Raw genomic sequence first — 57,671 nt, 5'->3', positions numbered from 1 at the left:
ACCCTCGAGGAGATCGCGCGGACCATCTCCGAGGGCTGGCAGGGCCGCGACGCCGACCTGGCGACCATCGGCCAATTCTCCTCGCTGACCGCCCGCACGATCGGCACCTACCGATCCGAGTTCTCCGGCCTGTTCGACCACGCACAGGAACTGTTGACGCGCCTCGACGGTGCCCGGATCGGCGCCGTGATGCGTGCCACCGCACCGAAGTTGGCGCACATGAACATTCCGTTCTCCACCTTGTGGAGCCTGCTGCCCGGACTCGCGCAGGCCACTGAGGGCGCCACCGGCTGGTACGACGTGATCATCCCATTCACTCAGAAGATCGGCGAGTACCTCGCCACGACCATGCCCGACGTCGCCGCGATCATGCGGGTGCTCCAGCCCACGCTGACCGCAGTCGCACCAGCCGGTCGGGTGAATCTGGCGACCCTGGTCGAGCAGGGTTTGCAGATCGTCGACGAGAACGGCGTCCTGCGACTGACCGTGGCGGACCCGCCTTGACGGCACCACCCAGTCCATCGGCCACCACCGAGCCGCATCGGCCGCGACAAGCCCGAGAATCGCCACCGCCCACCGACACGAACCGAGATGACATGAGTGAGACCGACATTGCCGAAACGGACACTGCCGAAACGGACACTGCCGAGCAGCAGAATGGTACGGCGCAGACCATCACAGCACCGGCCAACACGGCACCGGCCGACCCAGCACCCGATGGCAATACTCTGGCCGATTCCGAATCATCGGACGGGGCAACAGAATCAGATGAGAAGGTGACAGAAGCCGACCAGCCTCGGAGCCGTCGTGCGTTGCTGACGGCCCGGCTGCGGTCGCGGCCGTTGGTGGCGGCGATGATCGTCGCGGTGATCCTGGTGTTGGCGGTGATGACAGGCGTCTTCGGGTGGCAGGTGCATCAGCGTGGCGACGAGCTCGGTGCCTTGCGCGCGCAGTCGGCCGACGAGGCGCACGCACGACAACTCGCCTCCGACTATGCGGTGGCCGCCGCGCGGATCGACTACCGCAATTTCGACCCGTGGTTTGCGGCGTTGCGTTCACACGTCAACCAGCCGCTGGCACAGCAGTTCCAGACCAGCGAACCCGCGTTGCGTGATCTTCTGGGCCAACTGCAGTGGGTGTCGACCGGCACTCTCGTCGGCAGCGACATAGCCACCCATAACGATGGCACGTACCACGTTCAGGTCTTCCTCGACGTGACCACCAGTAACGTCCAATCACCGGACGGGGTGAAGACGACTGCGCTATACCCGATAACGGTGGACGGCAAGAACTGGCAGATCATCGACATCAGCGGTGGCATCTCGCCCCTGCCGGGCAAGTGACGGGCATCGAGGTGGGTGCCCGGGGAAAGGACGTGATGACAACTCCGCATTCGGCAGATACGGGACTTCTCCCCGATATCACCCGGCGGGACATCCTGTCGGGGCTGGCGTCTCTGCGCCCGGACCTAGGGGGAGTGCTGCGCTCGTTGCCGGGGCTGATTCCGCGTCCGCACAGTCGGCAGATGTCCATCGGAAAGCGGTTCGTCCAGTCCGTCGAGGCCTATCCCGACCGCGATTTCCTGCGGTTCGAGGGGCAGTCGATCACCTACCGTGCCGCCAACGCACACGCCAATCGGATCGCGGACTTCCTGAGTCGGCAGGGGATCTCACGCGGCGACGTCGTGGCCATCGAATCACGCAACCATCCCGACGTCGTGATCACCATGCTGGCAATCGTGAAACTCGGGGCTATCGCGGGAATGCTCAACTTCCACCAGCGTGGGGCGGTCCTCGAACACAGCCTGGGGCTCATCGGCGCGAAGGTCTTGATCTACCAACCCGATCTTGCCGAGGTACTCCAGTCCGTACCGGAGTCGGCGCTGCCCGAGGTGCTCCTCGACTTCGCCGAGTTGCACCGTGGTGCGGCGCGATGCTCCCCGCGCAATCCCGCAGTCACCGACTCGATCCCGATGTCGGACACCGCGTTCTACATCTTCACCTCCGGAACGACGGGATTTCCCAAGGCCAGCAAGATGAGTCACTACCGTTGGCTTGCGGCGATGTCGGGCATCGGCGGGATCGGCATCCGGTTGCGCGGCGACGATGTCATGTACACAGCGCTGCCCTTCTACCACAACAACGCACTGACGATCTCGGTGTCGTCTGTACTGGCCTCGGGTGCGTGCCTGGCGATCGGCCGACAGTTCTCCGCGTCGGGATTCATCGACGAGATCATCGAGAACGATGCGACGGCGTTCAGTTACATCGGCGAACTCTGCCGATACCTGCTCGCGCAACCGGAGCGGCCCACCGATCGCGCCCACCGATTGCGGGTGGCGGTGGGCAACGGCCTGCGCCCCGACATCTGGGATGCGTTCACCGAACGGTTCGGCATCGACCGCATCGTCGAACTGTATGCCGCGAGTGAGGCCAACATCGGCTTCATCAACGTCCTCGGCATCCCCAAGACGGCCGGTTGGTCGCCCCTGAAATATGCCATCGTCGAGTACGACGAGAACACCGGGCAACCGCTGCGAGGACCCGACGGCAAGGTCGTCAAGGTACCCCGGCATGGGACGGGCCTGCTCCTCGCCGAGATCAACCGGCGCGTCCCGTTCGACGGCTACACCGACCCGTCGGCATCGGAGAAGAAGGTCGTCACCGGCGCCTTCAAGGCCGACGACAGGTGGTTCAACAGTGGCGATGTGGTACGCGACCAGGGATTTTCGCACATCGGATTCGTCGACCGGATCGGCGACACGTTTCGGTGGAAGGGTGAGAATGTGGCGACCACCGAGGTCGAGGCCGTCCTCGACGCCCACCCGGCCGTCGAGGAGGCGGTGGTGTTCGGGGTGCAGGTGCCCGGGGTTGACGGCAAGGCGGGTATGGCCGCGATCAGCCTCACGCGCGGCGCCACGTTCGATCCGGTCGCCTTCGCCGAGCATGTCCGCTCCGGACTGCCCGGATACGCGGTGCCACTGTTCGTCCGGCTCACCGATCATCTCGAGCACACTTCGACCTTCAAGAACATGCGGACACAGTTGCGCACCGAGTCGTTCGGCGACACCGGTGACGATCCCGTGTACGTCCTCGACGGCGACGAATACGTCGCGTTCTACCACGAATTCGTCACCGCACTCGCCGGACCCCGCGCTGCCGTTTGACCGTCCGTCTGACTGTCGTGACTGGCGCGGACCGCGAGGATCGCAGTGGCCGTGAGCACGTCCAGACGCTCGACTGCCGGACCGATTGGCGCGCTGGGGTGCCCGATGGCCGGTGGCCACATCGCGCACGGATCATAGCCGCGCTCGGCGGCGCCCAACGCGACGGTGGACTCCTCCCCGTCCACGGGCAGGCGGACTGAGCGGGCTCGATCGGATCGGGCCGGGTGAGTTCAGTTCTGGGGCAAGCGTTCTGATCGGCGCGCCAATTCTTCGCGGACGAAGGCGAGCGCGGAGCCCTGCCACAGGCCCAGATGGTCGAGCATCGGATGGTGGCCCCCGGGCACCGACACAAAGGTGGCGTCGAGGCCACGGTCGCGCAACTCGGCGATGCCCTTGGCGGTCTTGCGGGCCAGGGTGATGGTGTCGGCGTCACCGTGGACGGCGACCACCCGGGCGTCGTCGTTGATCATCCGCCAGTCGGCGAACTGCCACCACGGGGCCAGCGCGAGCACTCCGGTGACTGCGGGGTCGGCGGCCAGTTGCGCCGCGACGCGTCCACCCATCGAGTGCCCGATGAGCACCACCGGGGTGTCGGGATGTGCACGACGGGCACGGGCCAATGCGGCCTGCGCATACGGCATTGGCGAGGCCTGCTCACCGTTCCAGCCGTAGACGCGGTAGCGCACCTGGCGGACGTCGACGGCCCGACCGAAGCGCGCCCGGATCGACCAGGTGAACGGATACATGCGCAGCGCCGAGGCCTGCCACGGTGAGAACGGACGGTAACTCGAATCGGTCCCACCGGGCAGGACGAGGACGACGAGCCGAGGATCGGCGCTGCGCACGGGCATCGAGAGTGCTCCTTGCTGGCGGACGTGCGGGTGGTTCACAGTAACTGTTCGGTTCGCATCGCCCTGCGGACCGCTCGATCGGTGGCAGAATTCGTCACATGGCACACCCTCGAGCCGGTACCCCGGCACTGCCCGAAGACCTCATCGACGTGGCCGCAGTGGAAAGGGCCTACTACGACCGCACTCCCGACCCCGATGATCCGGTGCAGCAGGTCGTGTTCGGCACGTCCGGTCACCGCGGATCGAGTCTGGACTCCTCGTTCAACGAGGCGCACATCCTTGCGACGACCCAGGCGATCGTCGAGTACCGGACAGGCGCCGGGATCGGTGGACCGTTGTTCATCGGATTCGACACGCATGCGCTGTCGATCCCGGCGTGGCGTACCGCACTCGAGGTCCTCGCCGCCAACGGCGTCACCACGCTCACCGCCGAGGGGGACTCCTTCACCCCGACGCCTGCGGTGAGTCGTGCGATCCTGCAGTTCAATGCCGAGAATCCGGGTGTGGAGTCCGACGGCATCGTCGTCACCCCGTCGCATAATCCGCCGCGTGATGGCGGGTTCAAGTACAACCCGCCATCGGGTGGACCGGCCGACACATCGATCACGTCGTGGGTGGCTGCGCGAGCCAACGAACTGCTACGCGCCAAGCTCGTCGGCGTCAAGCGGATTCCGTTCGAGCAGGCCCGGACCGGCGAGTTCGTCACCGACTATCCGTTCATGATGCGGTATTGCGACGGGCTGGCCGACGTAATCGACATGGCCGCGATCCGGTCTGCGGGCTTCCGCATCGGCGCCGACCCGCTCGGCGGTGCCTCGGTCGGATACTGGGCGGCTATCGGATTCCGCTACAACCTCGAGACGCTCACCGTGGTCAATCCGACTGTCGATCCGACGTTCTCGTTCATGACCCTCGACACCGACGGCAAGATCCGGATGGACTGCAGTTCGCCGAATGCCATGGCCTCGCTGATCGGTGCACGCGATCACTACGACATCGCCACCGGCAACGACGCCGACGCCGACCGGCACGGGATCGTGACCCCGGATGCAGGCCTGATGAACCCGAATCATTATCTGGCCGTGGTGATCGACTACCTGTTCACCCATCGGCCCGGATGGTCGGCACAGGCCGGGGTCGGCAAGACTCTGGTCTCCTCGTCGTTGATCGATCGGGTGGTCGGCGCCATCGGGCGACGTCTCGTCGAGGTGCCGGTCGGGTTCAAGTGGTTCGTCGACGGACTCCTCGACGGCTCGATCGCCTTCGGCGGCGAAGAGAGTGCGGGAGCGTCGTTCCTGACCTTCGACGGCAAGCCGTGGACCACCGACAAGGATGGGATCATCCTGGATCTGCTGGCCTCGGAGATCCTCGCGGTGACCGGCAAGACGCCCTCGCAGCGTTACCGTGAACTCGCCGACGCTTTCGGCGAATCCGCTTACGCGCGTATCGATGCGCCGGCGTCGCGGGAGCAGAAGGCGGTTCTGGCGAAGTTGTCGGCCGACCAGATCTCCGCGACCGAACTGGCCGGGGAGAAGATCACCGCGATCATGACCGAGGCACCCGGCAATGGTGCGGCGATCGGCGGACTGAAGGTCACCACCGAGAACGCATGGTTCGCCGCACGGCCGTCGGGCACCGAGGACGTCTACAAGATCTACGCCGAATCCTTCAAGGGGCCTGAGCATTTGGCCCAAGTCCAGGTGCAGGCACAAGGGGTGGTCGACGCGGCACTGGCGTGAGCGTGCCCCGATGAGAACGTTGGAGCCGTTGAGCGCACCCGTCGAGCCGATCGTCGCGTTGCAGCGGATCGCGTGGTTGCTCGAGCGGCAGCGGGAGAGCACCTATCGGGTGGAGGCGTTCCGCAAGGCGGCCCGGGCCGCGGCCCGACTCGACCCAGATGATCTCGAGAGTCGTTCGCGGGAAGGCACTCTGACGTTGATCACGGGTATCGGCAAGACCACCGCCACGGTCATCGCCGAGGCCCTCGACGGAGATCTGCCGGAGTATCTGGCGCGTCTGCAGTCGACGGAGTCGCCGTATCCGCCCGGCGCCGCCGCCGATCTCGTCGCCGCTGCGCGCGGGGACTGCCACGGCCACACCGACGCCAGCGACGGCGGTGCCCCGCTCACGGAGATGGCAGCGGCGGCAACCGCATTCGGACTCGAGTGGCTCGCGGTCACCGACCACTCGCCGAGGTTGACCGTGGCACACGGTCTCAGTGCAGAACGGCTCGCCGATCAGATCGATCAGATCGAGGCCTACAACCGCGGGGCGAACATGACCGGGAGGCGGCTGCCCGACACGCAGGTTCGATTGCTGGCGGGAATCGAGGTCGACATCCTCGACGACGGTGCACTCGATCAGACCGATGCGCTCCTCGACCGGCTCGACATCGTCACCGCCTCGGTGCATTCGGCCCTGCGGATGGAGCACGACGCCATGACGCGGCGATTGGTGGCAGCCGCGACCGACCCGCGGGTCGACGTGCCGGGACATTGCACCGGACGGCGCGTACTCACCGGCCGCGGACACCGGCCACCGTCGAGTTTCGACGCCCGGGAAGTGTTCGAGGCGTGCGCAACCCATCAGACCGCGGTCGAGATCAATTCCCGCCCCGAACGTGTCGACCCGCCCGACGAACTCGTGACCATGGCGATCGAGGCGGGCTGCCTGTTCGCGATCGACTCCGATGCGCACGCACCGGGGCAACTCGAATTCACGGTGCTCGGAGCGCAGCGTGCCCACGAGCACGGCATCGACCCGGATCGCATCATCACCACCTGGCCGGTGGACCGGTTGCTGGCGTGGGCCGGTCATCGGTGAGCGTGGGTGCGTCAGCGGGCGAGCCGTGCGCGCAGCCACGTGTCGACATCATCGACCGCCCGCCGGCCGATGGGTGTGTCATGCATCGTGAAACCATGCGGTGCAGCCGGATACAGCCGTAGATCGACGTCGTTTCCCGCGGCGATGAGCCGGGCGAGCATGGAGAGGTTGTCGGCCAGCACCACATCGTCCTCCCCGATGACGACGAGCACCGGCGGCAGGCCCCGTAGATCGCCGAAGATCGGTGAGATGTCGGCAACGGTGCGGTCGGTGACATGACCGACGTACGCCTCGATGAAGTACTCGTCGGCAATTGTTGCACCGGAGGGGGTGTGGGCACTGAGGTCGTAGCTTCCGGCCTCGAGGACCACGCCGTCAACCTCGGAAACCACGCCGGCATCGCGCAGGCGGAGAAGTGTCGTCATCGCCAACGTGGCGCCGGCCGACATGCCACCGAGGGTCAGGGCGGTGGTGCCGAATCGTTCGGTGCCCGTCGCGATCAGCCACGATGCCACCGCCGCACAGTCGTCGGGGGCTGCCGGCCACGGCGACTCGGGGGCGAGGCGGTAGTCGACGCCGATCACCACCGCGTCGAGGGCGTCGGCGCGGCGTGCGTTCTGCGCGTCGTGCCGGGCGGCGGAATCCATGTAGAACCCGCCACCGTGCAGGTGGAGGTGAATGCCCGTGGGGTGCCCGGAATCGGGCAGGAGAATGCGGATCGGGATTCGGTGGCCGTCGACCTCGATGATCTCGGAGCGGGCTCGGGTCGGTGCCTGCGGGTCGACGGCTCGCGCGGCCCTGACGGCGGCGAGCTCGGTCGCCGAGCGCGGTCCGACACCGCCGACCCGGGTGGCATAGAACGCGCGGGTGTCGGCGAGATCCGCCGCCGACACCGGTTGCCGCAGATCGGCCAGGCCCAGCTTCACCACGGTTCCGTCATCGTCACGGCACCCACGATAGCGATCGGGGTCGCCGGGTGCCGCGGACCCTGCGGGGGTAGCGTCGGTGGTACACGCGAGAGGGAGCGGGCGTGAAGGCGACACACGGAACCAGTAGTGCATTCCGTCGGTATCGGTCGGTACCGACGCCCGTCGACGATGTTCTCCTGCTCGCAGAGGGGGAGTCGCTGATCGGACTGTACTTCGCCAATCACCTTGTTCCTGAGTCGGAATGGGGATCGGTGGCCGGTGACGACGACCCAGTACTGAGCCCGGCGGTCGCTCAGCTCGACGAGTACTTCGCCGGACTCCGGCAGGACTTCGATCTGCCGCTTCTACCGCGAGGGGGAGCCCTGGCCGAATCGATATGGCGACTCCTGCTCGACATTCCGTACGGCACGACGACGAGCTACGGTGCCATCGCGACGCAGCTCGGCGACCGATCACTGGCGCAGCAGGTAGGCCAGGCGGTGGGCCGGAATCCGATCGCGATCATCATTCCGTGCCATCGGGTGATCGGCGCCGACGGTTCACTCACCGGATTCGGTGGTGGGCTCGAGCGCAAACGTATCCTGCTGAGTCTGGAGGAACCGTCCGCCGAGGACGCCGGACGGTTGTTCTGAAGCCCTGCCCTTTCCGGTGCTCGAGACGCCCTTTCTTGGTGGTCGAGGTTCCCATTTTCTGGTGGTCGAGAGTCCTTTTCTGGTGGTCGAGGTGCTCTTTTCCTGGTGGTCGAGGTGCGACGAGCGCCAGCGAGGAGCCTCGAGACCCGGTGAGCCACAGCTGGTTCCACACCACATCAAAACCCCGTCACCGCGGGTAGGTGACAATCACCTGCCCCGTCCGTCGGTTCCGCCACTCCACCCTCCGATCGGTGTAGAGCGTTGGTACCCACTCGGCGAGATGCTTGCGCTGATGATCGGCCCGACACAGTGGAATGAGGTCGCCGAGCACCGTCCAGCCTCCGGCTTCGGGGTCGGTGTGGTTGAAGGGTCGCCAGTGGTCGAGGTCGCACTGGTGTGACGGCATGCCACAGTAGGGGTATCGGCACCAGGCGTCGTTGGCGAGCACCTCAGCGCGCAATGTGGCGCTGGGTGCATAGGTCAGTGCCCCAGGTGGTGGCACGGTGTGACCGCCGTGTCCGGTCGGATCCGCGGGCGGTGCTTGGGGTCGGTCGGAGATCTGCGGGATGAGTGGTCCAGCAGCACGGGCGGTTTCGGGGTAGTGGATTGTTTTCGCGATCTCGGCGAGGGTGGTGGCGTAGTCGGGGTCGATGGGTCCGTATCCCTGCAATCGGGGGACGAGAATCCCGTCGGGGTCCTTCAGGACCGTCAATACAGGTGCGCCGGGTACCACCAGGGCCCGCCCGAACGCCATCGGAACCTCATCCGGCGTCGGCTCATCCAGGGGGTCAGGGACGTCGGGTTCGGCGACCGGCTCCACCAACTCAACCAACTCGACTTCTGGAGCGTCGGCGTCGGCGGGTTCGGGGAGCAAGTCATCCCACGCTTGTGCATCCTCAGCGTCGGCGGGTGTTTCCGCCGACTCGTTCCGGGCAGCAATGCCTTTCGCGCAATTCTCCTGTCCGCATTCGCAGGTGAGGTGCGCTCCCGGGACGCCGGTGATCTCCCCGAGTGCGATGACCCGCAGTGATCCCACGCGGCGGGGGTCTTTGCGGCAGGTGCGTTCATCGAGGAGCGCGTTGATCTGGGTGGTGAGGAACACCCCGTAATGCGCGGGGACGACCGCGTCGAGAGCGGAGTGTCCGGCAACGTCGGGGGTGATGGTGACGTTTCCCACCAGGTCGGTGATGGTGTCGCGGTCCTCGATGACACTGTCGGGATTCATCGAAATCAGCGCGGCGTCGAGTTGTTGCGACAGTACCGGGTCGGTGGTGGCGCGGGACCCGTAGTCCAGGACGATCTCTTCGAACGACATCTCGGACTCGTCACCGGTATCGACGCTGTCGCTGGCGCTATCTGTGGTGCCGGTATCGCTGCCACGTTGGGCGGCGCGCGCCATGATCGAGGCCCGGTTCGTGGACAGTTCACCGTTCAAATACGCAGCGCGGATCAGGGGGAGTTCTTTGAGGAGGTCAGCCAGCGCTATCCAGCTGCCGGCTTTGCTGCGGGAGATCTTGAATTGTAGGGAGACCTCGGCTCGGGCGAGTTTGTCGGCGTGCTCGATCACTGAGCCCCATACCTCGACCTCGGACTGGCCTGCCAGACGCTCGCGATACACGCGATCGGCCAGCGCGGCGGCTGTCAGGACTGCGCGGGCTTCGTGTTTGCGGGATTGGCGTAGCAGGTCCGGGCCGGTTTCGGTGAGCTCGTCGCGGGACATCGACTCGATGGCGGTGGCGTCGGCATCCGGATCGGTGAATGTGAACGTGGTCGACATCCGGATGCCCCCTTCCGCGATCGGTGATCGAACTTATGGGTACAAGTGTAGGAAGGGGTACCGACAAATCCGGTCCGGCGAACGCCAGACCGGAGAAATCTGTGGACAACTATTTTCGTCCGCTTCCAGTGGGCGTCGATGTGGTTGCGATACTTGTCATCTCGCCGGGTCTCGAGGCTCGGCGCCTGGGGCGCCGAGCTTCTCGACCATCGGGGGAAGGGGCGAGCATCGGATGGCGGAAGCCCTCGTCCATCGATCGAAAACAACCGAGTGATACTCCGGGCGTTTCCATCCGATGGTCGAGGTGCCGAGGAGCGCCAGCGACGAGCCTCGAGACCCCGCTCGCCGACAGGTATCCGCACCACCGGCCGAGCTGGAACCAGCACCGGCACAGTCGGTCTCGAGGCTCGCCGCACGCGGCTCGCACCTCGACCACCGGGGAAGGGGCAATCGTCGGGTGACGGATACGCTCGATCATCGGGGGAAGGGACAAGTGTCGAGTGATGGGAGCGCTCGACCATTGGGAGGAAGGGGCAAGCGTCGGTCAGGAAATGCGCCGTCGTTCTACTCCGGCCCTTTCCATCCGATGGTCGAGGTGTCGAGGAGCGCCAGCGACGAGGCCTCGAGACCGCGCTCGCCGACAGGTATCCGCACCACCAGCCGAGCTGCAACCAGCACCGGCACAGGCGGTCTCGAGGCTCGCCGCATGCGGCTCGCACCTCGACCACCGGGGATAGGGGCGATCGTCGGGTGATGGAAACGCTCGACCATCGGGGAAGGGGCGGGCGTCGAATGATGGAAGTGCTCGACCATCGGGGGAAGGAACTCTCGATCAAGGGGAGTCGGTCGGGCTGGGGGACCACCGCCACATCTTGGGTGGACGACCGCCGGCGGCGGGCGCGACACCTGCTTCGGTGAGCGTGGTGATCCGAGCGAGGTCGCGATTGAGGTTGGCGCGGTGGACCTCTGCGCCGGTGAGCGAGCGGGTGATCGTGACGGCATCGGTGGCGGTGAACTGCGGTCCGGTGAGGCCGCGAGTGAAAGTGAGTTCACGCCAGAGCTTTTCGGCAAGGATGGACCGGGTGGCGGTAACGATCTCGGCGTGATCGAACGCCGGTGGGTGGTCGCGGTCGATCGGTGTCCACACGGCCTGTTCGGTACGGATGTCTGCCGAGTGCCAGAAGGTCGCCCACATGGCCACCGACAGTGACGGTCCGCGTGGATCCCGACTTGGCTCGTCGAAGGTCTGCAATTGACCGATCGCCGACGGCGGCTCGTCGATGCCGAGTTTCGTGAGGGCTCGTGAGGCGGCATCGGTGAGGCGCTCACCGCTGCGCACGACGACGCCGGGTAGGGCTCGCTCGCCCAGATGCGGTTCGGTCGTCCGGTGATGAGTGGCGACGAGCACCGCGCGCGCCTCGGCGTCGTAGGTCAGCGCCACCACGTCGACGCTGACGACACTCAGGATGCCGGGTTCGGGCTGGGCCACGTGATACTCCTGTCGGTCCGTGCAGGCCCGGTCGCGCGGATCACCACGGGCGCCCCCGTCGCCTGCGAGATCAACTGTGCCACCACATCGGCGTCAGCCGGAAGCTGTCGGAGATCCGGCGTGGCGTGCGCGGCGATCTCGGTTAGCCGCGCGAGTGCGGTGACCTCGCCCGCCCGCGTGGGTGACAGCGGAGTCGGATCACCGTCCCAGGTGTCCGCGACGCGAAGGCCTGCGGTGCCGAGGACGTCGAGGTGTGAGACCGCAACACCGTCGAGCACACCCGCCACTGCCGCGGCATAGCGGAGCGCGGGAAGGTCGAGATGTCCTGTCCGCCAGGCACCCTGGTAGCGTCCCTCACGATTGTGGAGGTCGGGTAACACGACACCGTCGCTCTCGGTGGGCATCGGACCGTACCCGTGACGTGTTGCGTAACAGCGCGTCGTACCCAGAACGTAGGGACGGTGGCCGTTGCTTCGCAGCCACTGCGCGAGCGGTCCGGGCACGACCGTGGACCACGTGGTGTGCGGGTGAAAGCCGTGCCATTCGTCGAGGAGCGCTCCCTGCGATCCCTCGAAAATGGTGGTGCCGGCATCGATCGTCGCGTTCAGGTAGGCGGGCATGTCGTCGACGACGCGAATCGAATCGGCGATCTCACAGAGCGTATCGGAGATGTCGGTGACCGAGTCGACGGGCGCCTCGGTTTCGGGTGCGGCCGCCAACAGTGGCCGTGCGTAGGCCGCCAGCGCGTCGAGCGCGCGGATCGTTGCTCGGCGATCACGCAGCAGGCCGAGAGTGGGCACGGCTGCATCCGGAGCGTCGGCATGCATCACGAAGTTGCCGACCCGCTGCCCCCGCCGGGCACCGGACTCGACTGCCAATGCGTAGGCGGTGGTCTCGCCGATACCCTCACCGGTGGAGCCATGACGGGCGTTGCCACGCAGTGCTTCTCGAGCGCGATTCATGGCGATGTGCAGCGGTGTGGTGACCTGGCAGCGGGCGTCGGCGGTGAGCAATCCGAATGGGTTGCGGATACCGGCGTCGGCCAGTTCCGCCGCCTCTTGCGCCAATCGCAGGGGATTGATCATCATCGGGGCGACGAGCAGGGTACGCACATCGAGGAAACTCGCCGACCCAAACTGCCGGAAGGTGTGGTGCCGGCTGCCGTGGCACACGTTGTGGGCGGCCTGTGCGCCACCGGAAAACCGCACCGCCGCAGTGGTGTCGGGGATCGTCGACGCCAAGAAGTCCACGGTCGCTCCCTTGGCCTCATCGCCGTAACCGAGACCGACGACGATGACGGGAGCGCCGGGCGCGCGCCCGGGCAGGATCTCTGCACCGGGCGCGGCCGTGGTCGACGCCGTCGTGGTTCTCACAGGTCCGCCGGCAACGTGCCGGTCCCGGTGATCGGACGGGGAGTCACGTGTGCCAATGCCTTCCCGACCGCGGGTGCCGCGGCAGCACCGGCGTCACGCAGATCGGCCACGCCCTCCTCGACGGTGATGGCGTTCTCCATCACCCCGATGGTTAGCGCGATCAGATCGGCGACCCCGTCGGGATCGTCGAGCTTGAGGAATCGCTCGCCGACGATGGCTCGCCAGTGGTCCTCGATCTGCGGATCGTTGTAGTAGCTGGTCAGATTCGGCAGGATGTAGTGAATGTGGAAGCGCTGAGCCAATTCTCGATAGACCTCCGCGACCTCACGATCTTCACCGATGTCGTCGCCGATGAACCGGCGTACCGACTCCGCGTAGAGCGCATCCTTGTTCATTTCGTCGCCGATGAAGAACACGTGGCCCTTGTGGCCGCGCCGATCCCAGGCATCGGTGACGACCCGGGTGGCCAGGAAGTACGCGGCCAGTGCGTACCCCTCACGTTTGTCGCCTCCGCCGCCGCCCTCGAGGTAGATGTCGCGCAGCTGTTCGTCGATGCGGTTGTCGGACTCGAATTGGCCGATCTGTAGTGGTACGACGTCGAAGTGGTCGTCGCCGATGGCTCCGACCATGATCTGGGGATCGTCGACGTAGCCGCCGCGGGTCAGCAGACCGAGCAGATCACCGAGACGTTTCTGGACGGTGATCGGTACGCGGCCCATCGAGCCCGTGACATCGAAGAGGACGACGATCGGGGTCGACCGGGGGTGGTCGATGCTGTCACGTGACTCGCGTGTGGTGACGCCGTAGGCGTTGAGTGAGGGCGCCGCGACGCGTAGGTGACGTGGCGTCTCACGCATCCGGGCCGAGTGGCCGAAGTCGTCGGCGCCGGCTGCCCGGCGGGCGGCCGCGGCGCTGCGAAATGCGCTGGTGTCCCAATAGCCCTGTCCCATGATGGATTCCTTTCTGGTGGTGGCGATATCGAGAATGGCCCTCACGCCGTCATCGGCTGTGGTCTGGGCAGCGTGAACGGCCGGAATCGGCGCGGACCGTAGAGCGCCGACAACAACAGGTCGTATTCGTGTAGCCAGGTGTCCGGGTCGAGAGTCTCGGCCGCAGAGGCGAATGCTCGCTGTCGAGGACAGCGGTCGCCCAGCATGACGCCGAACAGCCGTGCCACAGCGCTACCGTCGCGTGCGAGCAGGCTGCCGTCCCCGGCGGTGTCGGGGCCGGTCCACCCTGTCAACACGACACCGTGTTCATCGGGATGGATCAGAACGGAGTGGACGCCGAGGTTGCCGTGCGGCCGACCGGCAGCGGCAAGGGTCATGACGATGCGGCGGGCCATCCACGCCCAGTCGCGGCCGTCGAGTCCAGCGGGATACGACGCGTGCACCTCGTCCAGACAGACCATTCCGGCAGGCACCCGGTAGGCGACCCAGGGATGGCCGTCGGTGACAGCAGTGTCGACGACGTTCGGCGCGAACGCCCGCATACCGTGGCCGGTGAGATGAGCGGCGACCGTGGGCAGCGCAACCACATTCGCGACTCCGGCGATGCGCCCGATCTCGACACGAATATCGGGGTCGTCGGTGCGATACGCGCTCATCTGGTCGGTGACCCAAAGGCGTTCTTGCAGAACATGGGTGGCCGCCCCGGTCACGAATACCGTGGCGTCATCGGTGCCCGGCGTCGCCGTCACCGTCTCGCACCAGGCGCAATACAGCGCGTTGAGGGTCAGTGCGGCGTCGCGGGCAACCTCCGGCGACAGTCCGAGGATCGTCGCGCGGTCGGGGTGCACCGCGGCGAGCAGGGTGCGGTGACGGCGGCGTGCCGCGCGCAGGGCGGCCGGATCGGTCGGTGTTCCCGTGAACACGTCGCCGGGTCGGCGAGCGTTCTCGATCAGCCGGACGATCTCGAAGGGGTCGTAGGCGGTCATGTCTTTTACTCTAAGCGAGTAATAGCTCGGAGGCAATGGCATCGGTCGAACAGCCGACCACAGACGTCAGAGGTGGTCCAGTGCCGCCGCGAGTCGTCGGACGCCCTCGTCGAGTTCGGCTGGTGCCAGTGTTGCGAAACTCAGTCGCAGGTACTCGCCGAGATCGTCGGAGACGGCGAACGCGCGTCCCGGCACGAAGGCGACGCCCTGGTCGACGGCGGCAGGCAGGAGGTCGGAGGTATCGACGGCGTGCAGGCGCGCCCAGCAGAACATTCCGCCCTCCGCTGGGCGTCAGTCGATCCGGCCCCCGAGGTGGTGGTCGAGTGCATCGGTCAGCGCGGTTGCCCGAACCCGGTACTGCGCGCGCAGGCGGTCCACGTGGTCGGCGAGCCACCCGGTGTCGCTGAGCAGGTCGGCGGTCATCAGTTGACTGAACGCTGAGCCGCAGAGGTCGGCACTCTGACGCAGGCGCTCGACCATGCCGACGATCGACGGCGCTGCCTGCATCCAGCCCACCCGCAACGCCGGTGCGAGGATCTTCGACGCGCTGCCGAGTCGGATGACCCGATCGCCGGGGATCGGGGCGATAGGGTCGCCGGTGAATCGCAACGCACCGTAGGGATCGTCCTCGATCACGAGAAAGCCGTACTGATCGGCGAGTTCTGCGAGTCGTATGCGGGTGTGCGCGCTCGCGGTGACGCCTGACGGATTGTGAAAGTTGCTGACAGTGTGCACGATCCGGGGCCGCAGCCCGGACCGAAGCCGTGTCTCGAGCTCGGCGACGTTGGCGCCATCGCCGGTGATGGGTAGGGCGACGATCCGGGCGCACACGGCTTGAAAGCTTTGCAGCGCACCCACATACACCGGATCGTCGACGACGACCGTCGATCCGGGATCGACGAGCGCCTGCGTTACCAGCGAGAGTGCCTGCTGCGATCCATGTGTGATGAGGATGTGCTCGGGAGCGGAGTTCTGCAGGTGGGCGATGGCCTCGCGGCACCGCACAACGCCGGTGCTCGCCGTGTACTGGAGCGCCGAAGCGTCGGCGATCGCGCGTTGTGCCGCAACCGCGATCCGTGCGGTGGGGATGAGATCGGTGGCAGGCAACCCGCCCGCGAGGCTGAGCACACCGGGCCGTTCGGTGACCGTGAGGAGATCTCGGATGGCCGACCCGCGGATCGACTCGAGGGCGCGCGATGGGGGGATGGTCAAGGCAGACAAGGGGCATCACTTTCGGGGCGCTGGTGGGAAAAGTGATGCGGGTCGTCACCGGATCGGCATCCGGGGTTCGATGCCTGACCAGACGGTAGCGCGCGGGATTCGGAGTATGAAACAGCAATCTCGATATATGGGATGTGGTGATCCAATTCATCGCTGTCCATCGGGTGGAGTCGGCACGTCGGGCGCCGTCGACTGGGGCCGGCCCCTCACCACCCGACGATGCGGTCGTCGAGGCAGAGGTCGGCGACATCGGGGCACAGTTCAAGTGCGTTCGGCGTTGAGCAGCGCAACGCCCCCAGGGTGAGTACCGAGGCGCGGGTTCAGGGCACACTCACCGCAGCTGCGATGGTTTGGGGGCCTATCGTGAGTGGTCATGCCCACCTTCGCCAGAGAACTCATCGGCCGCTATCCCGCCGCCGTCATCGGCTCGGGCCCACCGCTGGTGGTACTCACCGGACTGACCCCGTCCACGGGGATCACCGGCGATGGCTTTGTCCGGGGCTCGTGTGCGCCGCTACGCGAGGTCACCGGTCGACAGTTGATCGTCATCAACCGTCGTCCCGGCCTCCGGTCGCCGATGACGATGAGTGAGATGGCCGACGACCTCGCCGAGTCGCTACGCGATCACCTCGATGGGCCGGCGGAGGTCTTGGGCGAATCAACCGGCGGCAGCATCGCGCAGCAACTCGCCGCCGACCACCCCGATCTCGTTGGTCGGCTGATCCTCGTCAGCACCGGCTGCCGGCTCAGCGCATCGACGCGAGAGTTCCAGGCAACCGTCGGCGATCTCGTCGAACGGGGCGAGACTCGGCGGGCCATGGCGATGACGGTCGCCGATCTGGTGCCGCGAGGCACACGCACGCTGGCCTACGGCGCGGGATGGCTGTGTGCGCACCGCATGATGGACGACGCGGCCGCTGCGGATCTGGTGACCACGATTCGCGCCGAGGACGGCTTCGACCTCGCGAAGGCGCCGCCGATCGAGGCCCGCACCCTCATCATCGGTGGCCGTCGAGACCGCTTCTACGACGCCGAATTATTCTCCGAGACAGCACGACTCATCCCGCATAGCACGTTGCTGATGGTCCCGCGCCGCGGCCACGTCACCGTGATGAGTTCGCCGCGCGCGCGGATGGCCGTCGCCGGGTTCCTCGGCGCCTGAGCGGGTGGGTGCGTCAACGGCATAGGTGCCGCGACGTTTGTCGATGTGATCACTCGGATCGCACGCTTGGGCGCGCGCGGCGCTGATCGATGGACCACACGCATCATCGCTGTCGATGCACAAGAAATCCCCACGACCCGACAGTCGTATCGCGGCGGTTTACCGATCGACTCGCCCGTCACCCATTCGCATGCGGCGTGGCGTCATCCCGGTTCGAAGGCGGACTCGAGTAGCCGGTCGGGGCGAGCTCTGATCACCGACATCTGTTGCACGTGTTGACGGCCCACCCATAGTTGCCGGGCCCGGTCGGCGCGCGCGGTCGGTTCGCCGTCGGGATCGACCCGGCGTAAATCTGGTGCCTGAGGGATCTCCAGCGCCGCAGGGGTGTGTTCGCGTGCCGAGGTGACCCAACGTCGGCTCCGCCGCGGTGTGGACCTCGGTGGGCAACGTCGCCGGGATCGTGCCGAGCGCGTCGAGGACCGCGTGGACGTGGTCCGGACCCAGAATCGCCGTGACCACCCCCCGCGCGATACCTCAACGTGTCGATGTGGGAACGAATGTTCGAGTAGGGCTCGCCGCAAGTGGAATTCGACAATTCTCGACTGATCTCTGGGGCAGGTGTGGTGCGCGGATACGCGGCCGCCAACCGATGCCGGTCGCTGTGACCGGTACGCCGCCGCCACGGGGAACCACGTGTGGCGCCAACGGAGAGCGTGTTCGTCCCCGAGGGGCAACCGAAGAGTCGGTCCAGGATGTCGGCAAGACCACCCGAGCGGCCGGGCGGGGCGGGGCCCGATCGAGCCGATTGTTCTCGGCCTCCAGCGGGACCATAGGATGGTGTGTTGTGACTCCCGCCGATCTCGCCGTGCTGCTGAGTTCTGTCACCCGCGCCGTCGTGGCAGACCATGACCTCGATTCGTCATTGGTCCCCGACGCCGTGGTCATCGAGCGACCGCGCCATGCCGACCACGGCGATTACGCCACCAATGTCGCATTACAACTGGGCAAGAAGCTCGGGGTGAATCCGCGTGAGCTCGCCGGATGGCTCGCCGAGGGCTTCGCTGCCGCCGACGGGATCGCCAAGGCAGAGGTTGCGGGCCCCGGGTTCGTCAACATCTGGTTGGCTGCGGCCGCGCAGAACACCGTCGTCACCACGGTTCTGGACCGCGGTGCGCAGTACGGTCGCGGCGAGGAATTCGTCGACAAGGTGATCAATCTCGAATTCGTCTCCGCCAACCCGACCGGACCGATCCACCTCGGTGGTACCCGGTGGGCCGCGGTCGGCGATGCACTGGGACGTGTGCTCGCTGCCCGTGGGGCCGCGGTGACGCGTGAGTACTACTTCAACGATCACGGTGCCCAGATCGACAGATTTGCTCGGTCACTGCAAGCCGCGGCGCTCGGTGAACCGACGCCCGAGGACGGGTACGCGGGCGAGTACATCGTCGACATCGCGCGTCAGGTCACCGACCGGGTTCCCGGTGTCCTCGACCAGCCGGAGGCGCAGCGGGTCGAGACCTTCCGCGCAGTGGGCGTCGAGTCGATGTTCGACCACATCAAGACGAGCCTGCACGAGTTCGGCACCGACTTCGACGTCTTCACTCACGAGAACAAGATGTTCGAGACCGGGCTGGTCGACGAGTGCATCGCCGAACTCAAGGCCAACGGCAACCTATACGAGTCCGACGGCGCCTGGTGGCTGCGCACCGAGCAGTACGGTGACGACAAGGATCGCGTCGTCATCAAGAGTGACGGTGAGGCGGCCTACATCGCCGGCGACATCGCCTACTACCGAGACAAGCGTAACCGGGGCTTCGACCTGTGCATCTACATGCTCGGCGCCGACCACCACGGATATATCAAGCGACTCAAGGCCGCCGCGGCCTCTCTCGGTGATGACCCGGACACCGTCGAGGTGCTCATCGGGCAGATGGTGAACCTCGTGCGCGAGGGCAAGCCGGTCCGGATGAGCAAGCGTGCCGGCACGGTGATCACCCTGGACGACCTCGTTGACGCGGTCGGTGTGGACGCTGCGCGGTATGCGCTGATCCGCTCGTCGATCGACGTCAACATCGACATCGACCTGGATGTGCTCGCCAAGCAGTCCAATGACAATCCGGTGTACTACGTGCAGTACGCGCATGCCCGGCTCGCCGCTCTCGGACGCAACGCCGCCGACCTGGGACTCTCGGCGAGCACCGAGCACCTCGACCTGCTCGATACCGTCGAAGAGGGCGACCTGATCAAGACCCTCGGCGACTTCGACGAAGTGGTCGCGACCGCCGCGGCTCTGCGTGAGCCGCACCGTATTTGCCGCTACCTCGAGAGCCTCGCCGGGACCTATCACCGCTTCTACGCGCACTGCCGGGTGTTGCCGCAGGGCGACGAGGAGGCAGGCGACATCCACCGTGCCCGGCTGGCCCTGTGTGCGGCGAGTCGTCAGGTCCTGGCCAACGGATTGACCCTGGTCGGCGTCGGCGCACCGGAGCGGATGTGAACGCCCACCCCGCCGGGCCGCGGCACGCCGACCTCGTCGCCGCCCCGCATCTCGCGCAACAACCCCACGATCCCGCGGTACTCGCCAAGATCCCGGCCCAGGTGTGGCCGCGCAACGCTGTTCGCGACTGCGCCGGTGAACTCCAGATCGCCGGAGTCGGGGTGAGCGAACTCGCCGAGACCTTCGACACGCCGCTGTTCGTCATCGACGAGTCCGATTTCCGGTCACGCTGCGCGGACATGATCGATGCCTTCGGACCCTACGGTCGCGTGCACTACGCGTCAAAAGCCTTTCTGTGCACCGAGATTGCGAAGTGGGTCGATCAGGAGGGCTTGTCGATCGACGTGTGCTCCGGCGGCGAGCTGGCGATCGCGTTGCACGCCGGGTTCCCGCCCGAGCGAATCGCGTTTCACGGCAACAACAAGAGTGTTGCCGAGCTCGCCGCGGCACTCGATGCCGGAGTCGGGCACATCGTCTGCGACTCGATGATCGAGATCGAACGACTCGACGCGCTGGCCGGCGAACGAGGACTCGTCGCCGACGTGCTGATCCGGGTCACCGTCGGCGTCGAGGCCCACACCCACGAATTCATTGCGACTGCCCACGAGGACCAGAAGTTCGGCTTCGCGTTGAGCGGCGGGGTTGCCATGGAGGCGGTCCGCCGTGTCTTTGCGACCGACAACCTGCGACTGGTCGGGCTGCACAGTCACATCGGCTCGCAGATCTTCGACATGGACGGTTTCGAGCTTGCCGCACATCGCGTCCTGGGCCTGCTCCACGATGTGGTCGCCGAGTTCGGTGTGGATAAAACCTCACAGATGTCGATCGTGGATCTCGGTGGGGGACTTGGTATTTCCTACGTTCCAGAAGATCGGCCGTTGCCCGTCATCGCGGTGGCACAAACCCTGGCCGAAATCGTCAAGCGTGAATCGGCGGCGGTCGGGCTGCCGATGCCGACGATCGCGGTCGAGCCCGGCCGCGCGATCGCCGGCCCCGGCACCATCACGCTCTACCGCGTCGGCACCATCAAGGACGTCGAACTCGGTGGGGGAGCGATTCGTCGGTACGTGTCGGTCGATGGCGGCATGAGCGACAACATTCGCACGGTTCTCTATCAGGCCGAGTATGACGTGCGGCTGGTCTCGCGGGTATCCGACGCCCCCGCGGTGGTCAGTCGCGTCGTCGGAAAGCATTGTGAGAGCGGCGATATCGTCATCAAGGACTGTTGGCTGCCGGAGGATCTGGCGCCCGGTGACCTGATCGCGGTGGCTGCGACCGGGGCTTACTGTTATTCGATGTCCTCGCGATACAACATGGTCACCCGCCCGGCCGTCGTCGGTGTTGCCGACGGGACGGCCCGGGTGATCCTGCGGCGAGAGACGATCGACGATTTCCTGAGGCTGGAGGTGACCTAGGTGAGCCAGACACAAGACCCCGCCGGAGGGGGTATACAGACACGGTCCATCGGAGTCGCGGTGCTCGGTATGGGCAACGTGGGCACCGAGGTCGTGCGCATTCTCGAAGAGAGCGCTGACGATCTGCGGGCCCGCGTGGGCGCGCGCCTGCAATTGCGCGGCGTGGCCGTGCGGGACCTCGCGAAACCGCGTCAAGTCGATGCCTCGTTGTTGACCGACGACCCGGCCGCGCTGGTCGCGCGCGACGACGTCGACATCGTCGTCGAGCTGATGGGTGGAATCGACCCGGCGCGCACTCTGATTCGTCATGCGCTCGAGAACGGTAAGTCCGTTGTCACCGCCAACAAGGCGCTGTTGGCCGAGTACACCGGTGAGTTGGCGACCGCCGCTGCGCAGTCCCGCGCCGACCTGTACTTCGAGGCAGCGGTGGCCGGTGCCATTCCGGTGATCCGGCCGCTGACCCAGTCGTTGGCCGGCGACACCGTCGAACGTGTCGCGGGAATCGTCAACGGCACCACCAACTTCATCCTCTCGGCGATGGACGCCGACGGTGATGACTACGACGTGGTGCTCAAGGAAGCGGGTCGACTCGGGTACGCCGAGGCCGACCCCACCGCCGACGTCGAGGGATTTGACGCGGCATCGAAGGCCGCGATCCTCGCGTCCATCGCCTTCCATACCCGGGTCACCGCAGCGGATGTGCACCGCGAGGGCATCACCTCGGTCACCTCCGCCGATCTGCTGGCCGCCCGCAAGTTCGACTGCACCATCAAGCTGCTCTCGATCTGCGAACGTGTGCGCGACACCGATGGCACGCAACGTGTTTCCGCTCGTGTCTATCCCGCGCTGATCCCGTTGAGCCATCCGCTCGCGACGGTCGGTGGTGCGTTCAACGCTGTTGTCGTGGAAGCACAGAATGCCGGGAGATTGATGTTCTACGGACAGGGCGCCGGTGGGGCACCGACTGCCTCAGCGGTCCTCGGTGACCTGGTGATGGCCGCCCGCAACAAGGTGCACGGAGGTCGTGGACCGTTGGAGTCCACCTATGCCAAACTGCCGATCGCGTCGATCGACGACGTACCCACCCGCTACTACGTCTCGATGCGGGTCGCCGACCGGCCCGGAGTGCTCGCGCAGATCGCCAGCGAATTCTCCAAGCGTTCGGTCAGTCTGGCCGCCGTACGGCAGGAAGGCGCGGGTGACGATGCCCGGCTGATCGTCGTGACCCACCGCGCACCCGACCGTGCGCAATCTGAATGCGTTGCGGCACTGGAAGACATGGACGAAGTGCTCAAGGTGTCGAGTGTTCTGCGATTGGAAGGTACCGATGACTGACGCCCCGTCGAACCCGCTCGCCCCCGTGCATTCGGGATGGCCCGGACTGATCGAGGCCTACCGGTCGCGGTTGCCGGTGGCCGACGACTGGAAGGTGATCACCCTGCTCGAGGGCGCGACACCGCTCGTCGCGGCGCCGTACCTCTCGGAGTTGACTGGCTGCGAGGTGTACCTGAAAGTGGAGGGTCTGAATCCGACCGGCTCGTTCAAGGACCGCGGTATGACGATGGCCGTCTCCAACGCGGTCAACAACGGCAAGACCGCGGTGTTGTGTGCGTCGACAGGTAATACCTCGGCGTCGGCGGCTGCCTATGCCACCCGCGCAGGGATCACCTGTGCGGTACTGATTCCGCAGGGCAAGATCGCGATGGGTAAGCTCGCGCAGGCGGTCATGCACGGCGCCAAGATCATTCAGGTGCAGGGCAACTTCGACGACTGTCTGGAGCTCGCCCGTAAGGCGACCGCCGAATTCACCGAGATCGAGTTGGTCAACTCGGTCAACCCGGCCCGCATCGAGGGGCAGAAGACCGCGGCCTTCGAGATCGTCGACGTCCTCGGCCGCGCTCCCGACGTCCATGCGTTACCGGTCGGAAACGCCGGAAACATCACCGCGTACTGGAAGGGCTACTCGGAGTACCACCACGACGGGATCGCCTCGTCGCGTCCGCGCATGCTCGGTGTCCAGGCGGCCGGCGCAGCGCCGCTGGTCAGTGGTGAACCGGTCGCTGACCCGGAGACCATCGCGACAGCGATCCGGATCGGTAACCCGGCCAGCTGGCATCAGGCCGTGGCCGCCAAGGACGACTCCGGCGGGCAGTTCCGCGCCGCCACCGACGAGAAGTTGCTCGAGGCCTACCGTCTCGTCGCGGGCCGCGAGGGGATCTTCGTCGAACCCGCGTCGGCGGCCAGTGTCGCGGGCCTTCTCGCCGCGCGCGAGGAGGGCTGGGTGCGTGCCGGGGAGACCGTCGTGTGCACCGTGACCGGCAACGGACTCAAGGATCCCGACACCGCGTTGTCGGGGATGGGTGAGGTGGAAGCGATCGACGTCGACCCGGTGGCAGTGGCCCATGCCCTCGGCGTCGCCTGAGTCGCTCATGGTCACCCCGGACACGGTGTATCGGCAACTGCCCGAAGGCATTTCAACTCGCGTTCGGGTTCCGGCATCGAGTGCGAACCTGGGGCCGGGATTCGACTGCCTCGGCATCGCGCTCGGCATGCACGACGAGGTGACGGTCACGACCACCGACACCGGTCTCACGGTTGAGGTGATCGGTGAGGCGGCCGAGCAGGTACCGCTCGACGCCAATCATCTCGTCGTGCGCGCCACCCTGAGCGGACTCGCTCATGCCGGCTTCTCGGTGTCCGGGATGCATCTGCGCTGCGTCAACGTGATCCCGCACTCGCGCGGTCTGGGATCGTCAGCGGCTGCCTCGGTCTCCGGCCTGGCCGCCGCGTCGGGACTGCTTGCGGCTTCGGGAGTCGCCGCGCCGCTGACCGCCGACGAACTCGTGCAACTCTCCAGCGAGTTCGAAGGGCACCCGGACAACGCTGCCGCGTCGGTACTCGGCTCGGCCGTGGTGACCTGGACCGAACGCGCCGACGACCGCGACCGTTACCGTGCTCGTGGTCTTCGGGTGCACCCCGACATCAGCGCCACCGTGTTCGTGCCGTCCACCGAGTCGTCGACCGCCTTCACGCGCGGACTGCTGCCCGTGCAGGTGCCGCGCGCCGACGCGGTGCACAACCTGAGCCGTGCGGCCCTGGCGGTGGTTGCGCTGACCAGCGACCCGAGTTGCCTGCTTGCGGCGACCGAGGATCGTCTGCACCAGCCATACCGGGCCGCCGCGATGGGCCCGACCGCAGAGCTCGTCGCCGCCCTGCGCGCGCGGGGACATGCGGCCACGGTCTCCGGCGCGGGACCTAGCGTATTGGTCCTCGGCGGCGCACCGCTCCCATCGGACGCCCGTGACCTCGGGGTCGAGTACGGATTCGTTCCGCAGACCGTCGAGATCGCGGGCGGAGTCGAGATAGGCTGACGCCGAAGGTCGACACGGTTAAACGACCCGTGGGTCGAGGTCGGCCCGGCGGAACACGACGGTGACACGGATTGCCGCAGTGGCACCGATTGCCGCAGTGACACCGATTGCCGCAGTGACACGGAATACCACGGGGACACGGAGTGTTGCCCCATCTGGGACGACGCGTTATCATATGCTCGTCTAGCCGCGAAGGCTCGTTCAGCCATGTTCTCGGGTAATCAGTTTGGTGTCCATTCCGTAGGCGAACCGCCTCTACAGCGGAACGAATGGTTCACCGATACCGACCCGACAATCACGTCCTCGAGCCGGCACCCCACTGGCGCACCCGAGTACAGGAGTGACACTCGCAGCCGGAGACCACGATCTCTCACCCGTCCACCGAGGGCGGGCATGCCCGACGAACCTCGGCATCTGACAACCGAGGGCGACGGCGGAATGAAGCCCCTTGCGGCACAAGGTTTGCAAGGGAATGAAAGGACATCCGTGACCGATACGGACCTGATCACCGCACCCGCTTCCGCAGACACGACCATCGAAGCGGTGGCGCCGAAGTCCCGAGCTCGCAGCGCCCGAACCGGACTGTCCGGAATGGTGCTGAGCGAACTCCGTGCGCTCGCCGGGGAACTGGGCATCAAGGGCACCTCCGGCATGCGTAAGGGCGACCTCATTGCTGCGATCAAGGAGCGCCAGTCCGCCGGATCGCCGAAGACCGGCGGGCAGGTCAAGACCGGTTCCGCCGAACAGATGACGATCACCTCCGACGAGCCCATCAGCCGTCCGATTCGTGGACGCGCGAACAAGAACGGCTCCGTAGAGTCGGGCGCAGGTGAGAACGGCGCAGGTGAGAACACCACCTCCCGGACTACTGCCGTGGAGTCCGGCGCCGTTGCCGGCGCCGAGAAGGCCGACGTCGCACCGAAGAAGCGCTCCGAGCGTGAGTCTGCCGACAGCTCCGGCGAGTCGACGAGCGGTGGCGGCGAGGCCCGCACCGAGCGGCGCGACAATCGCACCGATGCCGAGGGTGACGACGCGGCGGGTAACCAGCGCAACCGCAATCGCAACCGCAACAACCAGAACCGCGAGGGTGTCCAGAACCGCGAGGGTGGCCAGAACCGCGAGGGCAATCGGAACGGCGGTAACAACCAGGGCGGGCAGGGCCAGAACGGCAACCGCGACAACAATCGCGACGACGATGACGACCAGGGCGGCCGGCGCCGCGGACGTCGATTCCGCGAGCGGCGTCGTGGGCGTGACCGCGAGAACACCTCGGGCGAGCCGCAGATCTCCGAGGACGACGTCATCGCACCCGTCGCGGGGATTCTCGATGTGCTCGACAACTACGCGTTCGTCCGTACCTCGGGGTACCTCGCCGGCCCCAACGACGTCTACGTCTCGATGAATCTCGTGCGTAAGAACGGCTTACGCCGCGGTGACGCCATCACCGGCGCGGTCAAGCTACCCCGTGAGGGTGAGCAGCCCAACCAGCGGCAGAAGTTCAATCCGTTGGTGCGACTCGACACGGTCAACGGTGCCGAGGTCGAGGCCGCCAGAAAGCGCCCTGAGTTCGGCAAGCTGACACCGCTCTATCCCAATCAGCGTCTGCGCCTGGAGACGACCACCGATCGCTTGTCGACCCGCGTGATCGATCTGATCATGCCGATCGGCAAGGGACAGCGAGCCCTGATCGTGTCGCCGCCGAAGGCAGGTAAGACCACGATCATCCAGGACATCGCGAACGCGATCACCGTCAACAACCCGGAATGCCATCTCATGGTGGTGCTCGTCGACGAGCGTCCGGAAGAGGTGACCGATATGCAGCGCTCGGTCAAGGGTGAGGTCATCGCGTCGACGTTCGACCGGCCGCCGTCAGATCACACCTCGGTCGCCGAGCTGGCCATCGAGCGCGCCAAGCGTCTGGTCGAGGGCGGTAAGGACGTCGTGGTATTGCTCGACTCCATCACCCGTCTCGGTCGCGCCTACAACAACGCCTCGCCGGCGTCGGGCCGCATCCTGTCCGGTGGTGTCGACTCGACCGCGTTGTACCCGCCGAAGCGCTTCCTCGGCGCCGCGCGCAATATCGAGAACGGCGGGTCGCTGACGATCATTGCCTCCGCGCTGGTCGAGACGGGCTCCACCGGCGATACGGTGATCTTCGAGGAATTCAAGGGCACCGGTAACGCCGAACTCAAACTGGACCGCAAGATCGCCGACCGCCGGGTGTTCCCGGCCGTCGACGTCAATCAGTCGAGCACACGTAAGGACGAGTTGTTGATGTCGCCCGAGGAATTCGGGATCGTCTACAAGCTGCGTCGCGTGCTGAGCGGTCTCGATTCGCAGCAGGCGATCGACCTGTTGATCAGCCAGCTCAAGAGGACCAAGACCAACATCGAGTTCCTGATGCAGGTGCAGACCAATGCGCCAGGAGCGATGAAGGACGACTAGACCGCTCTCGCCACAGGGCATTTCGTCCCGCGAGCCGAGCACTTCGGGCCGCCCTCGACCATCCGGTGATGGTCGAGGGCGGCCCGGTTCGTTGTGTGGTAGTTCAGCTGTGTGGCCGGCGGTCGCGCACCGCGCCGGCTCAGGCAACCAGGTCGGTCAGCAGATGACTTGTGGAAGGTGGTGACGATGTCGACGTTCCTCGCCGTCCTTGCGGCCTCGGCGAGGGACGTCGAACACGACACCCCGCAGGAATGTCGCATCGAAGACCTGCGCGGGTGATGATGACTGCGCCATCGGTAGTCCGAGTGCGGCGGCGGTGAGAATAGCTGTGCCGAGTAGGATCTGGCGTTCTTCGGACCGGTCCGGATCGGCGTTGATGTCCGTGCCGGCCGAATGCGAGCCCGCACGGTGATCCCGTCGGCCTCCCGGACGGAGCCCGGTGACGAATTGGTTGCCTGCGCGAATCACCGCGAAAAGAACCGTGACACATTGCCTTCGACATCGGTCAGCGGATTGATGGCGTTGCCGACGCCCGTCGCGGGGACCTGCTCGACGCCGTCGGCGTGCATGGGGTCGGCGAAGGCACACAGATCATCGGTGGGCTCGACGTGCACAGCGACCGCAGACCGAGACCGTCCAGTCGCGTCGATGATCGGGCTATCACCGAAGATGACGGCCGCGCGACCGTCGTTATTCTCCCCGTAGGGCAAGAAGTACTCGAACATCGCCTGGACGCGGTCCGGCAGCGTCGGATCGCACTCCCATGCCGGCGGCCTCATCGACACGATCGCCGTGACCAGGTCGGTCTGGCCGTTGATCGCCCGAGCGGTCACGGCGCGGTCGGGGCAGCTGGTATCGGACTGGCCGGGGTGGACGCACGATGGGACGTCGAGCTGCCGCGGCAGCGGTGACCTGCGCGATGCGGTTCTTCTTGTCGGTGCTGAGTTCGCGGTTGCATGCGAAGAATCGGAACGGCTGCGCCATCGTGGGATGCGGGTCGGTGATGGTGGAGAGGTGCGATCTGGCTGAGGCGCAGGTCGGCGAGTGTGCGGAAGGATCGCTCTGGGACACGTGCTGATCGGCCTGCATCCGTCTCCTCGTGTGCCCGGATATCCACTTCATGTGCCCGCCCTCGGCGGTGAGGCCCGAGTAAGGACGGTCGGCGATGGTCGCTGCGACGAAGAAGCGAACATCAGAGGCGCTGTAACTCGGCCACGGCTTAGCGACACGATGGTGCTCCACACTGTCGTGATGGTGGGAATGAACGCCTGGGTGGGTCCGTTGAAGGACGCTGAACCCTTCGGCAGGTCGCGTCGTCACCGGTCACCGACGATTTCGGTCCGGTGCGGTGCGCGTGGCATACTGATCGGTCGAGTCCGGTTCCGGTTCACACCGACGATCCGCGTCGGTGACCCGGCGACCACGAGAAAGGGACACCAGAGATGAAGCAGGGAATCCATCCCGATTACCACGCGACCACCGTCGTGTGTGGCTGCGGCAACACCTTCGAGACCCGCAGCACCGCCGCCGACGGTCGTATCAACGTCGAAGTCTGCTCGCAGTGCCACCCGTTCTACACGGGCAAGCAGAAGATCCTCGATACCGGCGGTCGCGTCGCGAAGTTCGAGGCTCGCTACGGCAAGCGCAAGAAGGCCGACGCCGCCAAGTAGACCCGTCGACGACGCCCGCCCGGTTCAGCAAGAACCGGCCGGGCGTCGTTTGTCTTTGCACGGCCCGTGGCGGTGATCGCTGAGCCAAAGGCACTGCGCCGCGCCGCGATGCAGGACGAAGAACGAGGAGCGTAGCGACGCCGTGATGAGGACGAAGAGCGGTGAGTAGAGGCGCAGGTGCACGCGCGGACGGAGTCCGCGCCAAAGGCACTGCGCCGCGCCGCGATGCAGGACGAAGAACGAGGAGCGTAGCGACGCCGTGATGAGGACGAAGAGCGGTGAGTAGAGGCGCAGGTGCACGCGCGGACGGAGTCCGCGCCAAAGGCACTGCGCCGCGCCGCGATGCAGGACGAAGAACGAGGAGCGTAGCGACGCCGTGATGAGGACGAACAGCGGTGAGTAGAGGCGAGAGTGCACGCGCGGACGGAGTCCGCGCCAAAGGAACCGCCATCGACGACATTCTCGCCGAGCATGCGGGCTTGGAGACCCAGCTCGCCGATCCGTCGTTGCATGACGATCCGGCGACGGCGCGTCGCGTGGGCAAGCGGTTTGCCGAGTTGGCTCCGATCATGGCGACCTATGCCCGGTTGCACGCTGCGCGTGATGATCTCGCGGCCGCACGGGAACTCGCCGCCGACGATGCAGGTTTTGCCGAGGAGATCCCGGCGCTCGAGGAGTCGGTGGAAGAACTCGATGCGACACTGACCGATCTGCTTGCCCCGCGTGACCCGCACGATGCCGACGACGTGGTGCTTGAGATCAAATCCGGTGCGGGCGGCGAGGAGTCGGCGTTGTTTGCCGCGGATCTGGCACGCATGTACCTGAAGTACTGCGAGCGGCACGGGTGGAAGACCGAAATGCTGGGTATCACCGAGTCCGATCTCGGCGGCTACAAGGAAGCCACGATCTCGATTCGCTCGCGTGAGGTGTCACGGGACGGGGTGTGGTCGCGATTGAAGTTCGAGGGCGGTGTGCACCGCGTGCAGCGGGTGCCGGTCACCGAGTCGCAGGGGCGCATCCACACGTCGGCGGCGGGGGTGCTCATCTACCCGGAACCCGACGAGGTGGAGCAGGTCGCGATCGACGAGTCGGACTTGCGGATCGACGTGTATCGCTCGTCGGGTAAGGGAGGGCAGGGCGTCAACACCACCGACTCGGCGGTGCGCATCACCCACCTTCCGACCGGAATTGTGGTGACCTGTCAGAACGAGCGTTCCCAGCTGCAGAACAAGGCGCGTGCAATGCAGGTGCTCGCCGCCCGATTGCAGTCCGCGGCCGAGGAAGAGGCGCAGGCCGCGGCCGCCGAGGGGCGGGCGGCGCAGATCCGCACCGTCGATCGGTCCGAACGGATCCGCACCTACAACTTCCCGGAGAACCGGATCACCGACCACCGCATCGGTTACAAAGCGAACAATCTCGATGCCGTGCTGAGCGGCGACATGGACGCGTTGCTCGATGCGCTCGTCGCGGCCGACCGGCGGGCGCGTCTCGAGGCACAGTGACCCGATCGGTCCGGGACGCGATCGCCTCGGCGACCACGGTTCTCGCGTCTGCGGGGGTCGACTCCCCGGCGGCTGACGCGCAGTGGCTGCTCGCCCACATTCTCGGCATGTCGCGGGGTCGGCTGTTGCTGGTCGACGACATCAGCGACGCCGTGGCGAAGGATTACGACGGCCTCGTCGCCGCGCGTGCCCGTCGAATTCCGTTGCAGTATCTCACCGGCTCGGCGTCGTTCGGTCCGGTCGAGCTCGCTGTCGGGCCGGGAGTGTTTATCCCGCGTCCGGAGACCGAGCTGCTTTACGCATGGGCGCTCGAGGTGGCAGAGGGGGAGAGTCCCACGATCGTCGATCTCTGCAGTGGCAGTGGGGCATTGGCGATCGCGTTGGCAGTGTCGCTGCCGGGTGCCCGGGTGTACGCCGTCGAGCGCTCACCGATCGCGGCACAGTGGTTGCGCCGCAACGTCGATGGCGCCGGAGTCGCCGACCGCGTCCACGTTCACCTCGGCGATGCGACCGATCCCGCCGCCGTGTTGGCGTTCGTCGGTGGCCCGGTGGACCTGGTCGTGAGCAATCCTCCGTACGTGCCCACGGGTATGCAGGTGCCGCAGGAGGTGCAGGCCGACCCGGTCGACGCGGTGTTCGGTGGTAGTGACGGCATGTCGGTGATCACCCCGATGGTCGGGGTGATCTCGCAGATCTTGCGGTCCGGTGGCCGGGTGGGGATCGAACACGACGACACGACGTCGGCCTCGGTGGTCGGGGTGATGACGGGATCGGGCGTCTTCGACGAGGTGCAGGACCATCGGGATCTCGCCGGCCGTCAGAGGTTCGTCACGGCCCGTGCGAGGATGGACCGGTGAGCTCACTTTTCGACTGCGCCGACCCCGACCAGCGAGCCACCGGAATCCGGGCCGCGGTCGGTGCCGCCAAGTCCGGCCGGCTGATCGTCATGCCCACCGACACCCTATACGGAATCGGTTGCGACGCATTCGATTCCGAGGCTGTTGCCGAATTGTTGGCGGCCAAGGGTCGAGGCCGCGACATGCCGGTTCCTGTGCTCGTTGGCTCCTGGCACACCATCGACGGGCTCGTCCTCGGCGTCAGCTCCTCGACGCGCGCGCTGGTGGAGGCGTTTTGGCCGGGCGGGTTGTCGTTGGTGGTGCAGCAGGCACCGTCACTGGCGTGGGATCTAGGCGATACCGACGGCACCGTGATGTTGCGGATGCCGCTGCATCCGGTGGCCATCGAGATCCTGCGTGAGGTCGGTCCGATGGCGGTGTCGAGCGCCAATGTCTCGGGCCGGTCGCCGTCGACCACCGCGCAGGAGGCGCGCACGCAACTCGGTGACTCGGTGTCGGTCTATCTCGACGGCGGACCGTCGCCGAAGGCGCAGGCATCGACGATCGTCGATCTGACCGGCCGGGCGCCGCGGATCCTGCGTCATGGTGCGGTGAGCGCAGACGATATCGCCGAGGTCCTCGACGTCGCCCCGGAGAGCCTGGTCCAGCAATGACGGGTCCGATCCGGTGACGGGTGCCGGCGACGATGCGATCGACGCCGAACTCGCCACGCTGATCGACCGCGAAACCCGGCGTCGCGAGTAGATATCGCAGTTGTTGGCGGGGGACACGATCGCGAGTCCGGCAGTTCGCTGAATTCTCGCGACATCGCTGGCCGACACCTATGCCGAGGGGGTATCCGGGTGCCCGCTTCCACCGCGGTGCGGGGTCGTCGACGAGATCACCGAGCCGGCGATCACCGAGCCGGTGATCACCCGTGCTGCCTCGTTGCTCGGCGCCGGGTGCGTCAACGTGCAGCCGTTATCGGGGACGGCGGCGGCGTCTGCGGTCTATGCGACGTTCGCCCAGCCGGGTGGCCCGGCGCTGTCACTACGACTCGATCACGGGGGCCATCAGACGCAGTGCTGGCGCGTGGACTTCTCTGCTCGGTGGTTCACCACCAGCCGATACGCCGTCGGTGCGGCCGACAAACTCGTCGACTACGACGAGGTCGGTGAACTCGCGCTGCTACATCGTCGGCGATTGCTGGTCGCCGGCCCGGCGACCTATTCACGGCTGTTCGATTATCCGACTCTTCGGCAGATGGCCGACGAGGCCGAGTAGATCCTATGTGTCGACGCCGCGCTCCTGGGCGGGTTGGTCGCCGGTGGGCGGCGCCGAGCCCGGTGCCCCGCGACGATGGCGTGACGATGGTCACCCATAAGGTGCCACGTAGCCCGCGCGGTGGTCTGCTGTTGGGCGCCGACCGTCACCGTGCAGCGCTGCAGGAGGAGGTGTTCCCGTTCACTCGGGGGAGCTCTGTCGACGAGTGTCACCGAGGCCAAGGCCGCAACGTTCGCCGAGTCGTCCACGGCGAACCACGCGCACTACGTTTCGAGGGCCGTCGATAATGCGTCGGCCCCGCCGCCGCGCTCACCGAACGCGGTCTACGCATCATCAGCGGGGGCGCCGACACCCATCTCGCGATCGTCGACGACTCGACGACCGGACTGAGCGGGGTACAGGCGCAGCAGCGCCTGCGCAATGCCGAGATCGTCGTCGACACGGTTGTGCGCCCCTGTGCGCAGCGGCCGGTCGCCGAGGTCGGCCATTTGCATCGGCACTCCGATCGCGACCCTCGCCGGCGCCGATGCGGCCACAATGGCACAGATCGCCGACTGGATGGACGCCGCATTGTCTGATTCATCCCAACACGCACGAATCCGCGGCTCGGTCGCCGAGTTGCTCGGCGGGTAGCCTGTTCGCGTGCCGGAACCCCTCTCGACCTTGCGCGCCACCGAGCGAGGCGCTCGATGAGCGTGGCTGATCCCGGCGCGGCGCACATTGTCGCGGCACTGGCCGCGCCCGGGGTGGGAGAGGGGCTCGGTGTGCCCTTCCGCGAGCTGCTGCTCGTCGGATTGAGTGCGGCCGCGGTCACGTATCTACTCACTTCGGCGGTACGTGTCCTCGCGATCAAGATCGGGGCGGTGGCCGTGCCACGGGCACGTGACGTGCACGTCATCCCGACCCCTCGTCTCGGCGGACTCGGGATGTTTGCCGGGATGGTTGCCGCGGTCGCACTGGCCGCGAATCTGCCCGCGCTGAACCGGGGTTTCGCCTACACCAATGACATCGGGGCGGTGATCTCGGCGGGCGCGGTGATCGTCATCGTCGGTGCGATCGACGACCGATGGGGTCTGGATGCGCTGACCAAGTTCGTCGGTCAGCTCACCGCCGCCGGAGTAATGGTGGTCATGGGGGTCAGCTGGATCCAATTCCCGGTGCCCTTCGGTGATATCGGCACTGTGGTTCTCGACCCGTTCCAGTCCGGGTTGCTGACCGTCGTCATCACTGTCGCCACCATCAACGCGGTGAACTTCGTCGACGGTCTCGACGGTCTCGCCGCGGGTCTGGGGTTGATCGCGGCGTCGGCGATCTGCCTGTTCTCGTTGGGACTGCTGCGTGACCAGGGCGGCGACGTCAGCTACTACCCGCCCGCGCTGATCTCGGTGGTGCTCGCCGGTGCGTGTCTGGGCTTCCTACCGCACAACTTCTCGCCGGCGCGAATCTTTATGGGCGACTCCGGGGCCATGCTGATCGGGTTGATGCTCGCGGCCGCTTCGACCAGCGCCTCCGGCCGTATCGCGGTCTATGCCTACGGGCCGGCGGACGTGTTCACGTTGCTGTTGCCGCTGATCCTGGTAGCCGCGATCGTGTTCGTGCCAATGCTCGACATGCTGATGGCGATCGTTCGCCGCACCCGCGCTGGAGTCGGGTTCTATACGCCGGACAAGATGCACCTGCATCACCGGTTGCTCGAACTCGGGCATTCACAGCGACGAGTCGCGGTGATCATCTATCTGTGGGTGGCGATCCTGGCGTTCTCGGCGGCGGCGAGCACCCTGTTCCCGATGTCGGTGGTCGCGCCGGCCTTCGCCGGTGGTCTGGTCCTGGCGATGTTGGTGACCATGGCCCCGCGCTTGTCCCGTCGGATCGCGCAGATGCGCACCGCGCACGCGGGACCGGTGATCGGTGGACGCGGCGGAGAATGAGGCATTCCCCCCTAGGGGGCCAGGTAACCTGATGGTAAAGACCATGTACTATGAGCCGTAGTAGTTCGACGGCGAGCACGGTGCCGTCGGAAACGGATCGGCGGTTCGACGCCGGTTCACCTGCCTGCTTCGTGGTCCCGCACCCCCTGGTGGTGGCGGTCACGGCGCTTGGTAGGGTCTCAACAATGCGGAGCGTTCGCTCGGCGGCTCTGGGCTGCCAGCGAGTACGCCCGATCCGGTGTGCCGTCCTGTGAGTACTGCACGGAGGGTACCGACGAGAGGTGAGGAGAGGCGATGACGACATCTGCCCCTGACTCTGCTCCCGTGTATTATCCGGCCGCTCCCACCGGACTGGTGCGACCGGGGATCGTCGCAGGCGCGTTCGCACTGATCGTGGCGGGCGTATCGATCTATGTGGAGCACTTCCTGTTTGCGATCTTCTTCGCGGTGGGTGTGGTGGCGGTTCTGGTCAACGCGAAGATGGTGACGATGGCCGTCTCTCGTGTCGCCGCCGAAGCCGACCCTCGTAAGAAACTGTTGGCCGTCAATTCCGCGCTGCGGCTCGGTGTGATCACCGTACTGGCATTGGCCGCAGCCATTCTGGTCCGGCCCGAGGGGCTGGGCGTGATGTTCGGACTCGCCCTTGGCCAGGTTGTCCTGGTCCTCAACACGGTGATTCCGGTGATGAAAGGACTTCGTAAGCAGCTATGACCGCACCGTCTGACGCGCTGTACCTGGCTGAGGCCAAGATCGAGGTCGGCCACCACCAAGAGGTGGAATGGCTGGGCATGACCTGGAATCTCGACACGATCATCGCCTCGGCCATCGCCGCGCTGATCGTGATCGCGCTCGCGTTCTTCGTCAAGGCCAAGATGACCTCGCGCCGGCCGAACACCGTGCAGCTGTACTTCGAGGTCATCACCGTGCAGATGCGTAGTCAGATCGAGAGTGCGATCGGCATGAAGATCGCCCCGTTCGTGCTGCCGCTCGCGGTCACCTTGTTCACCTACATCTTGGTCGTCAACTGGTTCTCGGTTCTGCCGGTGCAGTACGGCGTCAACAGCGGCGCCACTCACGAGCTGATCAAACCGGCCTCGAGTGATGCCAACCTCACCTACGCGCTCGCGATCTTCGTCTTCGTCTGGTACCACGCTGCCGGAATGCGTCGGCGCGGTCCGCTGCGCCACCTGGGCAAGCTGGTCAAGGGCCACGCGGCCGGCCTGGCACCGATCAACATCATCGAAGAAATCGCCAAGCCGCTCTCGTTGTCTCTCCGACTCTTCGGCAACCTCTTCGCCGGTGGCGTCATGGTCGCTCTGATCGCACTGTTCCCCGCATACATCCTGTGGGCGCCCAATGCGATCTGGAAAGCCTTCGACATGTTCATCGGTCTCATCCAGGCCTTCATCTTCGCCCTGTTGACGATCCTCTACTTCAGCCAGGCGATGGAAGACGAGCACCACTAGGACCACCGTCCGACGCCCACCGACGATGAGCGACGGACGCTGCAGGACAACCGTACGAACCACACCCCAATAAGAATGGTCGGCCCGGCCGACCGGACCCACAGACCTGGCAACCAAGAGTGCCAGTTCCACCGAAAGGAAAGATCTCAATGGATCCGAATCTGGTTAGCATGGGCGCGTTGATCGGCGGCGGCCTCATCATGGGCGGCGGCGCAATCGGTGCGGGCATCGGCGACGGTATCGCCGGTTCGCAGCTCATCGCCGGTATCGCCCGGCAGCCGGAGGCCCAGGGACGTCTGTTCACCCCGTTCTTCATCACCGTGGGTCTGGTCGAGGCGGCCTACTTCATCAACTTGGCGTTCATGGCCCTGTTCGTATTCGCCAACCCGGCTCAGACCTACGGCGCATCCTGAGCCGAAGCGTCGTCCGTTCAGCTGCTCGTAGTTCGCAATCCCGATAGGGGACATCCAACATGATGAGTCTCGCCGCAGAAGAAGCCGGGGAGAAGACCTCCAACTTCCTCATCCCGAACGCCACTCTGATCGCGTGCCTGCTGATCTTCATCGTCGTCCTGGTCGTTATCCGCATCTTTGTCGTACCTCCTATCCTCGAGGTGCTCGACGAACGTGACGCGCGGGTGGCCAAGACGGTCGAGGACAACAAGGCCGCGGCGGCGAGCTATGCGGATGCCGACCGGGAGTACGCGGCACGTCTGAAACAAGCCCGTGGCGACGCCACGGGCATCCGTGACGAGGCCCGCGCCCGTGGCAACGAGCATGTCTCGGCGGCCAAGCACAAGGCCACCGAGGAGGCCGATGCCGCACTCGCCAAGATCTCCGCGGATCTCAAGGTCGAGGCGGACAAGGCGGTCACCACAGCCAAGCAGGACGTGAGCCGGCTGTCGGAGGTACTGGCCGGCCGCGTTCTGGGAACCGACGTCGCCTCGGCCGGTGCCGGGGCCCAGCAGAGTGGGACGGTGAAGTAACCCGTGGATATTTTCATCGGGCAACTCGTCGGCTTCCTGGTGATCGTGGCGATCTTCGTCAAGTGGGTGCTGCCGCCGCTGCGCAAGGCAGTGCTCGCCCAGAAGGATGCGATCAGTCAGCAGATCGTCGAGAGCGATGAGGCCAAGAGCCGCGCCGAGGACGCGCGGGTCGCTCACGACCGTGCGGTCGAGAAGGCCGAGGCCGAGGCCAAAGAGCTCCATGCCGGCGCACTCGAGGATGCGAAGTCGATCGAAGAGGACCTCAAGGCACTCGCCGACTCGGAGGTCCGGCGCATCAGCGAGCACGGCAAGTCGCAGGCCGATCTGGCCCGTACGAGCCTTGTCCGTCAACTGCGGCTGGAGCTCGGACTCAATGCCGTCGACGGAGCGGGTGAGATCGTACGACGACATCTCTCGACGGCCGACAACCAAGCGGCGGCGATCGACCGGGCGATCAACGAACTCGACGGCATGGCAGCCGGGCACTCCGATTCTTCGGTCCCGGCAAGCTCGGAACTGATTGGTCTGCACTCGCTGCATGCCACCAGCCGGGATGCGGCGCGTGCGGTCGGCGCCGAATTCGAGTCGGCGGCCAAGGATCTCGACTCGCAGGCGCTGACCTCGGCGGGCGCAGAGATGGCCTCGGTCATCAGGTTCTTGCTCGACAACCCGGTCCTGCGCAAGAAGCTGACCGAGGACGAGGACAACGACGCGGGCAAGAAGCAGATGGTGCACACCCTGCTCGATGGCAAGGTCGCACCGATCGTCGTGGACACGGTGGCCTCGGCCGCCGCCCAGCGGTGGTCGGAGAGCCTCGACTTTGTCACCGCGCTACGTCGCCAGAATGCGCTGATGGTGCTGACCGCCGCCGAACGCGACGGGACCATCGAGCAGACCGAGGATGAGCTATTCCGCGTCGGCCGGTTACTCGACGCCAACCCGGAATTCGCTTCGCTGCTGGCCGATTTCCAGCGGCCGGCGGACGGTCGCGTGGAGTTGTTGCGTTCGCTCATCGGCGATCAGGTCGGTCCGCATACCTGCGATCTGCTCTCGCACACCGTCGCGCTGTTGCACGGACAGCCGTCCGAAACGGCGGTGGCGCATCTGGCCGAGTTGGCCGCCGCCCGCCGGGGGGAGATCGTCGCCCACGTGGTTGCCGCGGTCGAGTTGACCGACGAGCAGCGCACCCGCCTGGCGCAGGTGCTGGGCAACATCTACCACCGCACGATCTCGGTCCAGACCGAGGTCGACGAGTCGATCATCGGGGGCCTGCGCATCGGCGTCGGCGACGAGGTGATCGAGGCCGACATCGCCACCAGACTGGCCAAGGCGACCGAGACGCTGCCGCGTTGATCGTGAGCCGATCGGCGGGACCATCCCGACCGATGGGCGCCGACGCACCACCCACCACGAACCACTGCACGGACTGAGCAAGGAAGACGAGAACCCATGGCGGAGTTGACGATCTCAGCAGACGAGATTAAGGGAGCGATCGAGCAGTACGTCTCGTCGTTCGACGCCGAAGCCTCGCGCGACGAGGTCGGCATCATCACCGATACCGCGGACGGCATCGCCCATGTCAGCGGCCTGCCGAGCGCAATGGCCAATGAGCTGCTGCAGTTCCCCGGCGGCGTGCTCGGCGTGGCACTGAACCTCGATGAGGACGAGATCGGTGCGGTCATCCTCGGTGACTACGAGACGTTGGAAGAAGGCGGACAGGTCAGCCGGACCGGAGAGGTCCTCTCGGTTCCCGTCGGCGACAAGTTCCTCGGTCGCGTCGTCGATCCGCTCGGCGCCCCGATTGACGGACTCGGCGACATCGAGGCCGAAGAGCAGCGTGTCCTCGAACTGCAAGCGGCCTCTGTGCTCGAGCGGCAGCCGGTCGAGGAGTCGCTGGCCACCGGTATCAAGGCGATCGACGCGATGACCGCCATTGGCCGCGGACAGCGCCAGCTCGTCATCGGCGACCGCAAGACCGGCAAGACCGCAGTCTGCGTCGACGCCATCCTGAACCAGAAGGCCAACTGGGAATCGGGCGACGAAAGCAAGCAGGTTCGGTGCATCTACGTCGCGATCGGCCAAAAGGGCTCGACGATCGCCGGTGTCAAGACGGCTCTCGAAGAGGCCGGCGCGATGGAGTACACCACGATCGTCGCCGCTCCCGCCTCGGATTCGGCGGGCTTCAAGTGGCTGGCTCCCTACACCGGTTCGGCCATCGGCCAGCACTGGATGTATCAGGGCAAACACGTCTTGATCGTGTTCGACGACCTGACCAAGCAGGCCGAGGCCTACCGCGCGATCTCGTTGTTGCTGCGCCGCCCGCCGGGCCGTGAGGCCTACCCGGGTGACGTCTTCTACCTGCACTCGCGTCTGCTGGAACGTTGCGCCAAGCTCTCCGATGCGCTCGGCGGCGGTTCGATGACCGGTCTGCCGATCATCGAGACCAAGGCCAACGACGTGTCGGCGTTCATCCCGACGAACGTCATCTCGATCACCGACGGCCAGGTCTTCCTCGAGTCGGACCTGTTCAACAAGGGCGTCCGCCCGGCCATCAACGTCGGTACCTCGGTGTCGCGTGTCGGTGGAGCCGCCCAGACCAAGGGCCTGAAGAAGGTGTCGGGGTCGTTGCGCCTGGAGCTCGCCCAGTTCCGTGAGCTCGAGGCCTTCTCGGCGTTCGCTTCCGATCTCGACGATGCGTCGAAGGCTCAGCTCGAGCGCGGCGCCCGTTGGGTCGAGATGCTCAAGCAGGATCAGTACAGCCCGTACTCGGTCGAGGACGAGATCGTCTCGATCTACCTGTGCGGCGAGGGACACTACGACTCGGTGCCCGTTGATGACGTGCGCAACTTCGAGACTCAGCTGCTCTCGCATCTGCATCACAATGCCAAGGGTGTCTACGACTCGATCGCCGGTGGCAAGGTGCTCTCCGACGACCAGGCCGGGGCGTTGGTCGCAGAGACCAACAAGTTCAAGAACAGCTACCTCACCCATGACGGGAAGCGCGTGGTCAACGAGACCGAGGCGACTCCGATGGACTCCGAGGACGTCGCTCAAGAAGAGATCAAGATCCGCAAGTGATCGACTTAGGGCAGCGCTGCCGGGGCCCTCGGGGCGCCAACGGCCACCTAAGCCAGCGAGGCACACTGATGGCCGTGCGAGGCACACTGATGGCCGTGCGAGGCACACTGATGGCCGTGCGAGGCACACTGATGGCAAGGAAGGGGTGAGGGATCGTGGCAAGCATCCGTGAGCTGCGCTCACGCATCCGGTCGGTTCAGTCGACCAAGAAGATCACCAAGGCCCAGGAACTGATCGCTACCTCACGCATCACCAAGGCGCAGGCCCGCGTGGCAGCGGCCAAGCCGTACGCGACGGAGATGACCAAGGTGCTCTCCGAACTCGCGAGCAGCGCTGGGTCCCTGGACCACCCGTTGCTGCAGGAGCGGGAGAACCCCAAGCGCGCTGCCGTCCTGGTGATAACCAGTGATCGCGGCATGTGCGGCGGCTACAACGCCAACGTCCTGCGTGCCACCCGGGAACTCCTCGCGTTGCTGCGCGATGAGGGCAAGGAGCCGGTGATCTTCGTGATGGGGCAGAAGGGCGTCGGGTACTTCACGTTCCGCGGCGCAGATTACGTCCAGTCGTGGACTGGCTTCTCCCAATCACCGGAGTACTCCGATGCGGCGGTCGCCAGCAAGTTCTTGGTGGATCTGTTCGTCGCCGGCAGCGGCGAAGAGGTCGAGAGTCCCGACGGCGAGGGCACCCTGGAGGGCGTCGACGAGCTTCACCTGGTCTACACCCGCTTCGTCTCGATGCTGACGCAGGTTCCCGAGGTTCGACGGATGGCGCCGCTGGTCGTCACCGAGGACGAGGTAGACCGGAGCGACGGCGAGGTCGGCACGATCGACACCGAATCGCGCAACTACACATTTGAGCCGAGCGCGGAGTCCTTGCTGGAGGCACTCCTCCCGCGGTACGTGGCGACCCGCGTTTATGCGGCGCTGCTGGACTCCTCGGCATCGGAGTCGGCAGCGCGGCGGACCGCGATGAAGGCCGCCACCGATAATGCTGAGGAACTGTCGACGTCGCTGTCACGCGAGGCCAACCAGCTCCGTCAGGCCCAGATCACCCAGGAGATCAGCGAGATCGTCGGCGGCTCGAGCGCCCTGGCGAACTAGCCGAGGCGAACCCCGCCGGACACAATCTTTCGACAAGAGGAAGTATCCAACCACCATGACCGCAGCAGTAGAAACCCCAGCCTCGCAGTCGTCGGGGTCGGCCGACGGCCGGATCGTCCGCATCATCGGCCCCGTGGTCGACGTCGAATTCCCGCGGGGATCGATCCCAGATCTGTTCAACGCCCTGCATGCCGAGATCAAGCTCGAGTCGGTCGCCAAGACGCTGACCCTTGAGGTTGCGCAGCACCTCGGCGACAACCTCGTTCGCACCATTTCGATGCAGCCGACCGACGGCCTCATCCGGGGTGCCCAGGTCACCGACACCGGTCACTCGATCCAGGTGCCCGTCGGCGATGTGGTCAAGGGCCACGTGTTCAATGCCCTCGGCGACTGCCTCGACAGCCCGGGACTCGGCCGCGACGGCGAGCAGTGGAGCATCCACCGCAAGCCGCCGGCCTTCGACGAACTCGAGGGTAAGACCGAGATCCTCGAAACCGGTATCAAGGTCATCGACCTGCTGACCCCGTACGTCAAGGGCGGCAAGATCGGCCTGTTCGGTGGCGCCGGCGTGGGTAAGACCGTGCTCATCCAGGAGATGATCACTCGTATTGCCCGTGAATTCTCCGGCACCTCGGTGTTCGCCGGTGTCGGCGAGCGCACCCGCGAGGGCACCGACCTCCACCTCGAGATGGAGGAGATGGGCGTCCTGCAGGACACCGCGTTGGTATTCGGTCAGATGGACGAGCCGCCGGGCACGCGTATGCGCGTGGCACTGTCGGCGTTGACGATGGCGGAGTACTTCCGTGACGTCAAGCACCAGGACGTGCTGTTGTTCATCGACAACATCTTCCGGTTCACGCAGGCAGGTTCGGAGGTGTCCACCCTGCTCGGCCGCATGCCGTCCGCGGTGGGTTACCAGCCCACGCTGGCCGACGAGATGGGCGAGCTGCAGGAGCGGATCACCTCGACGAAGGGTCGTTCGATCACCTCGCTGCAGGCGATCTACGTGCCCGCCGACGACTACACCGACCCGGCGCCGGCCACCACCTTCGCGCACCTGGATGCGACCACCGAGCTGTCCCGCCCGATCTCGCAGCTGGGCATCTACCCCGCTGTGGATCCGCTGACCTCGACCTCGCGCATCCTGGAGGCATCGATCGTCGGTGACGAGCATTTCCGCGTCGCCAACGAGGTCAAGCGCATCCTGCAGAAGTACAAGGAACTACAGGACATCATCGCCATCCTCGGTATGGATGAGCTCTCCGAAGAGGACAAGGTGACCGTGCAGCGCGCGCGTCGCATCCAGAAGTTCCTCGGACAGAACTTCCTGGTTGCCGAGAAGTTCACCGGCCAGAAGGGTTCGGTTGTCCCGCTCGCCGACACCATCGAGGCCTTCGATCGGGTCTGCAAGGGTGAGTTCGATCATTACCCCGAGCAGGCGTTCAACAGCTGCGGTGGACTCGACGACGTGGAGGCTGCTGCCGAGAAGATCGCCGGAAAGTAGCGGATCGACATGGCAGACAAAGCGTTTCACGTCGAGGTTGTTTCAGCCGACGCCAAACTCTACTCCGGTGAGGCGACCTTCGTGATCGCCCGAACCACCGTTGGTGAACTCGGTGTGATGGCCAACCACGAGCCGCTGCTGGGCCAGCTGGTGCCCGGCGGATACGTGGTGATCGTCGAGGAGAGCGGTGAGCGCAAGGCGGCCGCGATCGAAGGTGGATTCCTGTCGATCACCGGTCACTCGGTGACGATCCTGGCCGAGTCGGCCGAGTGGGCCGACGATGTCGATGTCGCCGCCGAACGTTCGACTCTCGAGTCGGCCGAGCCCGGTTCCGACGAGTACCACCACGCGCAGGCTCGTCTGTCCGCGGCCGAACAACTGGCGTCCTAGACCGCCGAAGTAGCCCGCCGAACACATCCGCAAGTGAGGACACGACCGGCCGCCCCAGTACGGGTGGCCGGTCGTGTGCTGTTCCGGGATGGCATCCTGGAAGTGACCCACGCACGCCCACGGTCACGTCATGACCGGACGGGATCGATGCGCTCCAAGCGGCAACGAGGAGGTGCACCACGGTGTCCGAACTCGTGATCACGCTGAGTGTCTTAGTCCTCATCGCTCTGGGCGTGTGTGGTCTGCTCGCCTACCGGGTGGGCCAATTGCGCCGCGGTGGTACTCCGGTGCTGCTGCGGACGTTGCCGGCCGATGTCGACGAGGGCTGGCGGCACGGGACGGTCCACTACAGCGATGAAGCACTGCGCTATTTCCGGCTGAGTTCTCTGCGCCCGGGTCCGTCACACACCCTGCCCCGGCGTTCGATCGAGATCTCTGGACGCCGACGCGCAGTCGGCAGCGAACGCGACATCCTTGACGGTTTGATCATCCTGCACGTACATCAGCCCGTGGGCTCGGGGGCGGGCAACGACTACGAGATCGCCTTCGACGCCGGTGGGGTCACAGCATTCCAGTCCTGGTTGGAGTCCCGGCGTTCGGCCCGTGCCGAACGCCGCAGCGCCTGAGCAATCAGATCACGCGGTGATCACTCGGACGCCGTCTCATCCGGTCGGTGACGGTGACCGCCGGGCACCCATGTGACGTCGCCGTCGCCGAGTGGTGGTCGATTGGCCACGCGCGAGAGGATGAACAGCAGATCCGACAGCCGATTCAGGTAGCGCGCCGGGAGTACCGAGGTGGCGTCAGGGTCGGCGTCGATGGCCGCCCACGCCGATCGCTCGGCCCGCCGGGTGACGGTTCTGGCCTGGTGGAGCAGAGCCGAGAGGGGACTGCCGCCCGGAAGGATGAATGAATCGAGTGACGGCAAGGGCTCGCCGAAGGCATCACACCAGCTTTCGAGTGCGTCGATGTAGCGCTGCTCTATGCGCAGCGGCGGGTATTTGGGGTCCTTGACCACCGGTGTGGACAGGTCGGCGCCGGCGTCGAAGAGGTCGTTCTGAACGGTCCGCAGTACCGCCGCGATGTCGTCGGGAACCGCTCCGCCGAGCGACAACGCCGCACCGATCGCCGCATTGGCCTCGTCGCAGTCGGCGTAGGCGACCACTCGTGGATCGGTCTTGGATACGCGCGAGAAGTCACTGAGCCCGGTGCTCCCGTCGTCTCCGGTGCGCGTGTAGATGCGGGTGAGATGAACGGCCATAGGTCCTGAATCTAGCGCCTCTCCGGAGTGTCGTAGGTAGACCGATAAGCTGTCTGGCGTGACTGATCGCTATCTGGTGACCGGGGGAGCCCGTCTGCAGGGTGAGGTCTCGGTGGGCGGTGCCAAGAACAGTGTCCTGAAATTGATGGCGGCCGCGTTGCTCGCAGAGGGCACGACCACATTGACCAATTCGCCGGAGATCGCCGACGTACCGCTGATGGCCGACGTACTTCGGGGATTGGGTGCGACGGTCTCCATCGACGGCGACACCGTCGTGATCGATGCGCCTGCCGAGCCGAAATACCACGCCGACTTCGACGCGGTGAAACAGTTCCGCGCGTCGGTGTGTGTGCTGGGGCCGTTGATGGCGCGCTGCCGCCGGGCGGTCGTCGCACTCCCCGGTGGCGATGCGATCGGGTCCCGGCCGCTCGACATGCATCAGGCCGGTCTGCGCGCGCTCGGCGCACACAGCGCGATCGAGCACGGTTGTGTGGTCGCCGAGGCGGATGCCCTGGTGGGTGCGCCCGTGGCCCTGGAATTCCCGTCGGTCGGGGCCACCGAGAACATCCTGATGGCCGCGGTGCTCGCCGACGGGCGGACCACGATCGACAACGCCGCCCGCGAGCCGGAGATCGTCGACCTGTGTGTGATGCTTTCCCAGATGGGTGCGCGGATCGAGGGTGCCGGCACCTCCACGCTGACCGTGACCGGTGTTGATCGACTCCATCCCGCCGAGCACCGGGTGATCGGCGACCGGATCGTCGGTGCCACCTGGGGGATCGCCGCGGCAATGACACGTGGTGACGTGACGGTGCGCGGTATCGCGCCCGCGCACCTGCAGCTCGTCCTCAACAAACTCATCGATACCGGCGCCCGGGTGGACACCATGGCGGACGGGTTCCGGGTGCGTCACGAGGGCAGGCCGACCGCGGTCAACGTGTCCACTCTGCCGTTTCCCGGGTTCCCGACGGACCTGCAACCGATGGCGATTGGCCTCGCGGCGGTCGCCGACGGCATGTCGGTGATCACCGAGAACGTGTTCGAGGCGCGTTTCCGCTTCGTCGAGGAGATGGTTCGTCTGGGGGCCGATGCCCGCACCGACGGACATCACGCCGTTGTGCGAGGTATCGAGCGCCTCTCGAGCGCCCCCGTGTGGTGTTCGGATATCCGTGCGGGCGCCGGATTGGTCCTTGCCGGACTCGTCGCCGACGGGGTCACCGAGGTGCACGACATCGAACACATCGACCGCGGCTACCCGAACTTCGAGGAAAACCTCACCCGTCTCGGTGGCGGCATCGAGCGGGTCCGAGGATGAGCGCCCACCCGACCGGTGAGGTCGACATCGCCGCCTGGGCGAGTCGCTTCGACCTGCTGTCCGATCCCCACCGCCTCGAGATCCTGCTGGTACTGCACCGGACGCCGGGCATCTTCGTCGGCGATCTCGCCACCGAGGTGGGGCGAACCGAGACCGCGGTCTCGCAGGCCCTGCGCGTGCTGCGGCATCAGGGATGGGTCACCTCCACCCGCCAGGGCCGCTCGGTCAGCTACCGACTCGAGGACGAGACGGTTCATCAACTGTTGCACTGGATCGGGGCCGGCCACCACGAGTCGTGAGCCGTGCCGATCCGAATCGACATGGCGCCGTCGAATTGTGGTCAGGGCCACGCCTGACCGGTCGGACAGTCTGAGCACCTCAACATCTGAATAAGTAGACAGATGTGATGTCCGCTTTTAGTGTTTCCCGTATCGCGCCGCCCGGGCGTGTACCTCCAGGGATCTCGAAGGGCACTACTCATGTCCACCACCCCAGTCGCCATGCATATGAGCGACGGCATCATCAACGCACCGACCTCGCTGCTGTTCGGCGTCATCGCCGTGGTCGGCCTGGCCTTCTGTGCCTGGCGCGCGCGCCGCGACCTCGACGAGAAGACCGTGCCGATGGCCGGCCTCGTCGCCGCTTTCATCTTCGCCGTCCAGATGATCAATTTCCCCGTCCTCCCCGGTGTGAGCGGGCATCTGCTCGGAGGTGCTCTCGCCGCAATCCTGGTGGGGCCCTATACCGGCGCGTTGTGTATCGCGATCGTGCTGATCGTGCAGTGCCTGCTGTTCGCCGACGGCGGCATCACCGCCCTCGGAGCCAACCTCACCAACATGGCTCTCATCTCGACGTTCGTCGGCTACGGCGTCGCGGTGGCCGCGTCGCGGCTACTGCGTGTCGGTCGCCGGGGACACTCCGATCACCCGCTCGCCGGCCTGGGCGTGGTGGCCTTCGTCGCGGCACTCTGTGGGACCGTGTGCGCGGCAAGCGGATTCGTCGTCGAATATGTGATCGGTGGAGCGGCGGCGACGTCGATGACCGCGGTCGCGAGCTACATGTGGGGCACGCACCTGTTGATCGGCGTCGGAGAGGGGCTGATCACCGCGGCGACCGTGGTGGCGGTAGCCCGGGCCCGACCCGACCTCGTCTATCTGTTGCGCCGCACCGACTCTCCCGCCACGCTGATCGGAGCAACGGCATGACCGCGACCGGAACCACCGACGATCACGGCGACCGCCCGCCCCAGGTGCATCACCGGACTTTCCTCATCGCGTTCGGTGTGGTGGCCTTGCTCATCGCAGGCCTGGTGTCCTATCTAGCCAGTTCGTCACCGGACGGTCTGGACTCGACCACCCTGCGCGGGTGCGAGACGACCGAGGTCGACGGTGCCGAGCAACTCACCGGAGACTGCATCGCGCAGCATGCGACAGACCATGCCATGGCGTCATCGCCGCTGGCCGACTACAGCTTTCGTGGAATCGGCTACACCAACGGGATCGCCGGGGTGATCGGCGTGGCGATCACCCTCGTGATCGCCGCGGGCCTGTTCTGGATCATCGGCGGCGCTCGACGTGCCCGTACCGGTGTCGCCCGGTCGGGGGCCGGATCGGGAGACTGAGTCGATGGGAGCCGGACACGCGCACCCGCTCTACCGCGCCGGCGACTCCGCGGTTCACCGTGCGCCCGCCGAGGTGAAGATCGTCTGTCTGGTCGTCTTCGTGTTCGCAGTGGTGGCCACTCCGCGTGAGATGTTCTGGCCCTACGCGGGTTTCGCGGCGGTTGTGGCCGCGGTGTGGGTCGTCGCCCGGATCTCACCGGCGTGGATCGCTCCGCGCATGCTGATCGAGGTGCCGTTCGTCATCCTCGCGGTGCTCCTGCCCTTCGCCGAAGGGGGTGAGCGCGTCGCCGTCGCCGGGCTCTCGTTGTCGGTGCCCGGGCTGTATGCCGGGTGGGGGATCGTCATCAAGGGCTCGCTCGGCGTGGCGGCGTCGCTGACCTTTGCTGCCACCACGCCGGCGCCGGAGCTGCCGGTGGCGCTGAGCCGCCTCGGTGTGCCCGCGTCGATCACCCCGATCTTCGTGATGATGCTGCGCTACGTCGATCTGCTATCCGCCGAGATCCGACGTATGCAGATCGCGCGCGTCGCCCGCGGGGACTCACCGCGAGCGATCCACCAGATCGGTGCGATCACCAAAGGTGTTGGCGCGCTGTTTCTCCGCTCGTACGAGCGCGGCGAGCGCGTCCATCTGGCGATGATGTCGAGGGGTTTCACCGGGACGATCTCGGAGATGCCCGGGGTGGTGGGCACGGCCCGTGCGAGCGCCGGCCAGTGGTTGGTGATCGTGACACCCGCGCTGGCCGCGACCGCTATCGCCGCGGCCGCCTGGGTGTTGCGATGACCCCCGCCATCGAGATCGCGGGACTGCGCTACGCCTACCCCGACGGGCACCTCGCCATCGACCATCTCGATCTCGCCGTCGAACCGGGCGAGCGGATCGCGCTGCTCGGCCCCAACGGGGCGGGCAAGACGACACTCATGCTGCAGCTCAACGGAGTTCTGCTGCCGAGCGCGGGGGAGGTGAGCATCCACGGGTCCCGCGTGGCCAAGGACACCCTGCGTGAGGTCCGACGCCGCGTGGGACTGGTCTTCCAGGATCCCGACGACCAGTTGTTCATGCCCACCCTTGCCGAGGACGTGGCATTCGGACCGGCCAACTTCGGGGTGCGCGGTGACGAACTCGCCGCCCGCGTCCAGCAGGCACTGGCGGCGGTCTCGATGACCGAGCATGCGGGGCGAAGCCCGCACCACCTGTCCGGCGGACAGCGCCGACGCGGCGCACTCGCCAGCGTATTGGCATGTCGCCCAGACATTCTGGTTCTCGACGAGCCGTCGGCGAACCTCGACCCGCAGGCACGGCGCGAGCTCGCCGACACCCTGCTCACGCTGCACACGACGATGCTCGTGGTCACCCACGACCTGCTGTATGCGGCGCAGTTGTGTGACCGCGCGGTGGTGCTCGACGCGGGGCGGGTGGTCGCCGACGGCGACGTCGACGACATCCTGTCGGATACGGAATTGCTTGCCGCGCATCGCCTCGAGATGCCCTGGGGTTTCGACATCGACGCGGTGCGCCGGGCACGTGCCGCTCAGTCCTCCGCGTGAGCCGACGCGCGCCGGTCAGGGTGACTGACCCTGCGGTCAGCATCACCCTGACCACTCGGGCAGGGGACGCACTGCCCTTCGGTTGGCACTCGGTGCAATAGGGACGGTTTGGCCTCACAACACTTCTGACACACGGTGTGACGCGCGTAACGTCGCCGGTGCTCAAGTCGGCGTTACGCGGTGTGCGTCGGATGAAGGAGGACAGGTCAGATGCAGGTAGACGAACTACTCAAACCGTTTCCCATCAAGGAGTTTCACCCGTTCCCGCGCGCGATGATGGGCCCGGGCGCGCACGAGATGATCGGTCCCGAGGCCCTCAAACTCGGGTTCACGAAGACCCTCGTGATGACCACCGGTCTGCGGGGTAGCGACACCGTCCACAAGATCGTGGAGTCGTGCAAGTACCACGGCCTCGAGGTCGTCGTGTACGACCAGGTCGAGTCCAACCCCAAGGACTACAACGTCATGGACGCCGTGTCGTTGTACAACTCCGAGAAGTGCGACTCGTTCATCTCCATCGGCGGCGGTTCGGCGCACGACGCCTGCAAGGGTGCGCGCATCTCGGTCGCGCACGACGGCCGCAACGTCAACGAGTTCGAGGGCTTCAACAAGAGCGAGAACCCCAAGAACCCGCCGCACATCGCGGTGTCGACGACCGCGGGTACCGGGTCGGAGACCTCGTGGGCCTACGTGATCACCGACACCACAACCGATCCCGACAAGCCGCACAAGTACGTCGCCTTCGACGACGCGGCGGTGACCACCCTGGCGATCGACGACCCGGTGCTCTACTACGACTGCCCGGTCGCCTTCACCGCGCAGTGTGGGTTCGACGTGCTCGCCCACGCCTCGGAACCGTATGTGTCGCGCCTGAACTTCCCGCCGTCGATGGGCAACGCCCTGCACGCGGTCCGGATGACGGCCCGCCACCTGCGTGAGGCCACCTGGAACCCGACCGAACTCGCCGGCCGCGAGGGCATGATGTACGCGCAGTACATCGCCGCGCAGGCATTCAACTCCGGTGGTCTCGGCATCATCCACTCGATCAGCCACGCGGTCTCGGCGTTCTTCGACACCCACCACGGACTCAACAACGCCATTGCGCTGCCGCGCGTGTGGGCCTTCAACATGCCGGTCATGTACGAGCGCTTCGCCGACATGGCCGACGCGATGGGCGTCGACACCCACGGCATGACCAAGGTCCAGGCCGCCGACGCCGCGCTCGAAGCGGCGATCCGGTTGCTGCGCGACGTGGGCATCGTGGAGAAGTTCGCCGACGTCAAGCAGAACACCTACCCGAAGAACCGTCTCGGTGAGGGCCCGACGAAGTACTACGAGAACCGCAAGGAGATCACCACCGACGCGGCCACCATCGACGCGCTGACCAATCACGTGCTCGGTGACGCGTGCACCCCGGGCAACCCCAAGGAGTGCACCTTCGAGACCGTTCGCCCGGTCGTCGAGCACTGCGTCAACGGCGATCTGGACGAACTGCTCCCGTAAGAGCGGTGCGTCGCCGATGAAGACCGATGTGGGGATGTGTCTGCCCCGAATAGCGTGTCCCCACATCACTACACGCCGGTGGTCACCCGAACGCCCCCAATTCGGGTGACCACCGGCGTGGCCACCGGCCGCCGGTCCACATCCACCAGACCTCAGGAGAGTTCGATGCCCACCTCCACCGTCACCACCGACGACACCGTCGCCACGCATGTCGAAGATGCTGCGAGCCAACCCGATCCGGGCGGCTTCCGTGATGTCGACGACGTGGTCGCCCGGTTCGTCGAGGCGGGTTACCTGGCCGATCAACGTCTGGCGACCACTGTCTTCCTGCAGAGCCGGCTCGGCAAACCGGTCCTCCTCGAGGGTCCGGCAGGCGTGGGTAAGACGCAGCTAGCCAAGACCCTGGCAGAGGTGACGGGCCGAGATCTGTTGCGGCTGCAGTGTTATGAGGGCCAGGACGAGACCACCGCGCTCTACGAGTGGGACTACGGCAAGCAGCTGCTCTACACCCAGGTGTTGCGGGAGAAGATCTCTGCCGTCGTCGCCGAGGCCGACTCACTGTCGGAGGCGGTTGACCGCATCGGTGCCGAGGAGAGCGTGTTCTTCTCCGAGCGCTTCCTCGCCCCCCGGCCGCTGCTCGAGGCGGTCCGCAGCGAACGCCCGGTTGTCCTGCTGATCGATGAGGTCGATCGTGCCGATGAAGCGCTCGAGGCGGTGCTGCTCGAACTCCTCGCCGAATACCAGGTGTCGGTGCCCGAGATCGGTACCTTCGTCGCCAAACATCAGCCGATGATCGTGTTGACCTCCAACAACACTCGTGACCTGTCGGCGGCACTCAAGCGCCGGTGTCTGCATCTGTCGCTCGATTACCCGGATGCCACAAGGGAATTGGAGATCATCAAGTCCAAGAACACGGGCCTGGCCGAGACGCTCGCGGCCAAACTCGTGGAGATCGTGCGCGGACTGCGCGAACTCGACCTGCGCAAGGCGCCGAGTATCTCCGAGGCGATCGACTGGGCGCGTACGCTCGCGGTACTCGGGGCCGACGAACTCTCCGCCGATATCCTCGGCCAGACCGCCAACGTCGTCGTCAAGTACGACCGCGACCTCACCCGCGCGCTCGACGCCCTGCCCCGATTGGTGGACCCGAACGCGCAGGTGCCCGATCACCTGCACACCCACGGACATTCCCACGATCACGGACATTCCCATTCGTACGACGGGCATTCCCATTCGTACGACGGGCATTCCCACACCCACGACGACGCCCACGAAGGCGAACACACGCATGACGACCCGCACGGTGGTCGCGCAAAACGTGCCGAGAAGGACAGGCCCGGCCGCCACGGCGACGATTATTACGGTTCGCCCGGGGCCAAGAGCGATGCCGGTACCCGGGCGGTGAGTGCCACGCAGGGCAGTCGCTCCTTCGGCGACACCGGCCGTTCCCGCTCGGGTTCGGGTACCCGCCGCAAGCGTCCGTTCTAGGGAGTGGCGTCATGGAAGGAGCAGTCCACCGGTTCGTCCGGCTGCTGCGCTTGCACGGCGTGCGTATCGGCGTCTCGGAGGCGATGGATGCGATGGCGGCCGTCGGCACCGCCGAGATCCTCGCCGATCGTGAACTCATGCGTGCGGCGCTGCAGGCGTGTCTGATCAAGGATCGGCGCGACGAGCAGACGTTCGACGAGGTCTTCGACAAGTACTTCTCGTTGCGTCCGGTGCTCGACACCGATGACGGACACGGACATTCGCACAGTCACGACGATCTCTGCGACACCGGTGAGCTCGCCGAATACACCCTGTCCGACGAGGTGAGCAACACCCCGCAGCAAGGTCACAGTCACGGCCCGCCGTCGAACATCCGGGACTTCTTCGACCCCGAGGACCTCGCCGAGCAGTACAACCTGCACCAAGAGGCCAACAAACTCGACATGGCGTCGTTGACCGACGAGATCGTGCTGTCGGCGGACTCGGTGCCCAACTCCGAGCAGGCCGCCCGTGTGCAACTGACGGTGTCCCGCCTGCACAACCCGGGCCGGCCGGGTGAGCTCGTCACCGGCAACCCGACCCAGCTCGACGCCGAGTTGTCAGTGGCGCAGGAGATGGCGCTGCTCGACTGGCTCGACGACGCCGGGGGACTGTCCGGTCCGCAGCCCGACCGCGAGGAGATCGCCCGGTTGCGCAGCGCGCTGGCGGGATTGCTCGACGGTTTGCCCGAGAAGCTGCGTGATCACCTCGAGGCGCTCATGGCGACCGACCATGAGATCGAGGATCGTGAGGTGAAGGCGTCGGTGCGCGACGCCATTCACGAGCACGAACGGGCCAGCCTGGAGGAGTCGATCCGAAGGCTCATCCGATCGCTGCACGGCGCGCCACGTGCCCGACGCACACTCGCCGCCCGCGGCACCGTCGACGCGGCCCGCACGATGCGCGCGAACCTGCGATTCGACGGGGTGCCGTTCCGGCCCATCACCGTTGCCAAGGTCGAGGACCGCCCGTCGCTGCTGATCCTCGCCGATGTGTCGTTGTCTGTTCGCAACGCAGCTCGCTTCACTCTGCAACTCGTGCACGGACTGCAGAGCATGGTGGCCCACGTCCGGTCGTTCGCCTTCGTCTCCGACCTCGTCGAGATCACCGATCTGTTCGCCGAACACCCGGCCGAGGAGGCGCTGTCGCTGGTCGTCTCGGGCCTGCCGGCCGGCGGTGTCCTCGACACCGACGCCGACTCCGATTACGGGAACGCTCTGCAGTGTTTCCTCGACGAGTTCGGCGGGGCCATCACCCGGCGCACGACTGTGATCGTGCTCGGCGACGGCCGCAACAACGGCCGCGACCCGAACCTCGAAGCGTTGGAGGAGATCAGCCGCCGGGCCAGGGAGACCATCTGGATCACGCCCGAACCCAGCTACTCGTGGGGTCTCGGGTCGTGCGACCTGCCGGCCTACGCCACGCTGTGCGACCGCGTACACGTCGTCCACGACCTTGCGGCGCTCGAGCAGGTCTCGGTCAGCGCATACGGCGCGTGAACCGCCGGCGGCCGCGTAGGATTTCGGCAACGACTGGTGGGTGCGACGAGGTGGGTGAACGGGATGCACGCCGACATCGGTGAGGCCCGACCCGAGGTGGATTCGGAACGGCCGCAACCCCGAGCGCGGGCGACGCGGATCCCGGTCGTCAAGTTCCACACGCCCGAGGTGATCGTCGGTCCCGGGGCTCTGGATGAGATTCCCACGGCCGCTGCAGGTCTGGGGATGCGGCGGCTGATGATTGTCTCGGATCGCAATCTGGTGGCCACCCCGTGGTATCCACGCCTCGCGCAACGGTTGCGGGCAGTCGACCTCACGGTGGCCTCCTTCACCGATGTCTCACCGAATCCCCGGGCGCCGGAGATCGCCCTGGGCTTCGAACACTACGAGCAGACACGGTCGGACGGGATCGTGGCGCTGGGTGGGGGATCGGTGATCGATGCCGCCAAGGGGGTGGCCATCCTCGCGGCCAACGGGGGCCACATCCTGTCCTACGAGGGCATCGACCGCGCCCGCAGCCCGTTACCGCCGTTGGTCGCGGCTCCGACCACTGCGGGTAGCGGGTCGGATGTGTCGCAGTTCTGCATCGTCAACGATGTGGATCGGATGACGAAGGTGACCATCATCGGGCGCGGATTGGTGCCTAATGTATCGGTGATCGATCCCCGCGTGCTGGCCACGCTGCCGCCCGAGGTGGCCGCGCAGTCGGGGATGGACGCGATCACGCACTGCATCGAGGCCTACGCGTCGCTGGCGCACACCAGGCTCACCGACCGTTCGGCGCTGTCGGCCATCGGGACCGCATGGCGGTCGATCGAGCGATTCGTCGACACTCCCGGTGATCCGGACGCCGGACTCGACATGGCCTACGCCGCGCTCGAGGCCGGGATGGCGTTCACCAATGCCATCCTCGGCGCCACCCACGCGATGAGCCATCCGGTCGGCGGGTTGTGCGACGCCGCGCACGGAGCGATAAATTCGGTTCTGCTCCCGCACGTCATCCGGTTCAACGCCGAGACCGACCCGACTCCCTTCGTCGATTTGGCCCAGGCCGTCGGTCTACCGACGGCGTCGTCGGCGTTCGTGACCGCCGAGCGGTTCGCCGACGCGGTGTGCGAACTCTCGCGACGGATCGGGATGCCGGCTCGCCTTTCGCAGCTGGGAGTTTCCGCCGCACACATCAATGCGCTGACCGCCAACGCGTTGGTCGATGCCTGCATGCGAACGAATCCGCGTCAGCCGACACCGGCCGATGTCGCCCGTCTCTATCGCGAGGCGCTATGAGTGTCTCCTCGAGGTTCGGTGACCGCGATCTGACGCCCGGCGCGGACGAGGTCGTCGAGACAGATTTCGATTCGCTGATCGGGTTGCACTCGGTGAAGGGCTCGCACTACGCGCAGTTCCGTGGGGTCGAGGAGCGTCTCGGTCGTGTGGTCGGTGCACTCGACCGTATTTCGCGGGCCCTCGTGCAGACCGCGGAAGGACCGGAGACTCTCGTGCTCTCGGTGGTGCGTGCGGTGGCCGAACACCTCGAGGCCGATTGGGTGGTGTTCGCCCTGTGCGACGGCGAACTCGATCGCACGGGGCCGCGTCACCTGATGATGGACGGCGACGGCACCATCTATGCCTTCGAGGGCGTGCAGGCCGCGCGCACGCCGAGTCACCTGCCCGACGAGGTGCTCAACCGTCTCAACGATATCCTGCGCAATCAGCTCGGTGAACTCGTCCGACCGGTCGTCGCCGATCACCATCTGCATGTGCCGGTCCACCTCGACGGCCGGGTGGTCGGCGGGCTCTCGGCGTGGACGCCCCCGCGCCACGTCGTCGACTCCGCCGACCTGGTGGTGATGCGCATCCTCGCGCGACAGGCTGTGGTGGCGCTGCTCAATGCGGCACTGCTCGAGGAGAGTCGCCATCAACTCGCGCGCGCCGAGGATGCCTACGCCAAGGCCCGCGAGCAGGCCACCGACCTGGCGGTGCAGAACGTGGAATTGCAACGCACACAACGTGAGTTGTCGGCGGTGATGCGACAACGGCTGGTCACCGAGGAGCGCGAGCGCATCGCCCGGGAACTGCACGACTCGGTGACCCAATCGGTGCTGTCGGCGGGTATGCAGATCGAGGTATGCCGGATGGAGTGCGACTCGGAGACCGCCGAGCGACTCGAGGTCGCGGGAACGCTGACCCGCAACGCCGTTGAACAATTACGCTCGGTGATCTACGCCCTGAACCAGTCCCCGTCTGTGGAGGGGCTGAGCCTGGGCGAGGTTCTCGACGAACTGTGCTCGATGCACATGCCGGCCGATCTGGAGACCGAGGTCCGGGTGGTCGGCCGGTCCCGTGACCTGCCCGATGACGTTCAACACGCCATTTTGCGCATCGCTGGTGAGGCGCTGTTCAACACTGCGGTGCACGCCGAGGCGACGGTGGCGCGGGTGGTACTGACCTACGGCGATCATGACGTGAGTCTGACCGTCGACGACAACGGCGTCGGCGACCCGGGACACATGCGTCGGGTACTGCGCGCGGCGACCTTGGGAGATTTGGCCGGGCGACATCGGGGCCTGGCGAACATGTCGGCTCGGGCGCGTGATCTCGGTGGTGACTTCCGGGTCCGTCGATCCCGGATGGGTGGCGTGCGCGTCGGGGTGGAGATCCCGGCCGGCACGGTCACTGATTCCATGACGCCGCGTCGCTCCACCACCGAATCGGTCCGGCGTCTCGCCGGGACTCGATCGCCACTGCACCAGGAGGTCAGCAGATGAACAAGTCCGATGTCGCGACGACGGCGGTGCGCACCATGCTGGTCGACGACCACGCGCTCCTGCGTGCGGGCATTCGCTCGCTCCTCGAACGGGAGGAGACAATTTCGGTTGTGGGAGAAGCAGATTCGTTCGATCAGGCATTGGCTGAGGTCGAGCGGACACGGCCGGATGTGGTCGTCGTCGACCTGAAACTGACGGCGGGCACCGAATACGAAGGGCTGCGACTGATCACCGAAATCGCCGCACGGCATCCCTCGGTGGCCAGTTTGGTGTTGACGACATTCCTCGACGACGATCTCGTGGTCCGGGCAGTAAAGGCCGGAGCCCGTGGTTACGTGGTCAAGGACGTCGACACCACCGAGTTGGTCCGTGCGATCCAGTCGGTCTCCGGTGGCGGCAGTGCGTTCGACCCGCGCAGCGCCGCGATTGTGTTACGGACGGTGTCCGGTGGCGGTGGATCGGAGACCCTGACCGAACGCGAGAGCGAGGTATTGCGGCTACTCGCCGACGGGATGAGCAATAAGCGCATCGGCACGACCTTGTTCATCTCAGAGTCGACCGTGAAGTTCCACATCCGCAACATCATTCGCAAGCTCGGCGTCACCAAACGGACCGATGCGGTCTACATCGCGAGTAAGCGCGGGCTGATCTGAAGGGGCTCAGTGACGCGGGGTGAGCACCAACCAGCCGCCGTGATCGGTGAGGATCTTGGCCCCGGCGTGATCGACTGCGTCCGCCCAGGCGTGCAGGTTCTCGGGCCCCAACCGAACGAGATGGCCGAAGTGTTCGCTCGGACGATCCTCGTAAGGGATAGCGATCACCACCCGCCGGCGCGCGACCCGAAGCGCCTCGATGATGGCGGCTCGCGCGAGGTCGGCGGGCAGGTGCTCGAGCAGGTGGATCAGTGTGACGGTGTCAACCGAGGAGTCGGCGCGGTCGAGGTCGGTGGCGTCTCCGACGGCCGCGACCACGGTGGTGTCACGGCGACGTGCGGCCTGCGCCAGCAGGTTCACTGCACCGATGGAGATGTCGCATGCGGCGACAGAGAGACCGTCCTCGGCGCAGCGAAGCGCGAAGAAACCGAAGCAGCAACCCACTTCGAGCACGCTCGAACCGCTGATCAGTGAGCGCGCCCGTCGGTGGACCGGGGCGAACCTGGCAGTTCCGTCACGCAACGCGCGCAGTGAGTTGTCGTAGAACCCGGCCCAGGCGTCATCGGTGTGGACGCTGCACGTGCGGATCAGCCCGACTGCGGCTTCCTCGAATTCCCACTGGCCACGCAACGCGCCGGCATCGATCACGTCTTCGAGCGCGAGGAGCATTGCGTCATCCGAGATCTCGGCGGCGGTGAAGGTGTGGACGAGATCGACGCGACCTTGATCCCAGTCGGTGGACCAGGCAACTCGTCCGGCGTGAGGAAGGTCTGCGGGCAGCGCTTCGACATGACGCACCGTGATGCGGCGAGTGGTCGGTAGTCCGGCACTCATCGTCGCGACGCTCATGGCCACAACGCTATGAGCTGGACATTTGCAGCGAAACTGCCCGAATGGGTGCATCTGCTGACCGAACGGAGAGGCGAACACAGCCCCCGCATGGCCCAGATCACAACGCTCGCGAATGGGCCGCACGGACGGATGCATGAGTTCTGACAGCTGTACCGGTGCCGCTGACCAGGGCGGATGCACGGGCGACTCGCACCTCACCTGGCGATTTGATTCGCGGCAGCTGGGTGCGTAACTTAGTCGGAGTCAGCGCGCCGCGGCGCCGCCCCGGAGGGCTCCGTGAGGAGTTTGGTAGGGGAGTGG

53 protein-coding genes and 1 pseudogene (1 of these 54 running past the window's edge) are annotated in these 57,671 nt (G+C 66.2%); 42 read left to right on the top strand and 12 right to left on the bottom strand.

The window, feature by feature from the left end; translation table 11 throughout:
• The 3 genes from EF294_RS16560 to EF294_RS16550 form a co-directional block, all read left to right on the top strand.
• Positions 1-504, top strand: the 3' portion of a protein-coding gene (locus tag EF294_RS16560; RefSeq protein WP_123932052.1) for an MlaD family protein. The gene continues 456 nt to the left of window position 1, outside the view; the window shows 504 of its 960 coding nt (coding positions 457-960); the start codon falls outside the window, past its left edge; the stop codon is at positions 502-504.
• A gap of 272 nt (positions 505-776) precedes the next feature.
• Positions 777-1,343, top strand: coding sequence for a hypothetical protein (locus EF294_RS16555; RefSeq protein ID WP_246007910.1), 567 nt, complete (start codon positions 777-779; stop codon positions 1,341-1,343).
• A 35-nt stretch (positions 1,344-1,378) separates the two neighbouring features.
• Positions 1,379-3,166 carry a long-chain-acyl-CoA synthetase gene (locus tag EF294_RS16550; RefSeq protein WP_123932050.1) on the top strand — a complete coding sequence of 596 codons (1,788 nt, stop codon included), beginning with the start codon at positions 1,379-1,381 and terminating at the stop codon, positions 3,164-3,166.
• A 230-nt stretch (positions 3,167-3,396) separates the two neighbouring features.
• On the opposite strand, the gene EF294_RS16545 is transcribed toward EF294_RS16550, so the two are convergent.
• A complete protein-coding gene (locus EF294_RS16545; protein ID WP_123932048.1) occupies positions 3,397-4,017 on the bottom strand; it encodes an alpha/beta hydrolase in 621 nt (206 codons plus the stop codon).
• A gap of 98 nt (positions 4,018-4,115) precedes the next feature.
• Between EF294_RS16545 and pgm the strand changes: the two genes are divergently transcribed.
• Together pgm and EF294_RS16535 are read left to right on the top strand one after the other, a co-directional pair.
• Positions 4,116-5,756, top strand: coding sequence for a phosphoglucomutase (alpha-D-glucose-1,6-bisphosphate-dependent) (gene pgm, locus EF294_RS16540; RefSeq protein ID WP_123932046.1), 1,641 nt, complete (start codon positions 4,116-4,118; stop codon positions 5,754-5,756).
• Positions 5,757-5,766: 10 nt separating this feature from the next.
• Complete coding sequence (locus tag EF294_RS16535) at positions 5,767-6,840, top strand: PHP domain-containing protein (RefSeq protein WP_185091128.1); 1,074 nt, start codon at positions 5,767-5,769, stop codon at positions 6,838-6,840.
• An 11-nt stretch (positions 6,841-6,851) separates the two neighbouring features.
• Here EF294_RS16535 and EF294_RS16530 read toward each other — a convergent pair whose 3' ends face one another.
• Positions 6,852-7,766, bottom strand: a complete 915-nt coding sequence (locus EF294_RS16530) for an alpha/beta hydrolase (protein WP_123932044.1) — start codon at positions 7,764-7,766, stop codon at positions 6,852-6,854.
• A gap of 104 nt (positions 7,767-7,870) precedes the next feature.
• On the opposite strand from EF294_RS16530, the gene EF294_RS16525 reads away from it, so the two are divergent.
• Positions 7,871-8,401 carry a methylated-DNA--[protein]-cysteine S-methyltransferase gene (locus tag EF294_RS16525; RefSeq protein ID WP_123932042.1) on the top strand — a complete coding sequence of 177 codons (531 nt, stop codon included), beginning with the start codon at positions 7,871-7,873 and terminating at the stop codon, positions 8,399-8,401.
• A 187-nt stretch (positions 8,402-8,588) separates the two neighbouring features.
• Here EF294_RS16525 and EF294_RS16520 read toward each other — a convergent pair whose 3' ends face one another.
• The 6 genes and pseudogenes from EF294_RS16520 to EF294_RS16495 all read right to left on the bottom strand — a co-directional run bounded on the left by EF294_RS16520 (position 8,589) and on the right by EF294_RS16495 (position 16,197).
• On the bottom strand, positions 8,589-10,178 hold the full coding sequence (locus tag EF294_RS16520) for an HNH endonuclease signature motif containing protein (protein ID WP_123932040.1): 1,590 nt from the start codon (positions 10,176-10,178) through the stop codon (positions 8,589-8,591).
• Between the two features lie 832 nt (positions 10,179-11,010).
• Positions 11,011-11,667: an NUDIX hydrolase gene (locus tag EF294_RS16515; protein ID WP_123932039.1), complete on the bottom strand. Its 657-nt coding sequence runs from the start codon at positions 11,665-11,667 to the stop codon at positions 11,011-11,013.
• Positions 11,640-13,040, bottom strand: a complete 1,401-nt coding sequence (locus tag EF294_RS16510) for an adenylosuccinate synthetase (protein WP_123932037.1) — start codon at positions 13,038-13,040, stop codon at positions 11,640-11,642. Before EF294_RS16510 ends, EF294_RS16515 begins: the two co-directional genes overlap by 28 nt.
• Positions 13,037-13,990, bottom strand: a complete 954-nt coding sequence (locus EF294_RS16505; RefSeq protein WP_185091126.1) for a hypothetical protein — start codon at positions 13,988-13,990, stop codon at positions 13,037-13,039. Before EF294_RS16505 ends, EF294_RS16510 begins: the two co-directional genes overlap by 4 nt.
• 41 nt (positions 13,991-14,031) lie before the next feature.
• Entirely contained in the window at positions 14,032-14,976 is a 945-nt protein-coding gene (locus EF294_RS16500) for a hypothetical protein (RefSeq protein WP_123932033.1), read from the bottom strand.
• 66 nt (positions 14,977-15,042) lie between these two features.
• Positions 15,043-16,197: pseudogene (locus tag EF294_RS16495) on the bottom strand (aminotransferase-like domain-containing protein).
• A gap of 373 nt (positions 16,198-16,570) precedes the next feature.
• Between EF294_RS16495 and EF294_RS16490 the strand changes: the two are divergent.
• The 7 genes from EF294_RS16490 (at position 16,571) to rho (ending at position 27,087) form a co-directional block, all read left to right on the top strand.
• Entirely contained in the window at positions 16,571-17,359 is a 789-nt protein-coding gene (locus tag EF294_RS16490) for an alpha/beta fold hydrolase (protein WP_123932031.1), read from the top strand.
• An 844-nt stretch (positions 17,360-18,203) separates the two neighbouring features.
• Positions 18,204-19,856 (top strand): arginine--tRNA ligase, encoded by a 1,653-nt coding sequence (gene argS / locus EF294_RS16480; protein WP_123932027.1) that lies wholly within the window; start codon positions 18,204-18,206, stop codon positions 19,854-19,856.
• A complete protein-coding gene (gene lysA / locus EF294_RS16475; protein ID WP_123932025.1) occupies positions 19,853-21,271 on the top strand; it encodes a diaminopimelate decarboxylase in 1,419 nt (472 codons plus the stop codon). The genes argS and lysA overlap by 4 nt, the downstream gene beginning before the upstream one ends.
• On the top strand, positions 21,272-22,606 hold the full coding sequence (locus EF294_RS16470; protein ID WP_123932023.1) for a homoserine dehydrogenase: 1,335 nt from the start codon (positions 21,272-21,274) through the stop codon (positions 22,604-22,606).
• Positions 22,599-23,693, top strand: coding sequence for a threonine synthase (thrC, locus tag EF294_RS16465; protein WP_123932021.1), 1,095 nt, complete (start codon positions 22,599-22,601; stop codon positions 23,691-23,693). The genes EF294_RS16470 and thrC overlap by 8 nt, the downstream gene beginning before the upstream one ends.
• Positions 23,674-24,642 (top strand): homoserine kinase, encoded by a 969-nt coding sequence (gene thrB, locus EF294_RS16460; protein WP_123932019.1) that lies wholly within the window; start codon positions 23,674-23,676, stop codon positions 24,640-24,642. The genes thrC and thrB overlap by 20 nt, the downstream gene beginning before the upstream one ends.
• A 486-nt stretch (positions 24,643-25,128) precedes the next feature.
• Positions 25,129-27,087, top strand: a complete 1,959-nt coding sequence (rho, locus tag EF294_RS16455) for a transcription termination factor Rho (RefSeq protein ID WP_123932017.1) — start codon at positions 25,129-25,131, stop codon at positions 27,085-27,087.
• A gap of 464 nt (positions 27,088-27,551) precedes the next feature.
• Here rho and EF294_RS22215 read toward each other — a convergent pair whose 3' ends face one another.
• A complete protein-coding gene (locus tag EF294_RS22215; protein WP_246007909.1) occupies positions 27,552-27,920 on the bottom strand; it encodes a hypothetical protein in 369 nt (122 codons plus the stop codon).
• Positions 27,921-28,529: 609 nt separating this feature from the next.
• Between EF294_RS22215 and rpmE the strand changes: the two genes are divergently transcribed.
• Positions 28,530-28,757 (top strand): 50S ribosomal protein L31, encoded by a 228-nt coding sequence (rpmE, locus tag EF294_RS16445; RefSeq protein ID WP_123932015.1) that lies wholly within the window; start codon positions 28,530-28,532, stop codon positions 28,755-28,757.
• A gap of 24 nt (positions 28,758-28,781) precedes the next feature.
• On the opposite strand, the gene EF294_RS16440 is transcribed toward rpmE, so the two are convergent.
• On the bottom strand, positions 28,782-29,174 hold the full coding sequence (locus tag EF294_RS16440) for a hypothetical protein (RefSeq protein ID WP_123932013.1): 393 nt from the start codon (positions 29,172-29,174) through the stop codon (positions 28,782-28,784).
• Here EF294_RS16440 and prfA point away from each other — a divergent pair.
• The 16 genes from prfA (at position 29,153) to EF294_RS16365 (ending at position 43,456) form a co-directional block, all read left to right on the top strand.
• On the top strand, positions 29,153-30,259 hold the full coding sequence (gene prfA / locus EF294_RS16435; RefSeq protein WP_123932011.1) for a peptide chain release factor 1: 1,107 nt from the start codon (positions 29,153-29,155) through the stop codon (positions 30,257-30,259). The two genes, EF294_RS16440 and prfA, sit on opposite strands and share 22 nt — an antisense overlap.
• On the top strand, positions 30,256-31,116 hold the full coding sequence (prmC, locus tag EF294_RS16430; RefSeq protein ID WP_123932010.1) for a peptide chain release factor N(5)-glutamine methyltransferase: 861 nt from the start codon (positions 30,256-30,258) through the stop codon (positions 31,114-31,116). The genes prfA and prmC overlap by 4 nt, the downstream gene beginning before the upstream one ends.
• Complete coding sequence (locus EF294_RS16425) at positions 31,113-31,769, top strand: L-threonylcarbamoyladenylate synthase (RefSeq protein ID WP_123932008.1); 657 nt, start codon at positions 31,113-31,115, stop codon at positions 31,767-31,769. Before prmC ends, EF294_RS16425 begins: the two co-directional genes overlap by 4 nt.
• A 142-nt stretch (positions 31,770-31,911) precedes the next feature.
• Positions 31,912-32,379 (top strand): PLP-dependent aminotransferase family protein, encoded by a 468-nt coding sequence (locus EF294_RS22580; RefSeq protein WP_342774361.1) that lies wholly within the window; start codon positions 31,912-31,914, stop codon positions 32,377-32,379.
• Between the two features lie 329 nt (positions 32,380-32,708).
• Positions 32,709-32,957, top strand: coding sequence for a hypothetical protein (locus tag EF294_RS22575; RefSeq protein WP_342774360.1), 249 nt, complete (start codon positions 32,709-32,711; stop codon positions 32,955-32,957).
• A 111-nt stretch (positions 32,958-33,068) separates the two neighbouring features.
• On the top strand, positions 33,069-34,307 hold the full coding sequence (locus EF294_RS16415) for an MraY family glycosyltransferase (protein WP_123932006.1): 1,239 nt from the start codon (positions 33,069-33,071) through the stop codon (positions 34,305-34,307).
• 294 nt (positions 34,308-34,601) lie between these two features.
• Positions 34,602-35,018, top strand: coding sequence for a hypothetical protein (locus EF294_RS16410; protein ID WP_123932004.1), 417 nt, complete (start codon positions 34,602-34,604; stop codon positions 35,016-35,018).
• A complete protein-coding gene (gene atpB, locus EF294_RS16405; RefSeq protein ID WP_123932002.1) occupies positions 35,015-35,773 on the top strand; it encodes a F0F1 ATP synthase subunit A in 759 nt (252 codons plus the stop codon). The genes EF294_RS16410 and atpB overlap by 4 nt, the downstream gene beginning before the upstream one ends.
• A 149-nt stretch (positions 35,774-35,922) precedes the next feature.
• Complete coding sequence (locus EF294_RS16400; protein WP_006368525.1) at positions 35,923-36,186, top strand: F0F1 ATP synthase subunit C; 264 nt, start codon at positions 35,923-35,925, stop codon at positions 36,184-36,186.
• A 59-nt stretch (positions 36,187-36,245) separates the two neighbouring features.
• The gene (locus EF294_RS16395; protein ID WP_123932000.1) at positions 36,246-36,758 is read left to right on the top strand and encodes a F0F1 ATP synthase subunit B; all 513 of its coding nucleotides are present in this window, start codon (positions 36,246-36,248) and stop codon (positions 36,756-36,758) included.
• A gap of 3 nt (positions 36,759-36,761) precedes the next feature.
• Complete coding sequence (locus tag EF294_RS16390; RefSeq protein ID WP_123931998.1) at positions 36,762-38,111, top strand: F0F1 ATP synthase subunit B/delta; 1,350 nt, start codon at positions 36,762-36,764, stop codon at positions 38,109-38,111.
• 96 nt (positions 38,112-38,207) lie between these two features.
• A complete protein-coding gene (gene atpA, locus EF294_RS16385) occupies positions 38,208-39,836 on the top strand; it encodes a F0F1 ATP synthase subunit alpha (protein ID WP_123931996.1) in 1,629 nt (542 codons plus the stop codon).
• 155 nt (positions 39,837-39,991) lie between these two features.
• Positions 39,992-40,936 carry a F0F1 ATP synthase subunit gamma gene (locus tag EF294_RS16380; protein WP_123931994.1) on the top strand — a complete coding sequence of 315 codons (945 nt, stop codon included), beginning with the start codon at positions 39,992-39,994 and terminating at the stop codon, positions 40,934-40,936.
• Between the two features lie 55 nt (positions 40,937-40,991).
• A complete protein-coding gene (atpD, locus tag EF294_RS16375) occupies positions 40,992-42,440 on the top strand; it encodes a F0F1 ATP synthase subunit beta (protein ID WP_006368520.1) in 1,449 nt (482 codons plus the stop codon).
• A 9-nt stretch (positions 42,441-42,449) separates the two neighbouring features.
• On the top strand, positions 42,450-42,830 hold the full coding sequence (locus tag EF294_RS16370) for a F0F1 ATP synthase subunit epsilon (protein ID WP_123931992.1): 381 nt from the start codon (positions 42,450-42,452) through the stop codon (positions 42,828-42,830).
• 182 nt (positions 42,831-43,012) lie between these two features.
• Positions 43,013-43,456, top strand: coding sequence for a DUF2550 domain-containing protein (locus EF294_RS16365; protein ID WP_123931990.1), 444 nt, complete (start codon positions 43,013-43,015; stop codon positions 43,454-43,456).
• A 20-nt stretch (positions 43,457-43,476) separates the two neighbouring features.
• Here EF294_RS16365 and EF294_RS16360 read toward each other — a convergent pair whose 3' ends face one another.
• On the bottom strand, positions 43,477-44,091 hold the full coding sequence (locus tag EF294_RS16360) for a cob(I)yrinic acid a,c-diamide adenosyltransferase (protein WP_123931988.1): 615 nt from the start codon (positions 44,089-44,091) through the stop codon (positions 43,477-43,479).
• A 58-nt stretch (positions 44,092-44,149) separates the two neighbouring features.
• Here EF294_RS16360 and murA point away from each other — a divergent pair, with 58 nt between their 5' ends.
• The 12 genes from murA to EF294_RS16300 all read left to right on the top strand — a co-directional run bounded on the left by murA (position 44,150) and on the right by EF294_RS16300 (position 56,519).
• Entirely contained in the window at positions 44,150-45,406 is a 1,257-nt protein-coding gene (gene murA, locus EF294_RS16355; protein WP_123931986.1) for a UDP-N-acetylglucosamine 1-carboxyvinyltransferase, read from the top strand.
• Entirely contained in the window at positions 45,403-45,705 is a 303-nt protein-coding gene (locus EF294_RS16350; protein WP_123931984.1) for an ArsR/SmtB family transcription factor, read from the top strand. The genes murA and EF294_RS16350 overlap by 4 nt, the downstream gene beginning before the upstream one ends.
• A gap of 180 nt (positions 45,706-45,885) precedes the next feature.
• Complete coding sequence (locus tag EF294_RS16345; protein ID WP_123931982.1) at positions 45,886-46,611, top strand: energy-coupling factor ABC transporter permease; 726 nt, start codon at positions 45,886-45,888, stop codon at positions 46,609-46,611.
• Complete coding sequence (locus tag EF294_RS16340; protein ID WP_123931980.1) at positions 46,608-47,027, top strand: PDGLE domain-containing protein; 420 nt, start codon at positions 46,608-46,610, stop codon at positions 47,025-47,027. The genes EF294_RS16345 and EF294_RS16340 overlap by 4 nt, the downstream gene beginning before the upstream one ends.
• Before the next feature lie 4 nt (positions 47,028-47,031).
• Positions 47,032-47,808 carry a cobalt ECF transporter T component CbiQ gene (gene cbiQ / locus EF294_RS16335; protein ID WP_123931978.1) on the top strand — a complete coding sequence of 259 codons (777 nt, stop codon included), beginning with the start codon at positions 47,032-47,034 and terminating at the stop codon, positions 47,806-47,808.
• Positions 47,805-48,572: an energy-coupling factor ABC transporter ATP-binding protein gene (locus tag EF294_RS16330; protein WP_123931976.1), complete on the top strand. Its 768-nt coding sequence runs from the start codon at positions 47,805-47,807 to the stop codon at positions 48,570-48,572. Before cbiQ ends, EF294_RS16330 begins: the two co-directional genes overlap by 4 nt.
• A gap of 210 nt (positions 48,573-48,782) precedes the next feature.
• On the top strand, positions 48,783-50,075 hold the full coding sequence (mdo, locus tag EF294_RS16325; protein WP_123931974.1) for an NDMA-dependent methanol dehydrogenase: 1,293 nt from the start codon (positions 48,783-48,785) through the stop codon (positions 50,073-50,075).
• Between the two features lie 165 nt (positions 50,076-50,240).
• Positions 50,241-51,563 (top strand): AAA family ATPase, encoded by a 1,323-nt coding sequence (locus EF294_RS16320; RefSeq protein WP_123931972.1) that lies wholly within the window; start codon positions 50,241-50,243, stop codon positions 51,561-51,563.
• 11 nt (positions 51,564-51,574) lie between these two features.
• Positions 51,575-53,101: a VWA domain-containing protein gene (locus EF294_RS16315; protein ID WP_123931970.1), complete on the top strand. Its 1,527-nt coding sequence runs from the start codon at positions 51,575-51,577 to the stop codon at positions 53,099-53,101.
• Positions 53,102-53,164: 63 nt separating this feature from the next.
• Positions 53,165-54,385 (top strand): iron-containing alcohol dehydrogenase, encoded by a 1,221-nt coding sequence (locus tag EF294_RS16310; RefSeq protein ID WP_123931968.1) that lies wholly within the window; start codon positions 53,165-53,167, stop codon positions 54,383-54,385.
• Complete coding sequence (locus EF294_RS16305; RefSeq protein WP_123931966.1) at positions 54,382-55,866, top strand: MadS family sensor histidine kinase; 1,485 nt, start codon at positions 54,382-54,384, stop codon at positions 55,864-55,866. Before EF294_RS16310 ends, EF294_RS16305 begins: the two co-directional genes overlap by 4 nt.
• Positions 55,863-56,519, top strand: a complete 657-nt coding sequence (locus EF294_RS16300) for a MadR family response regulator transcription factor (protein WP_123931964.1) — start codon at positions 55,863-55,865, stop codon at positions 56,517-56,519. The genes EF294_RS16305 and EF294_RS16300 overlap by 4 nt, the downstream gene beginning before the upstream one ends.
• 6 nt (positions 56,520-56,525) lie before the next feature.
• On the opposite strand, the gene mftM is transcribed toward EF294_RS16300, so the two are convergent.
• Positions 56,526-57,374 carry a mycofactocin oligosaccharide methyltransferase MftM gene (gene mftM / locus EF294_RS16295; protein ID WP_123931962.1) on the bottom strand — a complete coding sequence of 283 codons (849 nt, stop codon included), beginning with the start codon at positions 57,372-57,374 and terminating at the stop codon, positions 56,526-56,528.
• Positions 57,375-57,671 lie beyond the last annotated feature (297 nt).

Origin of the sequence: Gordonia oryzae, assembly GCF_003797185.1 — a bacterium.
GTDB classification, from domain to species: Bacteria; Actinomycetota; Actinomycetes; order Mycobacteriales; family Mycobacteriaceae; genus Gordonia; species Gordonia oryzae.
Note: the sequence above shows the minus strand (reverse complement) of the source record. Positions and strands in the feature narration are given on the sequence as shown.

Coding starts and splice junctions, on each gene's coding strand:
- EF294_RS16545 (WP_123932048.1), bottom strand. CDS start 4,017: ATGCCCGTGCGCAGCGCCGATCCTCGGCTCGTCGTCCTCGTCCTGCCC.
- EF294_RS16300 (WP_123931964.1), top strand. CDS start 55,863: ATGAACAAGTCCGATGTCGCGACGACGGCGGTGCGCACCATGCTGGTC.
- EF294_RS16490 (WP_123932031.1), top strand. CDS start 16,571: ATGCCCACCTTCGCCAGAGAACTCATCGGCCGCTATCCCGCCGCCGTC.
- EF294_RS16410 (WP_123932004.1), top strand. CDS start 34,602: ATGACGACATCTGCCCCTGACTCTGCTCCCGTGTATTATCCGGCCGCT.
- EF294_RS16395 (WP_123932000.1), top strand. CDS start 36,246: ATGATGAGTCTCGCCGCAGAAGAAGCCGGGGAGAAGACCTCCAACTTC.
- EF294_RS16310 (WP_123931968.1), top strand. CDS start 53,165: ATGCACGCCGACATCGGTGAGGCCCGACCCGAGGTGGATTCGGAACGG.
- EF294_RS16500 (WP_123932033.1), bottom strand. CDS start 14,976: ATGACCGCCTACGACCCCTTCGAGATCGTCCGGCTGATCGAGAACGCT.
- thrC (WP_123932021.1), top strand. CDS start 22,599: ATGACTGACGCCCCGTCGAACCCGCTCGCCCCCGTGCATTCGGGATGG.
- atpA (WP_123931996.1), top strand. CDS start 38,208: ATGGCGGAGTTGACGATCTCAGCAGACGAGATTAAGGGAGCGATCGAG.
- mdo (WP_123931974.1), top strand. CDS start 48,783: ATGCAGGTAGACGAACTACTCAAACCGTTTCCCATCAAGGAGTTTCAC.
- EF294_RS16350 (WP_123931984.1), top strand. CDS start 45,403: ATGAGCGCCCACCCGACCGGTGAGGTCGACATCGCCGCCTGGGCGAGT.
- EF294_RS16360 (WP_123931988.1), bottom strand. CDS start 44,091: ATGGCCGTTCATCTCACCCGCATCTACACGCGCACCGGAGACGACGGG.
- EF294_RS16340 (WP_123931980.1), top strand. CDS start 46,608: ATGACCGCGACCGGAACCACCGACGATCACGGCGACCGCCCGCCCCAG.
- EF294_RS16415 (WP_123932006.1), top strand. CDS start 33,069: ATGAGCGTGGCTGATCCCGGCGCGGCGCACATTGTCGCGGCACTGGCC.
- EF294_RS16550 (WP_123932050.1), top strand. CDS start 1,379: ATGACAACTCCGCATTCGGCAGATACGGGACTTCTCCCCGATATCACC.
- EF294_RS16400 (WP_006368525.1), top strand. CDS start 35,923: ATGGATCCGAATCTGGTTAGCATGGGCGCGTTGATCGGCGGCGGCCTC.
- EF294_RS16520 (WP_123932040.1), bottom strand. CDS start 10,178: ATGTCGACCACGTTCACATTCACCGATCCGGATGCCGACGCCACCGCC.
- cbiQ (WP_123931978.1), top strand. CDS start 47,032: ATGGGAGCCGGACACGCGCACCCGCTCTACCGCGCCGGCGACTCCGCG.
- EF294_RS16320 (WP_123931972.1), top strand. CDS start 50,241: ATGCCCACCTCCACCGTCACCACCGACGACACCGTCGCCACGCATGTC.
- EF294_RS16315 (WP_123931970.1), top strand. CDS start 51,575: ATGGAAGGAGCAGTCCACCGGTTCGTCCGGCTGCTGCGCTTGCACGGC.
- atpB (WP_123932002.1), top strand. CDS start 35,015: ATGACCGCACCGTCTGACGCGCTGTACCTGGCTGAGGCCAAGATCGAG.
- atpD (WP_006368520.1), top strand. CDS start 40,992: ATGACCGCAGCAGTAGAAACCCCAGCCTCGCAGTCGTCGGGGTCGGCC.
- EF294_RS16505 (WP_185091126.1), bottom strand. CDS start 13,990: ATGGGACAGGGCTATTGGGACACCAGCGCATTTCGCAGCGCCGCGGCC.
- EF294_RS16330 (WP_123931976.1), top strand. CDS start 47,805: ATGACCCCCGCCATCGAGATCGCGGGACTGCGCTACGCCTACCCCGAC.
- rpmE (WP_123932015.1), top strand. CDS start 28,530: ATGAAGCAGGGAATCCATCCCGATTACCACGCGACCACCGTCGTGTGT.
- EF294_RS16370 (WP_123931992.1), top strand. CDS start 42,450: ATGGCAGACAAAGCGTTTCACGTCGAGGTTGTTTCAGCCGACGCCAAA.
- pgm (WP_123932046.1), top strand. CDS start 4,116: ATGGCACACCCTCGAGCCGGTACCCCGGCACTGCCCGAAGACCTCATC.
- thrB (WP_123932019.1), top strand. CDS start 23,674: ATGCCCTCGGCGTCGCCTGAGTCGCTCATGGTCACCCCGGACACGGTG.
- EF294_RS16305 (WP_123931966.1), top strand. CDS start 54,382: ATGAGTGTCTCCTCGAGGTTCGGTGACCGCGATCTGACGCCCGGCGCG.
- EF294_RS16345 (WP_123931982.1), top strand. CDS start 45,886: ATGTCCACCACCCCAGTCGCCATGCATATGAGCGACGGCATCATCAAC.
- EF294_RS16535 (WP_185091128.1), top strand. CDS start 5,767: ATGAGAACGTTGGAGCCGTTGAGCGCACCCGTCGAGCCGATCGTCGCG.